Genomic DNA, 56899 nt, shown 5'->3' on the forward strand with positions numbered 1-56899 from the left:
GGCGTGGACCACACATTCAGCCCATGACCAACATGCCCCTGTAGGAGCAAGCTTGCTCGCGAAAGCGGTAGACCATTCAAAATGGATGTCGACTGACACGCCGTCATCGCGGGCAAGCCCGCTCCTACATTTGATCGGCGTGGACCACACATTCAGCCCATGACCAACATGCCCCTGTAGGAGCAAGCTTGCTCGCGAAAGCGGTAGACCATTCAAAATGGATGTCGACTGACACGCCGTCATCGCGGGCAAGCCCGCTCCTACATTTGATCGGCGTGGACCACACATTCAGCCCATGACCAACATGCCCCTGTAGGAGCAAGCTTGCTCGCGATAGCGGTAGACCATTCAAAATGGATGTCGACTGACACGCCGCCATCGCGGGCAAGCCCGCTCCTACAGGGTTTTGTGCATATCTGGCTGAGATCAGGCTTTGGCCGCCATCGCGGTCACTTCCACGCGCATGCCTTCGACCGCCAGGGACGCTACGCCAACAGCAGCGCGGACCGGCCATGGCTTGGCGAAATAACGCTTGTAAACCTCGTTGAACGCGGCGCGGTCGGCCATGTCGGTGAGGTAGATGGTCAGGTGCATCACGCGGTCCATGGAACTGCCCGCACGTTCCAGCGCCACCTTCAGCGCTTGGAGGGTGCATTCGCTTTGCAGGGTGATGTCGCCCAGTTCCAGGCTGCCGTCGGCGCGGGTCGGAATTTGCGTGGAGACCAGCACGCCACCAAAGCCGACAACGTCGGAGGAAATCGAATCCGCATCAGGATCGGGGGTAAAGGTCAGGTCGTGGTTTGCCATGGGAATTCTCTTGCTTGAAAGGGTAAGGCGAATGCCTTTGACGCAGCCAGTTTACAGGCCAATCCCGACGCATCGCTAATCCAGGCTCGACGACTGCTCCAGACCGGTCGCCTGCCGGTACTGACGCGGCGTGAATCCGGTCGAGGCCTTGAACTGCCGAGTGAACGCACTGTGGTCGGTGTAGCCGCATTGCAAGGCAACGTCGGTGATCGGCATCTCGGTGTGCAGCAGACGATAAGCATGTTCCAGGCGCACTTTCTGGATCATCTGCCGCGGTGTCAGGTGGAACACGCGCTTGCAGTAGCGCTCCAGTTGCGCCACTGAAATACCGGCGATGCGCGTCAGTTCGCCAAGCGTCACGCGTCGATTGAAGTGTGCACGAATGTGCTCATCGACCGCCGCCAGGCGCTGATACGCCGGGTGCGTGTCGCTCGCCGATTGCAGGTCGACCGAGATCCCGGCCAGGCCGATGATTTCATTGCGGCGGTTATACAGCGGTCGCTTGTGAGTCAGGCACCAACCCGGTTCTCGACTGCCGTACAGGTGCAGCTCCAGTTGATCCTCCAGGACAAAACCCTGCTCCAGAACGCGTCGGTCCTGCTCGGTATAACCGGGGCCCAATTGCTCCGGAAACACCTCGGCGCTGGTTTTCCCCAGGAGCGGTTTCAACTGCTTCAACCCGCAGCGCTGCACCAACGTACGGTTGGCCATGACATAGCGCGCCTGCACATCCTTGATGAAGATCGCGGCATTGGGAATGACATCCAGCATGGGCAGCAACAGCGCAACGCCGGCCAGCAATTGCTCGATGGATTCGGGACGATTCGAGTCGTCGCCCTGGCACAACATCGCAAACGCATCCTGAGTCATGAACCCGCCCTTCGCAAAAATCAGACATTGCCCATTGTGCTGATTTCGTCATCGACACCCAAGAAAAACATCAATCGCGAGCACGCCGCCACGTTCAATCTATGGCCACCGCCCTCCTCGGCAATACCGACAGGGGCGACTTGAAGTGCACACCTGCCTATCCAATAACTCACAAGAAGGCGATGCCATGTCAGGCCAAGGCAAGTTCAAAAAACAACTTTCGTTGATAGACCTTACGTTTATCGGACTGGGGGCCATCTTCGGCTCCGGTTGGCTGTTCGCAGCCAGTCACGTCTCCGCCATTGCGGGGCCGGCGGGGATTTTCTCCTGGTTGCTGGGCGGGTTTGCCGTTCTGCTGCTGGGCATCGTTTATTGTGAATTGGGCGCGGCGCTGCCCCGTGCCGGCGGTGTGATTCGCTACCCGGTTTATTCCCACGGCCCGCTGTTGGGTTACCTGATGGGCTTCATCACGCTGATCGCGTTTTCCAGCCTGGTGGCCATCGAAGTGGTCGCTGCGCGTCAGTACGCTGCTGCATGGTTTCCCGCATTGACGCAGGCCGGCTCCAGCAATCCAACGGCGCTTGGCTGGCTGGTCCAGTTTGGCCTGCTGTGCCTGTTCTTCATGCTCAACTACTACAGCGTGAAAACCTTCGCCAAGGCCAACAACCTGATCAGCCTGTTCAAATTCATCGTGCCGTTGCTGGTGATCGGCGTGCTGTTCACCTTTTTCAAACCGGAGAACTTCCAGTCCCAGGGTTTCATGCCGTTCGGGCTGTCCGGTGTCGAAATGGCGGTGTCCGCCGGCGGCATTATCTTCGCCTACCTGGGGCTGACTCCGATCATCTCGGTGGCCAGCGAAGTGAAGAATCCGCAACGCACCATCCCGATTGCACTGATCCTCTCCGTACTGCTCTCCACCGCCATCTATGTGTTGTTGCAAGTGGCATTCCTCGGCGGTGTACCCACCGAAATGCTCGCCAACGGCTGGGCAGGCGTCGCCAAAGAACTGGCCCTGCCATACCGCGACATCGCCCTGGCATTGGGCGTGGGTTGGTTGGCTTATCTGGTGGTGGCCGACGCGGTGATCTCCCCGAGCGGTTGCGGCAACATCTACATGAACGCCACGCCACGTGTGATCTACGGCTGGGCTCAAACCGGCACCTTCTTCAAGATCTTCACCCGCATCGACGAAAAGTCCGGCATCCCGCGTCCGGCGCTGTGGCTGACCTTTGCCCTGTCGGTGTTCTGGACCCTGCCCTTCCCTTCGTGGGAAGCCCTGATCAACGTGGTCTCCGCCGCGCTGGTGCTGAGCTATGCCGTCGCGCCGGTCTCCGTTGCCGCACTGCGCCGCAATGCGCCGGACATGCCGCGACCGTTCAAGGTCAAGCGCATGGGCGTCCTCGGCCCGGTGTCGTTCATCATCGCCGCGCTGATCGTCTACTGGTCGGGCTGGAACACCGTGTCCTGGCTGCTCGGCCTGCAAATCCTGATGTTCGTGATCTACCTGCTGTGCGGTCGCTATGTGCCGACGCAACACCTGAGCCTGGCCCAGCAAGTGCGTTCTTCGGCATGGCTGATCGGCTTCTACGCCGTGACCATCGTGCTGTCCTGGCTCGGCAGTTTCGGTGGCATGGGCGTGCTCACCCACCCGTTCGACACCGTGGTCGTGGCAGCCTGTGCGATGGGCATCTACTACTGGGGCGCGGCCACCGGCGTGCCGGCGCATCTGGTTCGCCTGGAAGAAGAGGACGGTGAAAGCAAAGCCGATCCTGTTCACACCGGCACAACCACAGGCCAGCGCCCAATCGGCGTGTCCGCCCAAACCTCTCGCTGAAATTCAGGCCAGCAATGCCTGCGTGTTCCTCTGAATGGAAAGGTTTATGAAAAAAGTACATGTCATTGATTCCCACACCGGCGGGGAACCGACTCGCCTGGTGATGTCGGGCCTGCCCCAGTTGCCCGGCCGGACCATGGCCGAGAAGCGCGATGCCCTGCGCGAGCAGCATGACCCATGGCGTCGCGCCTGCCTGCTGGAACCTCGTGGCAACGATGTGCTGGTGGGTGCGCTGTACTGCGAACCGGTGTCGCCGGATGCCACCTGCGGCGTGATTTTCTTCAACAACGCCGGCTACCTCGGCATGTGCGGCCACGGCACCATCGGCCTGGTGAACTCGCTGCATTACCTGGGACACATCCAGCCCGGCGTGCACAAGATCGACACCCCGGTCGGCCCGGTCAACGCGACGTTGCATGAGGACGGCAACGTCACCCTGCGCAACGTGCCCGCTTACCGCTACCGCCAACAGGTGCCGGTCGAGGTGCCCGGCCATGGTCGTGTCCATGGCGATATCGCCTGGGGCGGCAACTGGTTTTTCCTGGTGTCCGACCACGGCAAAACGTTGCAGATGGACAATGTCGACGCCCTGACCGAGTACACCTGGGCGATGCTCAAGGCCCTCGAAGCCCAAGGCATCCACGGCGAAGACGGCGCGCTGATCGACCACGTCGAGTTGTTCGCCGAGGACGACCAGGCCGACAGCCGCAACTTCGTCATGTGCCCGGGCAAGGCCTACGACCGCTCACCCTGCGGCACCGGCACCAGCGCCAAACTGGCCTGCCTGGCGGCCGACGGAAAACTCGCCGTCGGTGAGCGCTGGGTCCAGGCCAGCATCACCGGCAGCCAGTTCGTCGGCAGCTATGAATGGGACGGCGAACGCATCATCCCGTCCATCACGGGCCGCGCCTACATGACCGCCGACGCCATGTTGCTGATCGACGAACACGATCCTTTTGCGTGGGGCATTTGAGCCCTACGCCTCTTCCCTCAATAAATCTGAATGAACGCGTCAAGGAGTTACAACAATGAGCGACAACATTTTTACTGGCTGCATTCCGGCACTGATGACCCCGTGCACCGCCGACCGCAAACCGGACTTCGACGCACTGGTGGCCAAGGGTCGCGAGCTGATCGACATCGGCATGAGTGCCGTCGTGTATTGCGGTTCCATGGGTGACTGGCCACTGCTGACCGAGGCCGAGCGTCAGGAAGGCGTGGCCCGCCTGGTGGCTGCCGGCATTCCGACCATCGTCGGTACCGGTGCGGTCAACAGCCGCGAAGCGGTGTCCCATGCGGCGCATGCGGCCAAGGTCGGCGCCCATGGCCTGATGGTCATTCCTCGTGTGCTGTCCCGTGGCGCTTCGGCCATCGCGCAAAAAGCTCACTTCGCCGCAATTCTGAAAGCCGCACCGGGCTTGCCCGCCGTGATCTACAACAGCCCTTACTACGGCTTCGCCACCCGTGCCGACCTGTTCTTCGAACTGCGTCGCGAGTACCCGAACCTGATCGGCTTCAAGGAATTCGGCGGTGCTGCCGACCTGCGCTACGCCGCCGAACACATCACCTCCAAGGATGACGCCGTCACCCTGATGGTCGGTGTCGACACCCAAGTGGTGCACGGCTTCGTCAACTGCAACGCCACCGGCGCCATCACCGGCATCGGCAACGCCCTGCCACGCGAAGTGCTGCAACTGGTGGCATTGAGCAAGCAAGCTGCCAAAGGCGACGCCAAGGCCCGTCGTCAGGCCCGCGAGCTGGAATCGGCACTGGCGGTGCTGTCGTCCTTCGACGAGGGTTGCGACCTGGTGCTTTATTACAAGCACCTGATGGTGCTCAACGGCGACAAGGGATACGCGCTGCACTTCAACGAAACCGATGTGCTCAGCGATGCCCAGCGTCGTTACGCCGAGAACCAGTACGCGCTGTTCCGCCAGTGGTACGAGCACTGGTCGGCCGAGCAGAACGTCGCCTGACGTTCACCCGGCTTGCACGGCGGCGCGCCGGGTCGCGCCGCTTTTGTTTTCGTCCCCACCTATTTTTTTCAGGAACCACCATGACTCTGACAGGCAACCTGCTGATCGGTCAGCAAGCCGTTACCGGGCATCGCGAAGCGATCCGGGCCATTAATCCCGCCACTGGCTTGCCACTCGAACCGGCCTACCTCGGAGGTGGCCGCGAGCACGTCGAACAGGCGTGTGCCCTGGCATCGGCCGCCTTCGACGGCTATCGCACAACCTCGCTGGACGCACGCGCTGAATTCCTTGAAACCATCGCCAGCGAGATCGAAGCCCTCGGCGATGAACTGATCGACCGCGCCGTTGACGAGACCGGCCTGCCGCGCCCGCGCATCCAGGGCGAACGGGGCCGCACCTGTCAGCAACTGCGCCTGTTTGCCCGCACCGTGCGCGCCGGCGAATGGCTGGATGTACGCGTCGACAACGCGCTGCCAGAACGCCAGCCCCTGCCCCGTCCGGACCTGCGCCAACGACAGATCCCCGTGGGCCCGGTGGCGGTGTTCGGTGCGAGCAATTTTCCGCTGGCTTTCTCCGTCGCCGGTGGCGACACCGCTTCGGCATTGGCCGCCGGGTGCCCGGTGGTGGTCAAGGCGCACAGCGCACATCCGGGGACCAGCGAACTGGTCGGCCGTGCGGTGGCGCGTGCGGTGAAACAGTGCGCGCTGCCCGAGGGTGTGTTTTCGCTGCTGTTCGGTTCCGGTCGCGAAGTCGGCATCGCTCTGGTCACTGACCCGCGCATCAAGGCCGTGGGGTTTACCGGTTCACGCAGTGGCGGCATCGCCTTGTGCCAAGCGGCGCAGGCACGTCCGGAACCGATCCCGGTGTACGCGGAAATGAGTTCGATCAATCCGGTGTTGCTGTTCCCGGCCGCCCTGCAAGCTCGCGGTGAGGCATTGGCTCAAGGCTTCGTCGCATCGCTGACCCAGGGCGCCGGTCAGTTCTGCACCAACCCTGGTCTGGTGATCGCCCGCCAAGGCGCTGCCCTCGATCGTTTCATCAGCGCAGCAGCCGACATTGTGCGTCGCAGCCCCGCGCAAACCATGCTCACGCCCGGGATTTTCAGTGCCTACGAGGCCGGCGTCGGCTCGCTGGTCGAGCACGCGCATGCCCAGGCAGCCGCCGTCGGTTTGGCGGGTGAAACACCCAACCAATGCCAGGCCCACCTGTTCGTCAGCCGTGCACAGGATTTTCTCGCGAACCCCGCGTTGCAGGCTGAAATGTTCGGCGCCGCTTCGCTGATCGTGCAATGCGCCGATGATCATGAAATGCGTCAGGTCATCGAGCACCTCGAAGGCCAGTTGACCGCCACGCTGCAACTGGATGACGCCGATCTGGACAGCGCCCGGGCCTTGCTGCCGGTGCTGGAACGCAAGGCGGGCCGCTTGCTGGTCAACGGCTGGCCAACCGGCGTCGAAGTGTGCGATGCCATGGTCCATGGCGGGCCGTTCCCGGCGACGTCCGACCCACGTACCACCTCGGTCGGCACCGCGGCAATCCTGCGGTTCCTGCGCCCGGTGTGCTATCAGGATTTCCCGGACGCCTTGCTCCCCGCCGCGCTCCAGCAGGGTAATCCGCTGCAACTGCGACGCCTGCTCGACGGCCAGAGAGAAGGCTAGGCCATGTCGAATCTTTCCTCGCCCCACTTTGCCCATGACATTGCCGTGGTCGGCGCCGGGATCATCGGCGTTGCCTGCGCCTTGCAGCTCGCCCGCCAAGGCCATCGAGTGGTGGTCATCGACCAGCAGGAACCCGGTCGCGGCGCTTCATTTGGCAACGCCGGGCACCTCGCCACCGAGCAGGTGTTCCCCATCGCCGACCTGTCGATCCTCAAGCGCCTGCCCGCCATGCTCATGGACCCGATGGGCCCGCTGCGCCTGGACTGGAAATACATGCCCCGCGCCCTGCCCTGGTTCATGCGTCTGTTGCTGAACCTGCGCCCGGCGCCGTTCCAGCGCACCGTGGCCGGCATCCGCGCCTTGAATGAAAGCAGCCTGGACGCCTGGCAACGGTTGCTGAGCGGAATCGCCCGCCCTGATCTGCTGAAAGAAGACGGCTCGCTGCTGGTGTTCGAACGGCCCGATTCACAACCCGCCATCGAAGCAGTGCTGGCACGCATGCGCCAGCAACAGGTGCCCGTCGATTTCTGGCAGGCCAACGCCGTGCGCGAAGCGGCCCCGCAACTGAGCGAAGGCATTAAGGGCGGATTGTTCTTCCCGCGCACCGGGCATTTTCTCGACCCGTTTCGGGTGGTTGGCGAACTGGTCAATGCGGCCAAGGCTAGCGGCGTGCAGTTCCTCAAGCAACGGGTCGATGGCGGACAGCTCACTGAACACGGCGTTTCGTTGATCACCGATCAAGGCCGAGTCTCCAGCCGACGAGTCCTGATCGCCTGCGGTGCTCACTCGGCGAAACTCACCGCTGCGCTGACCGGCAAAAAAGTCCCGCTGGACACCGAGCGCGGCTATCACCTGATGTTGCCCCTCGAGCTTGAACGGTTGCCGTTTGCCGTGACCTCGCTGGAGCGCAAGTTCATCATGACGCCCATGGCCGAAGGCTTGAGGTTGGCGGGGACGGTCGAGTTCGCCGGTCTTGATCAGCCACCGAGCATGGAGCGTGCCTGGCAGCTACACCGTTTGAGCAAAGGTTTGTTCCGTCGCGAGTTGAATGCCGAAGCCGCAACGCCGTGGATGGGGTTCCGCCCTTCGCTGCCGGATTCGCTGCCGATCATCGACCGGGTGTGCGACGGCAAGGTCCTGCTTGCTTTCGGTCATCAACATCTGGGGCTGACGCAGGCCGCAGTAACGGCCGAACTCATCGCACAACTGGCCCTGCCCGGGAGCGTCGCAGCCTCTACAGGATTACCCGCGACTGAGCCCTACAGACTGGATCGTTTTTGAGGGAAACTGTAGAACCATCAAGTGATGGTTCACATTTCAAAGGATGATCAAGGTATGTCCCGGCACGACACCTCCCTGCAAGACACCGCCGCGCCTGACGGCGTTTGTTACGGCTGCGGCCCCGACAACCCGCACGGGCTGCACATCAAGAGCTTCTGGCACGAAGACGGCGTGCACGTCATGGCCGAGCACGTGCCGGACGCCCGATATTGCGGCTGGCCGGACCTGGTGTACGGCGGCCTGATCGCGATGCTGGTCGATTGCCACTCCAACTGGACGGCGATGGCGTACCACTACCGCGCCGAACAGCGCGACGCCGCCAGCCTGCCGCGGATCAATTGCGTCACCGGCAACCTGGGCATCAAGTTCATCAAGCCGACACCCATGGGATTACCGCTGACCCTGCGCGCCAAAGTCGAAGGCGAGGTTGGACGCAAAACCCGCGTGGTCTGCGAGGTCTACGCCGGTGAAGTGCTGACCGCCATTGGCGATTCGATATTTGTGCGCGTCGATACCGAGCAACTGGCGGCCGCCGCTCACGGCCGGGACAACGGCTGACCGATCATTGCAACGGTGAAAATTTCGCCGGCAAATAGATCGTCGAACACATGTCCTGCAATTGCGGACCGGAGTTTTCCGGCGGCCAGACGCCGTCGGCCACCGCTTGGGTCCGTACTTGCAGACGCTCTTCCAGCGTAGCCCACGGCCAGATATGCAGATAACGTGGCAGCGAACCATCAGTGGCGTAAAACGCCGCATACACCGGTGAGTATTGTTCGGCGGTGCGCGCTTCGATGGCTTTGCTCCAACCGTCGAGCGTGGGCTTGAGGCCGCTGCTGATCAGGTCATAGACACGCATTTCGTAGAACGGGCCATGCTGCCCGGCGTGCAAGGGTTTGAGGAAAGGAAACAGCGTGTAATTCTCGATGCGCAGATCGGTGATGAGCTCGCCGACACCGAACACTTCGCCGCCCAACAGGAAGCGCTCACGCTCGGCCTGCCGCAGGCTTTCGTCTTCATAGCCGCGCAGTACGGTGATCTGGTTCAACTGGCCGATCTCCGACGCCCAGCAGCCCATCAACGCCCCACCGACTTCTGGCTTCGCCAACGCAGTTTCGATGCGCACCAGTGCATCGTTCACCGTGCGCACCCGCACGGTCAAAGTGATCAGTTCAAAAAAACGCATACCACGCTCCGGCGATTGTCAGCCCGTGCGGGCCTCCCTTGGCGCACAGCGTATGCCAGGCCTTGTGGGCAAAACATTGAGGCAATCACCATCGGTCATGGTGATTGCCGCAGGGCGCTAGGTAGTTTCTTTACTGAAGCGTCTTTATGCAGGCGGATCAATCTGATCCAGCACCCGGTTCGCCGTGATCTCAGCCAACATCACACTGTTGGAAATCCCCAGCAGCGCATTGCGCGAGCCGCCGTCCAGGTGGTCCACCAATTGGTGCACCATCACATCCACCGAGGCCAGTGTCTCGACCAGATAGACCACCAGGGTTTCGGTATCGGCCTGCGGGTCGACGGTAAACAGTGTGCTGACTGTACGCGGTGTGGCTTTGATATCGGCGGTCGAGGGAAAGTGGAAATCGAGGGCGCGTTCGGCGGCTTCGTTGAGCTTGTTTGAATCGGGTTCGTACGGGGATGCCGGATCGTTTTCCGGCGGATTGGGGGTGACCTTGAACATAGCAACTCTCCGTCTACGAGTTAAAGCTGCACCGTTCGGTTCCAAGCGAAGGGTGGCAGCTGTACGCAGGTTGGAACCCGGGGTAAACGGAACCCGGCAGACCATAAGGTCTCCCGCGCACAGCCGCCATAACGCAGAACACACTTTTCAGCGTGTAAGCATGTAACGTAGGGGCTACGCACCGTTTGTATATCAGGGTTCCAAGCCTGGTCGCTGAATTGGCAACGACACGCAAACGATATGACTTGGACCCTAGACGCACAAGCCGGCGGATTCTGGCGTAAGCGTAGGCAACGGCGCAAGGTCTTGTGGCTTTCAGGAAGTAACGCTGACAGCTTTTAAACAAGCAGTAGTGCTTGGCCACATAACCCTGGAAAACCTTCCTTCCTGCGGTGATAAGTGCTCCATCCCTTGCGCCTAGCGCCGTATATCCGAAAGCTACACGGCGTGTAGGTATGAGCTACACACAACTCTAAAATCAACACCGAGGCTGCCTCTATGGCTTCACACCTCACAACGCCAGATTTTACGTTAGCAACATGGTCCAAGACTCTCCGGGCCACCTCAAAAGAGTCAGATAATGAAAAGTAAATACACGTTCGATGTGCTAACACCATAAGGAGGTCCACCTTCAATAATCTACCTACCCACAGATGGGAAAAGCACCATGTCCGCAACCATTGAAAGCGTTGAAAAAAGCAAGCCCGTTCCAATCAACATGCGAACGGACGCAAAAAAACGAAACCTGATCGATCTGGCCGCAGCCATGTCCGGTCGCGATCGAACCAGCTTTATCCTTGAAGCGGCGTGTCAAAAAGCCGAGGACATCATCCTGGATAGGCGATTGTTTGTTCTCGACGCCGCCGCATTTGACCAATTCGAAAGGGCCCTGGAAGACAACCCCATCAGAGAAAACAAGTGCCTGAAGCAACTGCTCCAAAGGCCAAAAATCTGGGACAGAGCGCCCCGGTAAAACTCAATGAAACACACGACTTCAGCACCTTTGAATGCGGTCAGGCATCCATTGATGCCAACGTCAAGCGTGCCCTGAAAGCCCAGGCTGCAAAAGACGCCGTCATTTACGTGATCTGCCGCAACGGCACACTGCAAGTGCTGGGCTTTTACACGCTGACCATCGGCGCGGTCATGCGCGACCAAGCCCCCAAAAAGCTGCAACGCAATGCCCCCAATCAATACCCCGTCACGGTGCTCGGTCGCTTGGGTGTCGATAGAACAATCCAGGACCAGGGTGTGGCCATCGCCCTGTTGCAAGACGCCATCGAGCGTTCAATTTCGGCGTCAGAAGCGGTGGGGTCCCGTGCGCTTTTGGTTCATGCACTGGATCAAGGTTTGGCAGACTTTTATAAAAAGTATGCGTGCTTTATCGAAAGCCCCGTTTCGCCACTGACACTGATGTTGCCGCTGCAATAAGCCTATGCCTCAGCCAGACTGGCTATTCGGCCTCCTAACGATCCAACTGCCCCCAAAAACGCGAAACCCCGGGACCGGTGTTTACCGGTCCCGGGGCTCTGTGCGGCTTGTGCTGGCGCGTGACGGACGTCATAGGGGCATTTCACAGCGGTGAATGGAAGATTTGTTCACCGCGTGAGCAAACCAACGGTTCAAACGAACCGCCCCTACGCCGGCGGATCCATCTGATCCAACACCCGGTTCGCCGTGATCTCCGCCAGCATCACACTGTTGGAAATCCCCAGCAGCGCATTGCGCGAGCCACCGTCCAGGTGGTCCACCAATTGGTGCACCATCACGTCCACCGAGGCCAGTGTCTCGACCAGGTAAACCACCAGGGTTTCGGTATCGGCCTGCGGGTCGACGGTAAACAGTGTGCTGACTGTACGCGGTGTGGCTTTGATATCGGCGGTCGAGGGGAAGTGGAAATCGAGGGCGCGTTCGGCGGCTTCGTTGAGTTTGTTTGAATCGGGTTCGTACGGAGAGGCCGGATCGTTTTCCGGCGGGTTGGGGGTTACCTTGAACATAATCTTCAATTCCTACGATGGTGCTGACACCGCTTCGCGACTAAACGAAGGGGTGGCGGCTGTACGCAGGTTAGTCGACCGGGGAATTGAAGAAACCGGCGCACCCAAAGGTGCCCTACGCACAGCCACCATCAAATGCAGGTACGAAGACCTGTCTGACAGACGCTTGCACAACTTCAATTACCACCGAGCGACTAAACCCGATCACTGACAATCAGTGATGGGAATCAAGTTACCGACGGCCCCCAAGGTGCACAAGCCGGCGGATTCTGGCGTAAGCGTAGGCAACGGCGCAAGGGCTTGTAGCTTACGGGACATTACCTACAGGCCTTTTAAACAGGCGCTCTCAGCGCACGTTTAATGAGTGCATTCGAGCGACGACAACACCCTTCCCTTCACTTGAAAAACTCGCTCGGCGTCTTGCCGAACTGTTTCTTGAACATGGTCGTGAACGCGCTCGGGCTGTCGTAGCCCAGCTCCCCGGCGATGTCGATGATCTTCTCCCCGACGGCGATGCGCTCCAGAGCCAGCAGCAACCGAGATTGCTGGCGCCACTGGCCGAAGGTCATGCCGGTTTCCTTGCGAAAGCGACGCTGGATGGTTTTTTCGTCGAGGCTCAGGCGTGCGCTCCAGTCGGCCAGGGTCGAGCCGTCTCCGGGATCACGCTGCAATGCGCTGCAGATCTGGTTGATCCGTGAGTCGGCAGGCTGGGGCAGATTCAGTGGCAAAGTCGGCAGGATCGTCAGTTCATCCAGAATCAGGCGCAGCACGCGGGCTTCCCTTGAGTCGGGTTCGCCGCTGACGTCGAAATCCACCGAGACTTTGATCAGTTCGCTCAGCAGTGCAGAAACACTCACGGCCCGGGTTTCTTCTGGCAGATTCAACCCCGCTTCCGGGCGCACGAAGACGCTGCGCATTTTCAGTGGCCCGACACAGCGAATCGAGTGCACCTGCCCACATGGCATCCAGATGCCCCGGCTCGGCGGTACGGTCCATTGGCTGCTTGCGGAGTGCACCACCATCACGCCTTCGATGGCGTAGATCAGTTGGTGCTTCTCGTGGGAGTGCGGCTGAATAAACCAGTTTTCCGGGTAATCGGTCGCACTGCTGCGAACGTCCCAGTCGCCTTGGTCGATATCCGCGAGAAATTTATCCAGTGGCTTCATGACGCCCTTTTTGCGATGGTCGATGCCCGAGTTGCGCGAGACGGGCGATTTCAAGGCCCCTAGGATAACGCCGAACCCTGAAATTGGCTGCGCTGCTCGCGACTTATCTGGAAGATCACCCATGTCGACCACCACCCTCGCTTCACCCTCTCCCACCGCCTCGGTGGCCGCGCAAGCGAGTCCCTTGGTCATGCGCGTTGTCGGCGCTTGCGCGTTGGCGCACCTGATCAACGACTTGATCCAGGCTGTGCTGCCATCGATCTACCCGATGCTCAAGGCCAATTACGGCCTGACGTTCACCCAGGTCGGGCTGATTACCTTGACCTTCCAGCTCACCGCTTCGCTGCTGCAACCGTGGATCGGTTTCCATACCGACCGCCACCCGAAACCGTGGCTGTTGCCGGCGGGGATGGTCTGCACGTTGATCGGTATTCTGATGTTGTCGATGGTCGGCAGCTTCCCGGCGATTCTGGTCGCTTCGGCGTTGGTCGGCGTTGGCTCGTCGACCTTTCACCCGGAGACTTCACGGGTTGCGCGATTGGCTTCCGGCGGTCGCTACGGTTTGGCGCAATCGACGTTCCAGGTCGGTGGCAACGCCGGCAGTGCTTTCGGTCCGCTGCTGGCTGCGGCGATCATCATTCCCTACGGCCAGGGCAACGTTGCCTGGTTCGGCCTGTTCGCGGTGTTCGCCATCTTCGTGCAATACGGCCTCAGTCGCTGGTATCGCAACCACCTCAACCTGTTCAAGCTCAAGCAAGGCAGCCAGGCCGCCCACGGCCTGTCAAAACGCCGGGTCACCTTCGCCTTGGTGGTGCTGGCGCTGCTGGTGTTTTCCAAATACTTCTACATGGCCAGCTTCACCAGCTACTTCACCTTCTACCTGATCGAGAAATTCGACCTGTCGGTGGCCAGTTCGCAGTTGTACCTGTTCCTGTTTCTCGGTGCGGTCGCGGCGGGGACTTTCTTTGGCGGCCCGATTGGCGACAGGATCGGCCGCAAGCGAGTGATCTGGTTCTCGATCCTTGGCGCAGCGCCGTTCACCCTCGCCCTGCCCTACGTCGACCTGTTCTGGACGGGTGTGCTGAGCATGATCATCGGCTTCATCCTCGCCTCGGCGTTTTCGGCCATCGTGGTCTTTGCCCAGGAACTGGTACCGGGCAACGTCGGCATGATCGCCGGGGTGTTTTTCGGTTTGATGTTCGGTTTCGGCGGGATCGGTGCGGCGCTGCTCGGGTATCTGGCGGATAGTCATGGCATCGAGTACGTGTACACGCTGTGCTCGTTCCTGCCGCTGCTGGGGATCCTGACAATCCTGTTGCCGTCGATCAAGGAACGCCGCTGAGGCTACGACTTACCCTCGGCTTTCTTGCAGCAGCAGGTCTACCACCTGCTGCATGCACGCGACGGGTTCAACCCGTCGAGCACTGGCCCGCGCATGACACGCCCGCTGTCGTTCGGCACTGTTGCCGGCAAGCAACAACGCCTCGGCTTGATCGAACAAACGCGGTTCACCCATGCGCACCGCGGTGTCTTCAAAGGTCGTCCGGGCCTGATCCAGCCATTGCCGGGCATTCATGACTTCACCTTCGGCCTCCATCACAAACTGCCCTTGCGCACCATGACGCTTGGCTTGCCAACGGTTTTCCTCCAGTAGCCAGCGTGTCGCAGGGTCATGCCTGGCGCCGGGCCTGGCTGTCGAAATGGCGAAGGCCACCATCACCCGAAACATGGTTGCCAGCAACAAGGTTTCACTGAGCCGTGGGCAAGCGTCGGTCATGCGCAGTTCCAGGGTCGGGTAGCGGATGGCCGGCCGCAGCCCCCACCAGCCATTGCCGTCAGCCGCCAGCGTGCCCGTGCGGCGCAGTAACGCGAGAAAGCGCTGATATTCGCCCTCGTCCTCGAAGTGCTCGGGCAGCCCCATGCGCGGCCAGCCTTCGCACACAACCTGACGGTAACTCATGAAGCCGCTGTCGGCGCCTTGCCAGAACGGCGAGGAGCAACTGAGCAGCAACAACAACGGCAGCCATGGCGTCACTGCGTTCATGACCGTTATGCGGTCGACGCCTTCTGTCACTTCGACGTGCACATGCAAGCCGCAAAGCACACTGCGCTGCGCCACCGATTGGTACTCGCGAAACAACGAATCGAAGTGCGGTTGCGCAGTGGCGCATTGTTCATGCCAGCGTGCCAGCGGATGTGTGCCTGCGCAAAGCAAGCCCAGGCCATGAGCGGCGAGCGTGCGATTGAGCTGTGAGCGGACATTATGGAAAAAATCGGCAGCCTGATCTGTAGAAGTGAAAACCGGTGAAGCCACCTCGATCTGTCCCTGGAACATTTCGTAGGCAAAGGTGCAGCCCACCGTCTCCCGGCATTCGTGCAACAGCTCAGTGCTCGGTTCGGCGAGCATTTGCCGGGTGTCCAGATCCGTCAGGAAATACTCTTCCTCGATGCCGAACCGGGGGCCGGGATTCATCGGGTCGATTCCTTCAATGCCGACGGGTCACGGTCAACGCCACCACCGCAATACGCTCGACCCATTCGTAGCCGGGCTTGAGCAGCTCCTCGCCAAATACATCGGGGTCCAGCTCCCGATAGGTCCAGCCAAAGGCATCGCCGGATACCAGCGGCAAGACACACTCAAGAAACGGGTCGTGACCGGCCACCATCGCCACGCCGGTGTACAGCACCAGGCTTGCGCCCAACCCCAGGCGCGGCAACGATTCGCGAACGATGCGCAGCGACAGACCTTCACCCAAGGCGCCACCGCCATGGCGATAGGCGCGCTGCTGGCTGTCGTTCATGTACGGCGGGTTGGCGATGATCAGGTCGAACTGACCGTCGACACTGCCCAGCACATCGCTGTGATAAACCGCGACATTGTTGAGGCCGGCCAATTCGGTATTGACCGCCGACAACCGTAGCGCGCCGGGGTTGATGTCCACCGCCAGCACTTCGGCCTCCTGTCGGCTGCGCGCAGCGATCAGCGCCCCGACACCGGCGCCACAGCCGATATCGACCACACGGCGCACGGGCTCAAAGCATCGCTGCAAGTGAGCAACGATCAATTGCGCAAAGCGGTAACTGTCGGGGCCAAAAAATATGGCGTCGGTCTGGCTGGTCGGATACGCCGAGTGGGCAAACAGCATGCCTTCAAGGGAAGACCAGCGCACGGCGCTGCGCCACAGGGCGCCATCGCGTTCAACAATGCCTGCGCGTTCCAGGTCTGCCAGTTCGTCAGCCGGGAACAGACTGTGCTCGAACGGCATCGACCAGCCGAAGACATCGCGCATGTCCTTGGCCAGCGGCGTAGCCAAGCGTTGATAGACCCGTTCGTGGGTCAGCGGTGTCGGGGTGACGAAGTGATAGTGGTCGGCGATCAAACGCCTGCCCAGTTCCAGCAATGTCCGATCAGCGAAGGATTGTGCCGACATGGGGTGCTCCTGTGGTCGGTGCTGGATGTTCAACGCAAAGCGCTGCGCAATTCAACGAAGCGGCGGGTGGCGTAGAGCCCGGCCGGACGGCAATGCCGCTGCGCCGACAGCCACGGAATCAACTGCTGCAGCTGCTGTTGCGGCTCGAGGTTGCGCAGTGACGCTTGCAGCGTCTTGAGTTCTGGATCGTCCGCCCACGTATCATCGGGAAGGTCTGCGGTGTGATCCCGGTGGCGCGATGGGCGAGGTTGCGGTTCTCGCCAATCGCCCGCAATCCAGTCCTTCAAAAGCTGTTTTTCATACCCGCTGAACACCCCGAACATCGCCGCACTGCTGCCTTCGATCAGTTGCCAGAATCGGCTGTCCGGCGGCGCCTGGTGGCGCTTGATCCAACCCTTTTTCTCCAGAGCAACCAGAAAGCCTTCAATTTGACCGGGCGCCGCCAGCCACTGATTGACGGTTTTGCCTTCGACCCGGCAATAGTCCGAATGCATGTGCTGACCAAAGCGGCGCTTGCGTTCCAGCATGGCGATGACTTCGCGTTGCAGGTCGAACCCTTTGATCACCGACGTCGAACCGAGGCCCAGGTCGTTCAGGCGATAGCCCAGCGTCATGCGACGATAAAATTCAGCCCTGCCCTCGCCCAAGGGCAACAGGTCCAGCACCGATTGCACAGCCTTGCAGCCGTGGCCGCTGCTGACGTTGTCGATCGTCACGTGCAGGGTGAAATAGTAGGGATCGATCCCCAGCTCACGCAGTTCATAAGCGGTGATCAACAGGTGCAGCGGCAGTTGCTCGTAACCGAGGTTGTAGCCAATGACCTCGGGCAAAAACTGTTCGGCGCAACGGCCGAGCGCCAGTTGCACAGCGCCTTGCAGGAAAAGTTCGTCATTCAGCGCTTGCTTGTCGCCGCAGTCGTGGGCGGCGAGCAACTTGCGATAAATCACCACATGGTTCTGTCGCGGGTCACCGCTGCCCAATTCTTCAAGGTAAATGCTGAGCAAGCCCTCGAAGCGCCAGTCCCGCCAATGCTCCAGCACACCTTCCAGCCATGCACCGTCGACTTCTTTGGTCGGTGCCACGCGTTGCAGGAAATACAGCGCATGGGCCTTGTTCTGAAAGTAGCGAGGCGCGCCTCCTTGCCGGCGCTCTTCAAGGTATTCGGCATAGGCATCGGCGACTTCCGCGCAACGGTTTTGCGCCCAGGACGACAAGAGCTCCGGTTCAGCGGGGACATCGCACGGGAGATTGGCCGCACGGGCCAACTGCTCGCGCAAGAATTGTTCAGCCTGTTGTTCGGCACCGGGGGCGTTGCTGTACAGCGCATCATAGAGTTCGCGCAACGGGCCACCGGTTGCTTGCGCAACCGTCGAGGGGGCGTCGGATAACGGGGTGAACAGAGTCATGGGCCAATCTCCTGGCAGTGTCGTTAACGCCGACGCAAATACGTGTACGTTGAACAGGAGATTTGGCCCGACACGGAAAATTCCATCGACTTGCGCGTACCACGGACCGGTGGCTGATCACTTTTGCTACCAACCCTGTAGCCGTCGGTAACACCCGGCCCCGTTGCGGTGCGTATTTTCATGGGTTCGACGCCACCCGCCCCGCGAACACCGGGAAAAACGCCATGGCGTAGTTTGTGCATCACAACGCCATCTTCTTCTGCCTGTAGTCGCCATGCGCCCCAAGGAACTCAAACTCTGGACCACCGGTGTCGCCCACCTGCTCGACCTGCCTGCCGGGCATGCACGGTTGTCGGGCTTGAGCCACTGGTTGCGGCAAATCTGCCCGGTCGATCATTTCGTGTTGTTTGTCTACGAAGGCAATCACCGGCCACTGGCGTTGTTCGACACGTTCTCGGCGGACAAACGCGCCGTTTATGTCGATGACTATCAGTGCGGGCCTTATTTGCTCGATCCGTTCTACCTGGCCTGCACCCGCGGCCAGGCGCCAGGGCTGTGGCGTCTGCGTCAGTTCGCGCCCGACCACTTCTACCTCGGCGAATACTTCCTGACCTATTACCAGCAGACGGGTCTGGCCGAGGAAGTGGCGTTTTTCGTCGACCTCGGTGAGGGTGCGACGGCGGTGTTGTCGCTGATGCGTTCCAGCGCCAGTTGCGCGTTCAGCCGTGACGAAATGCAATTGGTCGAGTGCGCGCAAGCGGTTGTCGAGCAGGTCATCAACGAAGCCTGGCGCCTGCGTCAGGCCCAGCAACCGCGCCCGGCGCAGGACCTGGACTTCAAGATCCGCGAAGCCTTCGACCACTTCGGTGCACACATCCTTACCGGGCGCGAGCAGGAAATCGTTCAGCTGTTGCTGCGTGGCCACTCCAGCGCCTCGGTGGCCGAACAACTGAACATCAGCCCCGGCACGGTGAAGATCCACCGCAAGAACATCTACGCCAAACTGGGGATTGGCAGCCAGTCGGAGTTGCTCGGGTTGTTTATTCGGGAGTTGACGGAGGAACCGTTGCAAGCCTGAAAAACGCACTACACCGACCCGGTAGGAACTGCCGCAGGCTGCTCCTACTGGGAAAAGCGATTAGTTCGTTGGTTCGAGTTGATCCAGCGCCCGGTTCACCGCCAGTTCGCCGAGCATGATGACCTGGGCAATGCCCAGCAGTGAGTTGCGACTGGTCCCCTCCAGATGATCCGCCAGGTCCATGGCCATGACATTGGCCGATGCCAGCGACTCGCATGCATGACCGAGCAGGGTTTCCACATCGACCTGCGGGTTGACGATGAACATATCGTCGAGTCGTCTGGGTGTGGCTTTGATGAACGCGGCGTGGGCGGCAGGATTGAAGTAGAACTCCAGGGCGCGCTTGACCTCCTCGTCGTATTGCTTTTGATCGGGATCTGCGGATTGCGATGTCGGATCTGCGTCCGCGGGATTCGGTGTTGGTTTGAACATAGATGAAACTCCTAGTTGGCAAAAGGAGCCTTCACCTCGCTACCAAACGAGGGGGTGGCGACCATGCGCGGGTTGGTAGACCGGTAACTAGGACCCGGCGCTCCCGAAGGAGCCCCACGCATGGCCACCATAAAACAGAACCCTGAACAGGCCTGTACACGGCAGCACATAACGCCTAATTACCGGGCTACCAAACCCGATCGCTGTTTTTTTACAGCGGCGAGCAAACGATAAAACCCGGGCACCAGGCGCACAAGCCGGCGGATTCTGGCGTACCTGTAGGCAATGACGCAAGGCGCTGTAGCTTTCATGAAGTAACGCTGACGGCAAATAAACGCCAACGCTTATACACCCGACTGGACTGCCCTTTTGGCGTTTAAAAAGCGATGAAAGCACGGGAAATTTCCGACATGTTTTTAGGGTTTGCCGTCGGAAGTTCGAAGGTTAATGTAGCTGTTCCAGGCAGGTAGGAACGATTGGCTAGCCTAGTGCTGGTGAATGTATTGCAGGAGCAACGCACTAGTCGACAACCCAATCGCTCGGCTGCGACAGATGGCGCTATGCTCATGTCAAATGTCGCATGGAGGTATTCGATATGCCCGCCATCAAATCCAAAGGAAATGCTGTCGTCGCGACGGAGACAAAACCTGTCACCCGAAAGCCGACTGAGGTGCTGTTACATGGACGTAAAGGTGACACGCGCATGTTGATCATCAAATACACGCAAGAAGGCTTTGATCTGAGCGACGTGAGGGAGATGCTTTCTGCTTCGGAACTGTACATGGGGCACGGCCTTGTTGAGCGCATCACAGGGAAGTCCGTCAGGACAGTACAACGCTTGGCAAAGGAAACAGAACCCGTGCGACTGAACCAGCAACAAAGCACAATCGCCTATCAATATGCTCAATCCCTGGAGCACGCCACCAATGTGTTTGGCAATCTACAGTTGGCTGAGAACTGGCTGCAGAAACCCTGCAAGTTCCTGGAGGGGCATACGCCACTGGAATTGATCGACAACTCACTGGGTTTCCAAGTGGTAGAGGACTATTTGACCCGGATTGAACACGGGGTTTATCAATGAATCCTTTGCCCTGGGATGGGACATGGCACGCTTGGCGCCTTGACCGTGAAGTCTTCAAGGACACATGGAGCAGTGGCATAGGTGCACAACAATCCGGGGGCCGATGGAATCCTCCCGGCCGCCGGGTAATTTACGCTTCGGCCGACCCGGCGACTGCCATTCTTGAAGTGGCCACCCACACCGGCTTCGATACACTGGATAGCGTCCCTCATGTGCTGACATGTTTCGAAGTACTGGATTCGAATTTCATAAAAGTTGTTCAACCCGAAGATGTGCCAAACCCAAACTGGCTCATTCCGTCTGAACTTTCATCCAATCAACAGTACTTTGCAGATGAGCTGCTCGCCGAGCATCCTTTTGTGCTCATCCCGTCTGCGGTTACACGCCATTCGTGGAACCTGCTGGTGAGTTGTGATCTGGCCGCGAATCATTTCAAGCTTGTTTCGCAGGAGCGCTTTGGGCTGGACACTCGGTTGCTCAAATAGACAAGTGCTCTTCCTATCCCCCAAGGGATATATACACCGCAAAACCCCGATTGCTAATTTGGTCCCCGACGCACTGATTGATCACTGCAAGGGAGCCTGACCGTGAACGACACCCCGCCAAGCGATATCGAATTCTGCAATGTGGTCAAACGCTATGGTGAGGTGCAGGCCGTCAGTGGTCTGGATTTCGCGGTGCGGCGTGGTTCGTTTCATTCCTTTCTGGGTGGTTCGGGCTGTGGCAAGACCACTACCCTGCGCATGATTGCCGGTTTCGAACAACCCACCAGCGGCGAGGTCCGTCTGGCTGGCAAGAGCGTGGCCGGTGTGCCGGCGTTCGAGCGGCCGGTGAATATGGTGTTCCAGCATTACGCGCTGTTCCCGCATCTGACCGTGGCACAAAACATTGCCTACGGCCTGCGTTATCGCACCCCGCGCCCGGACAAAAAACAGGAACTGCGCATGGCCGATGAAGCGCTGGAGATGGTGCGACTCAGTGGCTTTGGTCAGCGTAAGCCGAGTGAACTCTCCGGCGGCCAGCAACAGCGTGTCGCCCTCGCCCGCGCTTTGGTCAACAAGCCGACCGTATTGCTGCTCGACGAGCCGCTGGCCGCGCTGGACCGCAAGCTGCGCAAGGAGATGCAATCGGAACTGCTGCGTTTGCAGCGCGAGGTCGGCATCACCTTCGTGCTAGTCACCCACGATCAGGAAGAAGCCCTGTCGATGAGCGACAGCATCAGCGTGATGCACAACGGTTCGATCATCCAGACCGCCACGCCGGAACAACTCTACGAAGCCCCGGCCAGTCGCTACGTGGCTGACTTTATCGGCGAATCCAACCTGTTCGACGGCACCGTGCGCCAGCTCAACGGCAACTCTGTCGTCCTGCGCACCGAGCAAGGACTGGAACTGACCAGCCCACTGACGCCAACCGGCAAAGGCCTGAGCGCTAATGCCGCCGGGTGCATAGCCGTGCGCCCCGAGCTGATCAGCATCGCCAGCGCCAACGCCGAAATGACCCGGGAAGTGAAGCTGCAAGGGTCCGTCGAGGACCGCATCTACCTGGGCAACTCCACCGAATACCGCGTACGCACCCAGGCCTTCGGCGTGGTCTGCGTGCGGGTACCGCGCCAGCAGGATCACGGCGCCAACGCATTCGAACACGGCGCGGCAGTGCGCGTCGGCTGGGATCACGCCAATGGCCTGGCCATGGCGTTGTAAATCATCGATTCGTTTCATCAACCGGATGTGGAGCGTGCTATGGACCAGAAGACTTTTATAAAAACCCTGCGCAGCTGGCAGAACGGCTCGATCAGCCGCCGCGAGTTCCTTGGCCGCACCGGCCTGGGCATCGCCGCCGCCGTGGTCGCCACCAACATGCCCGGCCTGCTGACTTCCACCGCCGAGGCCGCCGAGCAAGGCAAACTGGGGGATCGCCTGGCGCTGGCGACCTGGCCGAACTACCACAGTCAGGAAAACCTCGACGCGTTCAGCAAGACCACCGGCGCCCGGGTATCGATGAGCGTGTTCGGCTCCAACGAAGAAATGCTCGCCAAATTGCAGGCCGGCGGCAGTGGCTGGGACGTGCTGGTGCCGACCAACTACACCATCAGCACCTACGTCGGCCTGGGGCTGATCGAGCCGCTGGACCTGTCGCGCATTCCCAATTTCGACGCTTCGGCGTTCCAGCAGAAATTCATGGCCCAGGGCACCGTAGACGGCAAGGTCTACGCGGTGCCGAAGAACTGGGGCACCACCGGCATGCTCTACGACACCGGCAAACTGAAAAACGGCCCCACCAGCTGGAAGGAGTTCTGGGCCGCCGCCCGAGGCCCGGCCAGTGGTCGCACGATCGTTCACGATTACCAGTTGACCGCCATCGGCAACGCGCTGAAAAGCTTCGGCTACAGCTTCAACTCCCTGGACCCTAAAGAACTGGCCGACGCGGAAAAACTGCTGATCGACGTCAAGCCGCACCTGTTCGCGATCAACTCCGACATTCAGCCGTCGATGCGCAGCGGCGATGCCTGGCTGGCGATGTCGTGGACCGGCGATGCTTCGCAACTGCACCGCGACAACGCGCAAATGCAATTCGAACTGGGCAAGGAAGGTGGCGAGTTGTGGAGCGACTTTTTCGCGATTCCGAAAAGTTCGGAGCACAAGGACGCCGCCTACGCCTTCATCAATTACCTGCTCGACCCGCAGCACAACAAGCTGGAAGTGCTGAGCCATGGCTACCCGAGCGGCGACAAGCGTGTCGATGCGCTACTGCCTGTGGCGATGCTCGACGATCCGATCATGTACCCGGCCGCCGAGGCCCTGAGCCCGTTGGAGTTCGGTGCCGCCGCGACGCTGACCAGCCCGGCGCGTGCCGAACTGATGGCGCGCTTCAAGTCCGCCTGATCGTCTAGCCATGGCCAATGAGGAGTCACCCATGAATGCCGCCGCCCACCCGCAAACGGTGCAGCCGGGCCTCGCCCTGTCGGTCGAGGTACGCCAACGGCGCAGCCTCGGCCGGCGCATCACGCTGCTGATGCTCTTGCCTTCGACCCTGTGGTTCCTGCTGCTGTTGTTGATGCCGCTGGTGATCATTCTGGTCTTCAGTTTCGGCGAGCGCAGTGCCGTGGGCGGTTACGCGGGTGGCTTCACGTTGGCCAACTACCTGAACCTCGGCTCGCGCGGCGCGGCGTTCAGCAACACGCTGATGCTGGCGCCACTGGGCACGCTGGTGTGCCTGGTGGCGGCGTATCCGCTGGCGTATTTTCTGGCGGTCAAGGTCACGAGGAACCGCTCGCTGTTGCTAACGTTGGTGATTGTGCCGTTCTGGACCAGTTTCCTGATCCGCACCTACGCCTGGATTTTCATCCTCAGCGGCAAGGGCATTCCGGCGCTGCTGGCCAGTTTGGGCCTTGAAGATGTGCGGTTGATCAACACGCCGTGGGCGGTGCTGATCGGCATCGTCTATGGCTACCTGCCGCTGATGGTGTTCCCGATTTACGTCAGCCTGGAAAAACTCGACAAGCGCCTGCTCGAAGCCTCGGCGGACCTGGGCGCCAGTGCCTTCGAAAGCTTTCGCCGCATCACTTTGCCGTTGTCTGCGCCGGGGATCATCACCGGGGTGATGCTGGTGTTCATCCTGTTGATGGGCGAGTTCCTGATCCCGGCCATTCTCGGCGGCGGCAAGGTGTTCTTTGTCGGCAACGCGCTGGTCGACTTGTTCCTGCAATCGCGCAACTGGCCGTTCGGCAGTGCGTTGGCCATGACGTTGGTGGCGATGATGCTGCTGATCATCGGCGTGTACTTGAAACTGGTGGCGCGCTACGGCGGCCGCCCTGCCGATGGAGGCCTGTGACATGTGGCTGCGCAGCTATTCAACCTCGCTGTACCTGTTCCTCTACGCGCCGATTGCCTTGATCGTGCTGTTCAGCTTCAACGCCGGGCGCAGTGGTCTGGCGTTCCAATGCTGCTCGGTGCAGTGGTTCGGCACCGCATTCGGCAACCCGTTCATCATGGAAGCCCTGGGTAACAGCGCGCTGATTGCCTTCAGTTCGGCGGTGATCGCCACGCTGTTCGGCACCCTGGCGGTTTTTGGCTTGCAGCGCTGTGGCCCCAAAGTACGCCTGCTGTTCGATGCGTTGACCTACTGCGCGATCATCGTGCCGGGCATCGTCATCGGTATCTCGACGCTGATCGCGTTCATCAGCCTGTTTGACCTGATCAACCCGCTGCTGGCGAGTTGGTTGCCGACGGTGCCGAAGCTGAACATGGGGTTCTTTACGGTGATCGCCGCGCATTCGTTGTTCACCATGGCGCTGGTGATGGTGATCGTGCGCAGTCGCGTCGACTCGCTGGACAAGGCCTTGCTCGAAGCCTCCGCGGACCTCTACGCCCCGCCGATGGACACCTTTTGGCGAGTGACCCTGCCGCAGATCAGCCCGGCGATCATGGCCGGGTTCCTGTTGGCGTTCACCTTCAGCTTCGACGATTTCATCATCGCGTTTTTCGTCGCCGGTTCCGAAACGACGTTGCCGATCTACATCTTTTCTTCCATCCGCCGCGGCGTGACGCCAGAGATCAACGCCATTTCGACGGTGATCATCTGCGTGTCGCTGGCCCTACTGTTTATTTCCCGCCATTTGCAAAACCGCCACACCGGCGTTCAGGAGTCGAACCATGCGTGATCAGCTCTACATCAACGGCGAATGGGTCAGCCCGGATCTGGGCGGTTATCTGGACGTGATCGATCCGGCCACCGAACAGGTGTTCCACCGCGTGGCGGCAGGCACTGAAGAGGATGTCGATCATGCCGTGCGCGCGGCCCGTCGCGCCTTCGACAATGGCTGGGGCCAGACCCGCGGCGCCGAGCGCGCACAGTGGCTGGAAGCGTTGGCCGATGAACTGGAAAGCGGCCAGCAGGCGCTGGCGGAACTGGAAGTGCGCGACAACGGCAAGCCGCTGCCAGAAGCGCAGTGGGACATTGGCGATGCGATTGGTTGCTTTCGTTATTACGCCGGTTTGGCCCGTGACCTGGACCAACAACAGGACCAGCCGCTGGCCCTGCCGGACGCGCGTTTTCGCTGCCGCATCCGCCATGAACCGATTGGCGTCGCCGGGCAAATCATCCCCTGGAACTACCCGCTTCTGATGGCCGCGTGGAAGGTCGCGCCGGCATTGGCCGCCGGGGCCACCGTGGTGTTGAAACCGTCGGAGCTGACGCCGCTGACTGCACTGGAACTGGCCGCCGCCGCCGACCGTATCGGCTTGCCCGCCGGGGTGCTGAACGTCGTCACCGGCCTCGGCGCCGAAGCCGGCAGCCCGCTCACCGAACACCCCGGCGTGGACAAACTGGCCTTTACCGGCAGCGTGCCCACCGGGGCGAAAATCATGTCGGCGGCGGCGCGGGACATCAAGAACATCAGCCTGGAATTGGGTGGCAAGTCGGCCTTCATTGTGTTCGATGACGCCGATGTCGACGCCGCCGTGGAATGGATTCTGTTCGGGATTTTCTGGAACCAGGGCCAGGTGTGCAGCGCCACTTCACGCCTGCTGGTACAGGAAAGCATTGCCCCGCGCCTGATCGAACGGTTGGTTGAGGAAACCCGCAATATCAGCATTGGCCCTGGCATGCAGCCCGGTGTGCTGCTGGGTCCGCTGGTGAGCCAGGGCCAGTACGACAAGGTGCTCGGTTTCATCGATCAGGGCTTGGCCAGTGGCGCCCATTTGCTCACGGGTGGGCGGCGACCGGCGCATCTGTCCGAGGGTTACTTCATCGAACCGGCCATCTTCGACGAACCCGGCCACAGCAGCATTTTGTGGCGTGAAGAAGTGTTCGGGCCGGTGCTGTGCATCAAGCGCTTCAAGACCGAAGAACAAGCGGTGCAAATGGCCAACGCCAGCCGCTTCGGCCTCGCCGGCGCAGTGATGAGCGCCGATTTGCAGCGCACTGCACGCGTCGCCAACCAGCTGCGCGCCGGGATCGTCTGGGTCAACTGCTCGCAACCGACCTTCGTCGAAGCGCCTTGGGGCGGCATGAAACACAGCGGCATCGGCCGGGAACTGGGGCAATGGGGGTTGCACAATTACCTGGAGGTCAAGCAAGTGACCGAGTACATCAGCGACCAGCCGTGGGGGTGGTATTTGAAGTAAACAGGTCAAGTGTGGGCCGCGGCGCCTGAAGGCCAACGCCCCTGACACTTGACCCGGAGGTATGCCATGAGCCGGGTCAACGAGGCCGTCGAACAGTACTACTTCGCATCCCCTCCCTTTGGCTTGTAAAACTTGAACAAACCGATGTTCGCCGTGTTGGTGTATTTCCTGGCCCAATCCGGCTTCACCGTGCGGTCATGAAAGTACAGCGCGCCTTTTGTGCGATCCGGCAGTTGCTTGTTCAGCGCCTTGCGCGCGATTTCCTTGGCCATCGCGTAAGGCACCTCTTCCTGTACCGAGTCGGAGCGCCCATCGCACCACCAGGAGAACTGGCAATTTTTGGTTTGGCAAGTACAGGACTGGCGAGCAGTGTGATGGCAAGGCAAGCGGCGATCCAGTGACGGCGCATGGGTGGGCGCAACCCTGTGGGCGATGTCGCTTCAGTGTAGTAGTGAAATGATTGCACCTGACCCCACTACACTTGGAAAATCCGTTGCCCTGAAGAGGGCAACTTCGCGCATCATGGGCGCAGTCAGTTCAAAGGGGATTCCCATGCGTTTGATTTCATCCGCGCTGCGTTTTGCCGGTTTGTCACTGGGCCTGGTGTTCGCCGCCTCAGCGGTCGCCAGCGACGAGTCGCAGTTGATCGAAGCGATCAACCAGTACCGCAGCCAACCGCAGCGCTGTGCCGGCCAGGCCTCGTCGGAATTGCCGCCACTGTCGGCCGATCCACGCCTGGTGCTGTCCGCCACCAACGTCGGTAATCTGCAGCAGGCCATGGCCTCGGCCGGTTATCCGATGAAGAACGTGCAGGCGATCAGCCTGACCGGGCCGCGTGATGCGCCGTCGGCCATGAAAGCCATCCAGGAAAGTTTTTGCCAGATCGTGCTGGACCCGCAATTCGTCGATGTCGGCATCAGCCGCCAGGACCGTGAATGGCGCATTACCCTGGCGCGCCCTCTGTTGAGCGGACGCCTGGGCGACTGGCAAACCGAAGGCCAGAAACTGCTGGCCGAACTCAACACAGCCCGCTCCCGCCCCACCCAGTGCGGCACGCAATCCTTTGCGGCCACCACACCGCTGACCTGGAACGCCACACTGGCGGCGGCTGCCGAGACCCACGCGCGGTCCATGGCCAACAACAACTACTTCGACCACAGGGATCGCGACGGCCGCACACCGGGCGATCGCGCAGAACTGGCGGGCTACGACTTCCAGCAAATCGGCGAAAACATCGCTGCCGGGCAAGACAGCGTGCGCAAGGTGGTCGATGGCTGGTTGGCCAGCGCCGGTCATTGCGCCAACCTGATGAATCCGCAGTTTCGCGAGTTGGGTGCGGCATATGCGACCGATCCGAAAAGCGACGGCGGGATTTACTGGACGGTGATGTTTGGGGCGCAGTGACGGCGGTGACGGCATGCTTCATGGACCATCGTCGATGACCCGCTCATCACCAGTGATTGGACGCCGTTGCCCATTGTTTTCAGCCTGCGCCGCTTGATGAATATGAGCGGTGGTTCAACCACCGCGCTTCTAAGGAAAAAACGTTTGAAGCCGACCTCGGAACAGGATCTGTCGACACCCCAAGCCATCAGCCTGCGTGAAGCGTTCCTGTTCTGGCTCAAACTCGGGTTCATCAGTTTCGGCGGGCCGGCCGGGCAGATTTCGATCATGCACCAGGAGTTGGTCGAACGGCGGCGCTGGATCTCCGAGCGGCGCTTTCTGCACGCGCTCAACTATTGCATGTTGCTGCCCGGCCCCGAGGCGCAACAGCTGGCGACTTACATCGGCTGGCTGATGCACCGAACCTGGGGCGGTGTGATTGCTGGTGTGCTGTTTGTGTTGCCGTCGCTGTTCATTCTGATCGCCCTGTCCTGGGTGTACGTCGCCTTCGGTGACGTGCCGGTAGTGGCCGGTCTGTTTTATGGGATCAAGCCGGCGGTGACGGCAATTGTGGTGCAGGCGGCTCACCGGATCGGCTCGCGGGCGCTGAAAAACAATTGGCTGTGGGGCATCGCTGCGGCGTCCTTCGTGGCCATCTTCGTGCTCAATGTGCCGTTTCCGCTGATCGTGTTGGCGGCTGCGGTGATCGGCTATTTCGGCGGGCGACTGGCCCCGGAAAAGTTCAGGACCGGCGGACACAGCGCTGCGCAAAAAACCTTCGGCCCGGCGTTGATCGACGACGACACCCCACCGCCTGAACACGCCCGGTTCAGTGGTTTGAAACTGGCACGCCTGGCCGTTGTCGGTGCGATTTTGTGGACTCTGCCCATGGCCACACTCACCGCCCTATTTGGCTGGGAAGGCACGTTGACGCAAATGGGCTGGTTCTTCACCAAAGCGGCACTACTGACCTTCGGCGGCGCCTACGCGGTGCTGCCGTATGTGTACCAGGGCGCGGTCGGCCACTATGGATGGCTGACGCCGACGCAGATGATCGACGGCCTGGCGCTCGGCGAAACCACTCCCGGGCCGCTGATCATGGTGGTGGCGTTTGTCGGTTTCATCGGCGGGTATGTGCTTGAGGTATTCGGCCCGGACCAGGCGTTTATCGCCGGTGCGCTCGCGGCCACATTGGTGACCTGGTTCACCTTCCTGCCCTCGTTCCTGTTCATTCTCGCCGGTGGCCCGCTGGTGGAGTCGACGCACAACGAACTCAAGTTCACCGCTCCGCTGACAGCGATCACCGCCGCGGTGGTCGGGGTGATTCTTAATCTCGCGTGTTTTTTTGCTTATCACGTGCTGTGGCCGAACGGTTTCAGTGGAAACCTCGACTGGCCTTCGGCGCTGATAGCAATAGCCGCGGCCGTTGCGTTGCTGCGGTTCAAGCGCGGCGTGATCGAAGTGTTGATCGGTTGTGGGGGGATCGGGCTGGGTGTGCACCTGATGCAATGAATGAGACGTTTACACGCGCCGCTTTCCCCCCTAGTATCCAGCCACGACCGGATGGCTTGTCACACTTGCCGCCGACGATTTCCAATGCTGGAAACACTCGCTATGAACCGCATTGTCAACCTGCCCATGGCCTTGAGCCGTTCCAAACTTCGTCACTCCGCACGTCCGCCGGATAGCACCCTGCTCGTCTAAGCGCGTCCCCAACGCGTCGAGCCCCCTCCCTCGCTAATCCTTTGCCTGCATGCCCCGGATCTTTGCATCCGTCGTCGTGCCGAGGCCCGAATCCGTGCGTCCGCAGGACGCCAACGTGAGTGACAAACAATGAAATTCGCAGCCCTTGAAGACGCCAAACGCTTTCTGGCCGACAACCCCGATATCGATATGATCGAGCTGTTCATTCTCGACGCCAACGGTGTGCCACGCGGCAAGCTGTTGCACCGCGAAGAACTGCTGGCGGTCTACGAAAGCGGTCGTCCGCTGCCCAGCACCATCCTCGGTTTGACCCTGCAGGGTGAGGACGTCGAAAACTCCGGGCTGGTCTGGGATGTGGGCGATATCGATTGCCGCGCTTACCCGCTCGAAGGCAGCCTGGTGCGCTTGCCGTGGCGGCAGATTCCGACCGCCGCCGTGCAGGTCAGCATGCACCCTGAAGAAGGCATGCCGGCGAGCATCGCCGACCCGCGTCACCTGCTGATCAATGTGATCGACCGTCTGAAAGCCGAGGGTTACTACCCGGTGATGGCCTGCGAACTGGAGTTCTACTTGCTGGACGCCAAGCGCGACCACAATGGACGCCCACAACCGGCGCTGGACGCGGACGGTGGTCGACCGCGACACACGCAGGTGTATGGCCTGCGCGAACTGGAGCAGATCGAACCGTTCCTCGCCGACCTTTATGGGGCGTGCAAGCTCCACGGCATTCCGGCACGCACAGCGATTTCCGAGTACGCACCGGGCCAGGTGGAAATCACCCTGGAACATGGCGATGCCCTGGAAGCGATGGACCAAGCGGTGCGCTACAAGCGTCTGGTGAAAGCCATCGCCCACAAGCACGGCATGCAGGCAACGTTCATGGCCAAACCGTTCGATCACCTGGCGGGCACCGGCATGCACATGCACGTCAGCATCGCCGATGCCGAGGGGCGCAATCTGTTCGCGTCCGAAGACCCGGCCGGTACACCTCTGTTGCGCACCGCCATCGGCGGCATGCTGGCGTCGTTGCTTGATTCCTTGCTGCTGTTCTGCCCTAACGCCAACTCGTACCGGCGTTTCCAGGCCAACAGCTACGCACCGCTCGCGCCGACCTGGGGCGTCGACAATCGCACCGTCAGCCTGCGCGTGCCGGGTGGCCCGACCAACAGCCGCCACATCGAACACCGCATCTGCGGCGCCGACGCCAACCCGTATCTGGCAGCGGCAGCCATTCTGGCGGGGATCCATCGGGGCTTCAGCGAAAACATCGATCCGGGCGATCCGGTGGAAGGCAACGGCTATGCGCAAGCCACGCAATTGCTGCCGACCGATTGGCTGACTTCGCTGACGGCGCTGGAAAATTCGGTGTGGGCGCGGGATGCATTGGGTCAGGAATTTCTGGGGGTGTATCTGGCGGTCAAACGTGCCGAGTACCGGCAGTTCATGGCTGAAGTGGGTGAGCAGGACTGGCGCTGGTATTTGACTGAAGCGTAAGCCCTTCTCCGTCAATCGGTCCAATTCAATCCCTGTGGGAGCGAGCCTGCTCGCGATGAGGCCACCACATTCAACATCATTGTTGACTGGGCGATCGCTATCGCGAGCAGGCTCGCTCCCACAAAGGGCTGCGTTCACTTGACTGGCAATGTTCTCCCAATTTCCCCTGGACACTGACATGACCCAACAACGCTGCAATTCCTACTACACCGCCACCCTTAACCAGGACACCGATTACCCGACCCTGCAAGGTCAGCATCGTGTCGATGTGGTGATCATCGGTGGCGGTTTCACCGGCGTCGCCACCGCTGTCGAACTGGCGGAAAAAGGCCTGAAAGTCGCCATTGTCGAAAGTAATAAAATCGGCTGGGGCGCCACCGGGCGCAATGGCGGCCAGGTCACCGGCAGCCTCTCGGGCGATGAAGCGATGCGCAAACAGATGCGCCGCACCATCGGCGAAGACGTCGACGATTTCATCTGGCACCTGCGCTGGCGCGGGCACCAGATCATCCAGCAGCGGGTCGAGAAATACGGCATCGCCTGCGACCTCAAGCACGGTCACTTGCATGCCGCGTACAAGCGCAGTCACATGGACGGCTTGCGCAAGGATTACGACGAAGCGGTGCGTCGTGGCATGGGCGACGAGGTCAGCCTGCTCGACCGCAGCCAGGTACGCGATCTGTTGCAAAGCGATCTCTATCACGGCGCGATCAAGAACACCCGCAACATGCATTTGCACCCGCTCAACCTGTGCATCGGTGAAGCGCGGGCGGCCGAAAGCCTGGGCGCGCTGATCTTCGAAAACAGCGAAGTGCTGGAAATCATCCATGGCGACACGCCGGGCGTGCGCACCGCCCATGGCCGCATCGATGCCAATCAAGTGCTGCTGGCCGGCGACGTGTACCACAAGCTCGAACCGGGCAAGCTCAAGGGCAAGATTTTCCCGGCCATGGGCGGCATCGTCACCACCGCGCCGCTGGGCGATCTGGCGCAGCAGATCAACCCCGAAGACCTTGCCGTGTACGACTGCCGTTTCGTGCTCGACTACTATCGCCTGACCGCCGACGGTCGCCTGCTGTTCGGTGGTGGCGCCAACTACAGCGGCAAGGATTCACGCGACATCGCCGCCGAGTTGCGCCCGTGCATCGAACAGACGTTTCCGGCGCTCAAAGGCGTGGCCATCGATTATCAGTGGAGCTGCGCGATGGGCATTGTGATCAATCGCATCCCGCAACTGGGCAAGCTTTCGGACAACGTCTGGTATTGCCAGGGCTACTCCGGCCATGGCATCGCCACCACCCACATCATGGGTGAAATCATGGGCCGGGCGATCACCGGGCAAATGGAGCATTACGATACGTTCGCCGCGTGTCAGCACATCCGTGTGCCGATGGGTGATCTGCTGGGCAACCCGATGTTGGCGGCGGGCATGTGGTACTACCAGATGCTTGAGCGGTTGCGCTGAGTCAATTGCTGCATATTCAGCATTGATGTTGTCTGTGCTGGCCTCATCGCGAGCAAGCTTGCTCCTACAGGGATTCCGGTCGACCACAAAATTTGGTCTGGCCGATATCCCCTGTGGGAAGGGGCTTGCCCGCGATGGGGCCAGCCGCCCCACCACAAATACATCACCAAGTATCAATGCCCTCGATCATTCAAATCACTACACCGAATTTTTTATTTGCTCCCGATCTGTTCAAAATGGCGCCATTGCCCATTGGACGGATGGAACCCTCATGAATCTCAATTTCGCTTTCGCCTGCATGATCGTGGTGTCTTTTGCCATTGCGCTAGGGCACGCCTGATCGGCACGGCTTCGTTGATTTGAATCAAGCGTCTGTCGGCAATCCGCGCCAGACGAGAGTAAAAGCCTGACAGATCGGGAAAATGCTCTATAACCAGTGGTGACACGATTTTCGATCTGGGGAACTGGAAGGCTCCCTCGAAGATTGATCTCTATAAAAGCTGCGGACAATTGAGTGCCCGCCAGGAGACGCCACGATGAAAGCCCTGAAGATTGCCGCCAGCGAAGGCGCGCAGGAATGTTTCAAAAATGCCCGGGAAGTGGTCCTGCTCCACGACACCGACTTCACCAATGTCGGGGTTGCGGTGGTCTCTGTTGCCGATGTATTGGCCGGTGCCCTGGACACCATCCAGCGCACCGGTTTCGATATTCCGATTTTCCTGGTTGCCTCCCCCGGTGTTGAAACCCAACCCCGGCAGGTCTACAAACACCTGCAAGACGTATTGTTGCAGGTCAATGGCATTTTCGACCGGACCCGCGCCAACGTCGAATACCATGGCAACCAACTGGAAACTGCCGCCCGCGCCTATGAAGCAACCCTGCTGCCACCCTTCTTCGACTCGCTGAAAAAGTACACCGAATCGGCCAACGCCACGTTCGCCTGCCCGGGCCACCAGGGCGGGCAATTCTTCCGCAAACACCCGGCGGGGCGGCAGTTTTTCGACTTCTTTGGCGAAACGCTGTTTCGCGCCGACATGTGCAACGCCGACGTCAAGCTGGGCGACCTGCTGATCCACGAAGGCCCGGCGCTGCTGGCACAAAAACATGCGGCGAAAGTGTTCAACGCCGACAAAACCTATTTTGTGCTCAACGGCACCTCGGCCTCCAACAAAGTGGTAACCAACGCCCTGCTCACTCCGGGCGACCTGGTGCTGTTCGACCGCAACAACCACAAGTCCAATCACCAAGGGGCGCTGATCCAGTCCGGAGCAACACCGGTGTACCTGGAAACCGCGCGTAACCCTTACGGCTTCATTGGCGGTATCGACTCGCACTGCTTTGAAGAAGACTACCTGCGTGAACTGATTGCCGAGGTCGCGCCGGACAAGGCTCAACTGCCACGGCCGTTCCGCCTGGCGATCATTCAGCTCGGCACCTACGACGGCACCATCTACAACGCCCGGCAGGTCGTCGACCGCATCGGCAAGTTGTGCGACTACATCCTGTTTGACTCGGCGTGGGTCGGTTACGAGCAGTTCATTCCGATGATGAAAGACTGCTCGCCCCTGCTGCTGGAACTGGATGAAAACGATCCCGGCATCTTCGTCACCCAATCGGTGCACAAACAGCAGGCCGGTTTCTCCCAGGCGTCTCAGGTGCACAAGAAAGACCGGCACATCAAGGGCCAGGACCGCTACTGCAACCATCACCGGCTGAACAACTCGTTCATGGCCCAGGCCTCGACGAGCCCGTTCTACCCGTTGTTCGCCTCGCTGGATGTCAACGCGCGTATCCACGCCGGCCGCAGTGGCCTGCGGCTGTGGGAGGACTGCGTGAAGTTCGGCATCGATGCCCGCAAACTGATTCTGGAAGCCTGCACCATGGTGCGCCCCTTCGTGCCCGACACGATTGAAGGGCGGGCGTGGGAAGACTATCCAACGGATGAGATCGCCAATGACCTGCGCTTCTTCGAGTTCCATCCGAAGGATCGCTGGCATGCCTTTAGCGGGTACGCCGAGAAGCAGTACTTCATTGACCCGTGCAAGTTGCTGTTCACCACGCCGGGGATCGACCCGGTCGATGGCAGCTACACCGACTTCGGTATCCATGCCGGCATCCTCGCCAACTTCTTGCGCGAGAACGGCATCGTCCCGGAAAAATGCGACCTGAACTCGATTCTGTTCCTGCTGACCCCGGCGGAAGACTGGGCGAAAATGACCCACCTCGCCGCGCAGATCGCCCGTTTCGAGCGGTTCATCAGCGATGACGCGCCGATGAGCCGGGTGTTGCCGACAATCTATGGGTTGAACGAGGAACGCTACCGCAACTACACCATCCGCCAGCTCTGCCAGGAAATGCACGACCTGTACCGCGAGCGCGACGTCCAGCATCTGCAGAAGGCGATGTTCCGCAAGGAACACTTCCCGAAAAAAGCGATGAACCCGCAGCAAGCGCAGAACGAGTACATCCGTGGCAACGTCGAACTGGTGGCATTGGCGGATGCAGACGGCCGGATCGCCGCCGAGGGCGCACTGCCTTATCCACCTGGCGTGCTGTGCGTGGTGCCCGGCGAAATCTGGGGTGGTGCGGTGCTGAAGTATTTCCTGGCGCTGGAAGAAGGCATCAACGCCTTGCCAGGCTTCACGCCAGAGTTGCAAGGCGTGTACTTGAAGCAGGAAGGAGGCCGCACTCGGGCTTACGGCTATGTAATCAAGGCCTGATGCGGTAACACAGGAGCCAGGCTATTGCCTGGCTCCTGTCATTTACAACAGTCAGTATTTTTCAGCAATGAACTTGTACGGATAGTCCGGCTCGCGGTAGTCGCCCGGCCCCTGCCGTTTTGGCAGCTTCACTTTCTCACGTGGCACATCCTCGTAAGGGATGCTGTTCAACACATCATTGATGATATTGAGTCGCGCCCGACGCTTGTCGTTCGAGTTGGCAACGCGCCATGGGGCGTATTCGGTATCGGTCGCCTCGAACATGTCGTCACGCGCGCGGGAATACTCGTACCACCGGCTATAGGACTTGATGTCCATCGGTGACAATTTCCAGATCTTGCGGCCATCGGTGATACGCGCCGTGAGCCGGCGGGTCTGCTCCTCAGAGCTGACTTCGAGCCAGTACTTGAGCAGGATGATCCCCGACTCGACCAGCGCATGCTCGACTTGCGGTGCCACTTTGTCGAGGAAGTTCCTGACCTGGTCTTCCGTGCAGAACCCCATGACCCGTTCCACACCGGCGCGGTTGTACCAACTGCGGTCGAAAATCACCACCTCACCGGCCGCCGGTAAATGCGGCAGGTAACGCTGCAAATACATCTGGCTTTTTTCCCGTTCCGTCGGCGCCGGCAAGGCCACGACCCGGAAAACCCGTGGGCTGACCCGCTCGGTGAGGGCCTTGATCGTACCGCCCTTGCCTGCCCCGTCACGCCCTTCGAAGATAATGCAAACCTTCAGGCCCTTGTGCTTGACCCACTCTTGCAGCTTGACCAGTTCGACATGCAGCCGGGCCAGCTCCTCGAGATAATCCTTGTTCTTGAGCTTGTCAGTTTCAACAGGCTTGGTCTTCGCTTCAGCCTTCTTCTTCGCCATCGCCGATACCTCGTTCATTTCGTCAAAATACGTCCGGGGAGCGCTTGCGAACGCTCATTCACTGTCGACTGCGCTGGTAATGATCGACCGCCTGCTCCAGGTTCAAGAACATATGCGACTCGCCCAGCGTACGACCCAACGGGGCCTTGATAACCATGTCCCACACCGACGGGCTCATGCCCACCATCCAGAGTGAAATACCTTTTTCGCGCATTTGCTGCTCCGCCAGGGTCAGCATCTTCAAGGCGGTGTATTCCAGGTCGAACACACTGCGCAGGTCGAGAATCACCACGTCGGGGTTAGCGTCATTGATCAGCGGGCGCATCTTCTCGCCGATACGCTCGGCATTGGCGAAGAACACGCGACCTTCCGGGCGCAGCAACAGCAACCCGTCAAACTGTTCGTCTTCGGCAGTCTCTTCGGACTGCGGACGATAGACGTTGGTACCGGGTTTGCGCCCCAGGCGATGCACGGGCGGATCGGACACTTGATAGGCCAACGCCACCAACGACACGACAATCGCCACGACAATGCCTTGCAGCGTGCCCAGCAACATCACCCCGAGCATCGCCACCACGGCCCAGACAAATTCGGTACGGCGAACCGACAGGATCTCGCGAAATTCTGCCGGTTCGATCAGCCCCACCGAATACACAATCACCACCGCAGCGAGCGTGGCGTTGGGCATCTGACCAATGAACGGCGCCAGTAACAGGCAAGTGCCCAGCGACAACGCCGCGGTCACCAGTGCGGCCAGTTGCGAGCGTGCGCCGGCCAGGCGATTCACGGCGGTTTGGGTCGTGCCGCCACCGGCAACCATGGCGCCGAGAAAGGCACCGCCGATGTTGGCGACGCCGGTGGCAACCAGCTCACGGTTCGGTTGAGGCGTAGGCTCGTCATTGCGGGCGAAGGCGCGTCCTGCAGCAATGGTCTCGGTAAAACTCATCAGCGCGATGCCCAGCGCCGAGGGCCAGAGGGCTTCCGCCATCGACCAGATGGGCATCGTCAGCCCAGGCAGGCCAATCGGCACCGCGCCGACGGCCGAAACGCCGAAACGCTCAAGGTTCAACAGGCTCATCGCAACAATGCCGATCGCCACGGCAATCAACGGTGCCGGTAATTTCGGTGTAAAACGCTTCATGCCGATCAGCAACAGCACCATGGACACGCCCACCGCCACGGTCGGCAGCGAGGCGTGTCCGAGGCTTTGAAAGGTCGCCACCAGGTTGTGCACAAACCCGGCCTTGTCGATGTGCGTGCCCAGCAGTTTGGGGATCTGGTCCAGCACGATGACCACACCGATGCCGGCCTTGAACCCCACCAACACCGGTTCGGAAATGAAGTTGGCGACAAAGCCCAGCCGCAGGATCCCTGCCACAATCAGGATTGCCCCCACCATCAGCGCCAGCGTAGCGGACGCCGCGAGCAACGTCGCGGCATCGCCGTCGGGGCTGATCTGGCCGAGTGCCGAGCCGGCCAGGATGGCCAACGTCGTGGTGGTGCTGACGCTGAGTGGGCGCGAGCTGCCGAGCAGCGCATAAATCACCATCGGCACCAGCGCGGTGTACAGGCCGACCTGCACCGGAAGGCCGGCGATGGTGGCGTACGCCAGTGCCTTGGGAATCACCACCGCCGCGGCGGTGAGCCCGGCGATGATGTCACCCCTGAACCAGTCGGGCCGATAGTTGCTGAGCCACTCGGGAATCAGCAGGTCGCGCACGGTACTCCGGCGTTGAATCGCAGGAATTCGTTCGTGCGGATGGCTGCCTTGCTGATCCATGAGTAACTCCGTCGTAAATCGTGATGCGGATAATGAGTGAACTTGGTTGGCCGCACTATCCCTTAACTGCACACGTAACCATTGCAAGGCTTCATCGGCATCGAATCGTGTGTGCCAGCAGGCAATCAACTCGGTCTCAGGAAACTCAAGCGGCGGGGAGTGACAACCGAGGTTGAACAGGTCGGCAAACGTGCGAGCTACAGGGCTCAGCAAATTACTAATGTAGCCGGTTTGCGAGGCGATGAACGGCGTATTTTCTGGAGCGCAAAAAAAAACCGCACGAATGCGGTTTTTTTGTGGAGTCCGGTCAGTTCAGGCGTTGACTCAATGGTCCAGCGAGCCGGCCTTGGTCAACCCTTTGGTGTTGTGATCACCCGGGGTCGTGGCCGAAATAGCCGTGGCTTTGCTCAAGCCGCGCGTATCTTTGGAATGGGCGACAGCCGAGGTCGTCGAGCCATGGCCGCGATCGCCGTTGCGCTCACTGCCGTAGTGATTTCCGCTTTCGCCATGGTCGCGGACAGCCTTGCCGGCGTGATCGCTGGCCAAACCTTTACCGTGGCCGTTGCTGGCAGAGCCGCCGGAGTGACCTGCACCACCACCGTTGCCGCCGCCGATCCCGCCGCCATGGCCGCCACCGTTTCCGGCACCATTACCGCCGCCATTACCGCCGCCGTTTCCACCGCCATTACCACCGCCACCGCCACCTCCGTCTTTGGCGTAGGCAGAACCCATGAAGGACACGCCATCAGGCAGCAACGGGGCAGCTGCCAACATCAGGGCGCACGACATAACTGCAACGAGACTCTTGTTTTTTAAAAGCATGATCGCTTCCTTAATGGCTTGATATCGCCTGATGTATGACGCGATATCACCCTTGCAGTTCAAGTGTTTCGACGGACGGGCACCGTACTACGGCAAAGCAAATCCGCCGCTCAAACGCTAATGAAACGCACCATCGAGAATTTCATAAATCAGCCCGGTGGCCAGCGCGACCAGAATCAGGTCCGTGCCGACTTGCTGCCATTCATAACCATCATAGTGAGGCAGGCTGCCGATCAACCGACCGTCCAGTTTCTTGGCAATACCGGGCGGCAACGGCTTGCCGCGGGCGAGGTTTTTCTGGATGCCCGGTGGCAAGGCAGGGCCTGGGCTCCAGTAGTCGCGATTCACGCTAATGATCCCGAACACGCTGTCGCGATTGACGCTCGGGCCGTGGCTCCAGTCGTCTCCACCGGAGTTCTTGTGTTTGTTTCCATGACTGCTCTGGTTGCCATTGCCCTGCCCCTTGCCGGGCTCGGCCAACGCTGTGGCTGACCCGCAGACCAGCGCCAGGCAAGTAACCGCTGCAATCAATGAGCGAGATTTAGACATGAGTCGTTCCTTCATCGCGGGAGAGTTCCCTAAAATTTAGACGCTGCGGATGATGTAGGTTCCATAAAGTGAAAGTCTGCGCTCGCACGACCCCGTCTGGAGACCCCGCCATGACCCGCATGATTGCGTCCTTCGCGACATGGGCTTCGCCGGTGGCGCGTGACCATCCAGGAAGCGCAGCACCGAATCTGTGGCGAGGGGATGGCTGCGCGGTCCATCGCGAGCAAGCTCGCTCCTACACAAAAATCATGGGGTACAAGACTGATCTACATTGATCAGAAGTTCGCCGGCGTGTTCGCGCTGATGATTTCCGCCTCATCCTGGCCGATGTTGCGAAACCGGTGCGGCAAGGTCGTCGGGAAGTAATAGCCGTCGCCGGCGTTGAGCACGCTGACCTGACCATCGACGGTCAACTCCACGGTGCCACGCGTAACGAGGCCACACTCCTCGCCTTCGGCATGCACGATCGGTTCTTCCCCGGAGCTGGCGCCCGGGGCGTATTGCTCGCGCAGCAGACGCATCTGGCGGCTGGGGACGGACGCGCCGATCAGCAGCAGGCGCAGGCCATGGCGACCGAGGTCCGGTTGTTCGCTGGCGCGGAAGATGTATTGGTGTTCGCGGGGTGGCTGATCGAAGGTGAAGAAGTCGGCCAGGGACATGGGGATGCCCTCCAGCAATTTCTTCAGGGAGCTGACGGAAGGACTGACCCGATTCTGTTCGATCAGGGAGATGGTGGCATTGGTGACGCCGCTACGCCGTGCCAGCTCGCGCTGGGACAGTTTGTAGCTTTCGCGTACTAATTTGAGTCGTGAGCCCGTATCCATGACAGCCTTATGCGCCAACCGGTAGGAGGGGTGGAGAGCAGGCGCGGATTACGCCGTTTTCCGGTCCCGGAAACGTGAAAGGCGGCTATTAAATCACGTTTGTTGGTAATGCTCAGCAGGTTCGATAAATGGCCGAAAAAATAGCCATTTGCCATGAAGTCGCACAACCTTTGGGAGCCAGCCTGCTGGCGAAAGCGGTGTGTCAGGCGACATCTATTTTGGCAGATATGACCTCATCGCCAGCAGGCTGGCTCCCACAGGGAAAGCATAAAAAACCAGCGGTTCCTGTTGCACAGAAGCCGCCGGAGAGGCAAAGCTTAGATGCCGAAACGGTCGCGCAGCGAGTAGTACACAGCGCCCAGAGCGGTCAGCGGTGCCGAGAAGGTACGCCCGCCGATCATCGGCATGTGCGGCAGCGAAGCGAACGCGTCGAAACGTTCGGCATCGCCACGGATCATTTCCGAGATCAGTTTGCCGGCCAGGTGCGAACAGGTCACGCCGTGGCCGCTGTAGCCCTGCATGTAGTAGGCGTTTTTCTCGATACGGCCGAATTGCGGCATACGCGACATGGTCAGCAGGAAGTTGCCGGTCCAGCGGTAGTCAATCTTCACGTCCTTCAATTGCGGGAAGGTCTTGAGGATTTTCGGGCGGATCAGTTGCTCGATGTCGTCCGGTTCACGGGCGCCGTAGACCACGCCACCGCCGTACAGCAGACGGTTGTCCGCGGTCAGGCGGTAGTAATCGAGCAGGTAGTTGCAGTCTTCGACGCAGTAGTTGTTCTTGATCAGGCTACGCGCTTGCTGCTCCGACAACGGCTCGGTGACGACGATCTGCGAACCGCACGGCATGCTCTTGCTGGTCACGCGGTTGTCCAGGCCCTGCGGCAGATACGCGTTACCGGCGATCAGCAGGTACTTGGCCTTCACCACGCCTTTGGCGGTGCGCACGGTGATCGGCTCGCCGTAGGTGATTTCCACCGCTGCCGATTGCTCGTAGATCTTGCCGCCCAGGCCGATGATCGCCGAAGCCTCACCCAAAGCCAGGTTCAGCGGGTGAATGTGGCCACCCTGCATGTCCAGCAGGCCGCCGACGTAGGCATCGGAACCGACTTCGCGCTTGATGTCGGCCGCGTCGAGCATCTTCAGGCTCTTGTTGCCGTAGCGCTCCCAGCTCTTCTTCTGCTCGGCCAGGCCATTGAGTTGTTTCTTGTTCATCGCCGCGAAGATGCCGCCGGGACGGTAATCGCACTGGATGTCGTAGTGCTGTATGCGCTGACGGATGATGTCGGCGCCTTCGAAAATCATGCTGCCGAGGATTTCGGCAGTCTTGTCGCCGTAGCGCTCTTCGATCACGTCGACGTCGCGGCTATAGGAGTTGACCAGTTGACCGCCGTTGCGACCGCTGGCGCCGAAACCGACTTTGGCGGCTTCGAGCACGGTCACGCTGTAGCCTGCTTCAGCGAGGAACAGGGCTGAAGACAGGCCGGTGTAGCCGGCGCCGATCACACAGACATCGCAATCCACCGCCCCTTCCAGCACAGGGAAATCACCGGTGAAGTTGCGGGTGGCGGCGTAGTAGCTGTTTACATGCGTTTGTTTCATACATTTCTCCGAGGGTCGCCGACAGAGCCGGCGACCGTCGCTTTATTGTTATCAGAGCTTGATCCAGGTCGCTTTGAGTTCGGTGTATTTGTCGAACGCATGCAGCGATTTGTCCCGACCGTTACCCGACTGCTTGAACCCGCCGAACGGCGCGGTCATGTCGCCGCCGTCGTACTGGTTGACCCAGACGCTGCCCGCACGCAGGCCACGGGCGAAGGTGTGGGCCTTGCTCAGGTTGCTGGTCCACACACCGGCGGCCAGGCCGAAGATGCTGTCGTTGGCAATCGCCAAGGCTTCTTCCGCCGTGTCGAAGGTGATCACCGACAAAACCGGACCGAAGATTTCTTCCTGGGCGATGGTCATGGCGTTGGTCACGCCGTCGAAAATCGTCGGCTCCACGTACTGGCCACCGGTGTCTTCGAGGGTACGACTGCCGCCCGCTATCAGTTCGGCGCCTTGCGCTTTGCCGATGCCGATGTAGCGCAGCACGTTGTCCAGTTGACGCTGGTCGACGACCGCGCCGACGGTGGTTGCAGGGTCGAGCGCGTGCCCCGGTTTCCACGCTTGCAGCGCTTCGACCAACAACGGAATGAACTGCTCGCGGATCGAACGTTCAATCAGCAGGCGTGAACCGGCGGTGCAGACTTCGCCCTGGTTGAAGGCGATGCCGCTGGCCGCTGCCTGCGCGGCTGCGCGCAGATCCGGTGCGTCGGCGAACACCACGTTCGGGCTCTTGCCCCCCGCTTCCGCCCAGACGCGTTTCATGTTGCTCTGGCCGGCGTAGATCATCAGTTGTTTGGCAATCGCCGTGGAGCCGGTGAAGGCCAGCACGTCGACGTCCATGTGCAACGCCAGCGCCTTGCCGACGGTGTGACCGTAGCCCGGCAAAACGTTGAACACGCCTTTCGGGATACCGGCATCCAATGCCAGCTGCGCGATGCGGATCGCGGTCAACGGGGATTTTTCAGAAGGCTTGAGGATGAACGAGTTGCCCATCGCCAGGGCCGGGGCGAATTTCCAGCTGGCCATGATCAACGGGAAGTTCCACGGCACGATGGCCGCAACCACGCCGACCGCTTCGCGGGTCACCAGGCCCAATTGGTCCTGAGGTGTCGCGGCGACTTCGTCGTAGATCTTGTCGATGGCTTCGGCGGTCCAGCGGATCGCGTTGGCGGTCGCCGGAATGTCGATGCTCATGGAGTCGCTGATCGGCTTGCCCATGTCGAGGGTTTCGAGCAGGGCCAGTTCTTCCCGGTTCGCCAGGATCAGGTCGGCGAAACGGATCAGGATGCGCTTGCGCTCGGCCGGGGCCAGGCTGGCCCACACGCCGGACTCGAAGGTGCGGCGCGCGACAGCGACAGCGGCATTGGCGTCGGCTTCGTCGGTGCTGGCGACATTCGCGAGGAATCGACCGTCCACCGGGCTGATGCATTCGAACGTCGCGCCATCGGCGGCTGCGCAGTACTGGCCGTCGATGAATGCGCGACCTTCAATATTGAGGGACTGGAAGCGTTGCTCCCAATCGCTGCGAGTGTTTGTCATGGTTGTGACTCGACGCAGGGGAATAGGTGATCGTCGGACGGACGCCCGCCCAATCAAAAAATGAAATGCGATCCCTGTAGGAGCTGGCTTGCCAGCGATTGCGGTGGATCAGACGCCATCAATGTTGACTGTGACGACGCCATCGCTGGCAAGCCAGCTCCTACAGGGTTGGCGGCGCACACGAGATTTGTATGCGCCGCCAACGCCGTCAGACGGTGTGCAAGTACCAGTTGTACTCAAGGTCCGAGATGGAGTTCTCGAACTCGGCCAACTCGCTTTCCTTGCACGCCACGAACACGTCGATGTACATCGGATCGATGTATTTGGCCATGACTTCGCTGTCGTCCAGCTCGCGCAGTGCATCGCGCAGGTTGTTCGGCAGGCTCTGTTCATTCTGCTCGTAGCTGTTGCCTTCGACCGGAGCGCCCGGCTCGATCTTGTTGGTCAGGCCGTGGTGCACACCGGCCAAAACCGATGCCATCAACAGGTACGGGTTGGCGTCGGCACCGGCCACTCGGTGTTCGATGCGCACCGAGTCCGGTGAACCGGTCGGTACACGCACGGCCACGGTGCGGTTGTCGATGCCCCAGCTCGGCGAGTTCGGCACGTAGAACTGTGCGCCGAAACGACGGTACGAGTTGACGTTCGGGCAGAGGAACGCCATCTGCGCCGGCAGGGTCTCGAGCACACCGCCGATCGCGTGTCGCAGCGCGGCGTTCTGCTCGGGATCCTCGCTGGCAAAGATGTTGTTGCCTTCTTTGTCGAGAATCGAAATGTGCACGTGCAGACCGTTACCTGCCTGGCCCGGATACGGCTTGGCCATGAAGGTGGTGTCCATCTCGTGGTCGTAGGCGATGTTCTTCACCAGACGCTTGAGCAGGACGGCGTAGTCGCACGCCTTTATAGGATCGGCCACGTGGTGCAGGTTGACTTCGAATTGCGCCGGGGCGCTTTCCTTGACGATGGCGTCAGCAGGAATGCCCTGCTCTTTCGCGCCTTCGAGGATGTCTTGCAGGCAGTCGACGTATTCGTCGAGGTCGTCGATCAGGTACACCTGGGTCGACATCGGACGCTTGCCGGAAACCGGCGAACGCGGCGATTGCGGACGACCGTTCACGTTGTCCTGGTCGATCAGGTAGAACTCCAGCTCGAACGCGGCGCAGATGGTCAGGCCAAGGTCGTCGAACTTGCGCACGATATTGGCCAGTACTTCACGCGGGTCGGCGAAGAATGGCTGACCTTCGATTTCGTGCATGGTCATCAGCAGTTGCGCGGTTGGGCGCTTTTGCCATGGCTCGATGCTCAAGGTGCCGGGGATCGGGTAGCAGATCCGGTCGGCATCGCCGATGTCCAGACCCAGGCCGGTGCTTTCCACCGTGGAACCATTGATGTCCAGAGCAAACAGAGACGCCGGCAAGTTGATGCCTTTCTCGTAAACCTTATGAAGACTGGTGCGTTCGATGCGCTTACCGCGCACCACACCGTTCATATCCGCAATCAGAAGGTCGACGTACAAAACCTCAGGATATTTCTTAAGGAATGCGTTTGCTTCGTTGAGTTGAACGGTACGCAGAGGGACCGACATGATGCACCTATTTTTTACTGTTAATTATTATGTTCACCGCCCTTTCACGAGCCCAGTCAATCCGAAAGGCAAAGTGAAGTCAATAGCGAACACTTGGCCTTAAAGCGTTTATTTTCGGGCCATTCAGAGGCGCCTGAGTGCTTAATCATCTACCAAACGCCCGTAGATCCTGAATATCGGACGGGAGACGTTTAGAATTTTTTACATGAGAGTTGTTAATTAAAATCAACAAGGCTAAGCTCCGGAAAAGCTCGTTCAAGTGTGAAACTTCGAGGTGATAAAAATGGCATTCAAGCCATTGATCGGCGTTACAGCCTGCGTCAAACAGATTGGCCTGCACCCCTACCACATCAGCGGCGACAAGTACGTGCGCGCTGTCAGCGTTGCGGCGCTGGGGCTGCCTGTCGTTATTCCTTCCTTGGGCGACCTGATCGACATCGAGGACCTGCTGCCGCAGCTCGACGGTCTGTTGCTGACCGGCTCGCCATCGAACGTGGAACCTTTCCACTATCAAGGCCCGGCCAGCGCCCCCGGCACGGAACATGATCCACAACGGGACCGCACCACCCTGCCCCTGATCCGCGCAGCCATCGCTGCCGGCATTCCGGTCCTCGGCATCTGCCGTGGTTTCCAGGAAATGAACGTGGCGTTTGGTGGCAGCCTGCATCAGAAGGTCCATGAGCTTCCTGGCATGCTCGATCATCGCGAAGCCAACCATCCGGACCTGGCCGTGCAATACGCTCCCGCCCATGCGGTGAACGTGCAGCCCGGTGGCGTGTTCGAAGCGCTGGATCTGCCGACGGTGTTCCAGGTCAATTCGATTCACAGTCAGGGCATCGACCGACTCGCTCCCGGCCTGCGCGCCGAAGCCGTCGCCCCTGATGGCTTGATCGAAGCGATCTCCGTCGAACACAGCAAAGCGTTTGCCCTCGGCGTGCAATGGCACCCGGAATGGCAGGTGCTGGACAACCCTCCTTATTTGAGGATTTTCCAGGCGTTCGGTGATGCGTGCCGACAACGGGCGGCACTGCGCCACTCGAGCTGACGGCCTAAAACCAAACTAAACGATTAACTGCCCAGCGCGAGCGGGCAGGCGCTTTTGCGTGCCTCGCTCGCGTCAGCAACACACTGCGATAACAACAAGTACTACCAGGCAGCCAGGATGGCGGCGCCGAATTAACCCGGTGGGTGCGTCACCCTGTAGGAGCTGGCTTGCCAGCGATGAGGCCCGGACAGTCGACATCAGTGTTGACTGTCAGGCCGCCATCGCTGGCAAGCCAGCTCCTACAAGGGACCGCGACCGGCAGGGTTTGCAATCCACTATTAAGCAGGGCCGCGTTGGCCCGGCGACTGAAACCTGTTGGGAGTTTCACATGGCAAACGCCTCCAGCATCTACAGGAAGGCTCTTGAAGGTCACCAGGCACCGAAAAAGGTGTTGGTGAAAGTCGATCGCGTCACCAAGAAATTCGACGAGACCATCGCAGTGGACGATGTGTCCCTGGAGATCCATCAGGGCGAAATCTTCGCCCTGCTCGGCGGCTCCGGTTCGGGTAAATCGACTCTGCTGCGCATGCTCGCCGGTTTCGAGCGCCCGACTGAAGGCCGGATTCTGCTCGACGGTGTCGACATCACCGACATGCCGCCGTACGAGCGCCCGATCAACATGATGTTCCAGTCCTACGCCCTGTTCCCGCACATGACCGTGGCACAGAACATCGCCTTCGGCCTCAAGCAGGACCGTTTGCCCGCCAGTGAAATCGACGCCCGCGTTGAAGAGATGCTGCGCCTGGTGCACATGACCCAATACGCCAAACGCAAACCCCATCAACTGTCTGGCGGTCAGCGTCAGCGCGTGGCCCTCGCCCGCTCCTTGGCCAAGCGTCCGAAACTGCTGTTGCTCGACGAACCGATGGGCGCGCTGGATAAAAAACTGCGTTCGCAAATGCAGCTGGAACTGGTGGAAATCATCGAACGCGTTGGCGTGACCTGCGTGATGGTGACCCACGACCAGGAAGAGGCCATGACCATGGCCGAGCGCATTGCGATCATGCACCTGGGCTGGATCGCCCAGATCGGCAGCCCGGTGGACATTTATGAGGCGCCGGTCAGCCGCATGGTCTGCGAATTCATCGGCAACGTGAACGCCTTCGACGGCACCGTGATCGAAGACCTGGAAGGTCACGCGATCATCCACAGCCCCGACCTGGAGCAGAAGATCTACGTCGGTCACGGCGTCAGTACCTCGGTGCAGGACAAGTCGATCACCTACGCGATCCGCCCGGAAAAACTGCTGGTCAGCACGACCAAGCCTGATACCCGTTACAACTGGTCTAGCGGCAAAGTGCATGACATCGCCTACCTCGGCGGCCATTCGGTGTTCTACGTCGAACTGCCGGGCGGCAAAGTCGTGCAGTCGTTCATGGCCAACGCCGAACGTCGTGGCGCGCGTCCGACCTGGGACGATCAGGTCTACGTGTACTGGGAAGACGACAGCGGCGTGGTACTGCGCGCATGAGAACCTTCAATCAGCAATTCCTGCGCCTGGTGCCCAGTGGGCGAAAACTGGTCATCGGCATTCCGTTCCTGTGGCTGTGCCTGTTCTTCCTGCTGCCGTTCTTCCTGGTAATGAAGATCAGCTTCTCGGAAGCCGCGCTGGCCATTCCGCCCTACTCCGAGATCTACACCTACGCCGAGCAGAAATTCAACCTGCTGCTGAACATCGGCAACTACACCTTGCTGGGCGAAGATGAGCTGTACCTCTCCGCTTATCTCGGTTCGTTGAAGGTCGCGCTCTACAGCACGCTGATGTGCCTGGTGATCGGCTTCCCGATGGCCTACGCCATTACCAAGGCGAGCAAGGAAGCGCAAAACGTCTTGATGCTGCTGATCATGATGCCGACCTGGACCGCGATCCTGATCCGCGTTTACGCGTGGATGGGCATCCTCAGCAACAACGGTTTGCTCAACGGTTTCCTGATGTGGACCGGGCTGACCTCGCACCCGATCGAGATCCTCAACACCAATACCGCCGTGTATATCGGCGTGGTGTATGCGTATCTGCCGTTCATGATCCTGCCGCTCTACGCCAACCTGGTCAAACACGACCAGAGCCTGCTGGAAGCCGCGTCGGACCTGGGTTCGAGCACCTTCAACAGCTTCTGGAAAATCACCGTGCCGCTGGCCAAGAACGGCATCATCGCCGGTTGCATGCTGGTGTTCATTCCGGTGGTCGGCGAGTTCGTGATTCCGGAACTGCTGGGCGGCCCGGAGACCCTGATGATCGGCCGTGTGCTGTGGCAAGAGTTCTTCAATAACCGCGACTGGCCGGTGGCGTCTGCCCTGGCGGTGGTGATGCTGTTGATCCTGATTGTGCCGATTCTGCTGTTTAACCGCAGCCAGGCCAAAGAGATGGAGGCACGGGGATGAAACGCTTCGGATTTTCAAAGTTCATGCTGATTTTCGGCCTGTCGTTTATCTACCTGCCGATGCTGATTCTGGTGATCTACTCGTTCAACGCCTCCAAGCTGGTGACGGTGTGGGGCGGCTGGTCGATCAAGTGGTACGCCGGCTTGCTCGACAACAGCCAGTTGATGGGCTCGGTTTTGCGCTCGCTGGAAATCGCCTGCTACACAGCGATTGCAGCGGTCGCGCTGGGTACTTTGGCAGCGTTCGTGCTGACCCGCGTAACGCGTTTCAAGGGTCGCACGCTGTTCGGTGGTCTGGTCACCGCGCCGTTGGTGATGCCTGAAGTGATCACCGGTCTGTCGCTGTTGCTGCTGTTCGTGGCCATGGCGCAGTTGATCGGCTGGCCGATGGAGCGTGGCATCGTCACGATCTGGATCGCCCACACCACGTTTTGTGCCGCCTATGTGGCGGTGGTCGTCTCCGCCCGCCTTCGCGAGCTGGACCTGTCCATCGAAGAAGCGGCCATGGACCTCGGTGCCAAGCCGTTCAAGGTGTTTTTCCTGATCACCATTCCGATGATCGCGCCGTCACTGGCGGCCGGCGGCATGATGTCCTTCGCCCTGTCGCTGGATGACCTGGTGCTGGCGAGCTTCGTGTCGGGTCCGGGTTCCACGACCCTGCCGATGGAAGTGTTCTCGGCGGTGCGGCTGGGTGTGAAACCCGAGATCAACGCCGTGGCCAGCCTGATCCTGTTGGCGGTTTCGATCGTGACCTTCATGGTCTGGTACTTCAGCCGCCGTGCCGAAGCCAGCCGTAAACGCGCGATCCAGGAAGCGATGGACCAGACGGCCAGCGAATCGTGGCAGCAACCTGAAAAGAAAATGCTTGAAGCTATCGCCTAAAGCTCCGTGATTTGCTCTTTGTGGCGAGGGAGCTTGCTCCCGCTGGGTCGCGAAGCGACCCCATTAGATGGGACTGCTGCGCAGTCCAGCGGGAGCAAGCTCCCTCGCCACAGATTCGCTGTGATACTGCATTGTGTTTTGTATAAAAAGAAATGGAGTTGTACCGATGAAAATGTTTGGCAGGACTCTGCTGACACTGTCCTTATTGGGCGCGATTGCCACCGGCGCCCAGGCCAATGACAAGGTTCTGCGCGTCTACAACTGGTCGGATTACATTGCCCCGGACACCGTCAAGAAGTTCGAAGACGAGACCGGTATCCGCGTGACCTACGATGTGTTCGACAGTAACGAAACCCTTGAAGCACGCCTGCTGGCGGGCAAATCCGGCTACGACATCGTCGTGCCGTCCAACAGTTTCCTGGCCAAGCAGGTCAAGGCCGGTGTTTATCAGGAACTGGACAAATCAAAGCTGCCGAACTGGAAGAACCTCAATCCGGTCCTGCTGAAAAACGCCTCTGCCAGCGACCCGGATAACGCCCACGCCTTTCCGTACATGTGGGGCTCGATCGGCATCGGGTTCAACCCGGAAAAGGTCAAGGAAGTGCTCGGTGCCAACGCCCCGACCAACTCCTGGGACTTGCTGTTCAAACCGGAAAACGCGGAAAAACTGAAAGCCTGCGGCATCAGCTTCCTCGATTCGCCCACCGAAATGATCCCGGCCGCCCTGCACTACCTGGGTTACCCGGCGAACGATCAGAACAAGGCGCACATCGCCGAAGCCGAAGCGCTGTTCATGAAGGTCCGCCCGTCGGTGGCCTACTTCCATTCGTCGAAGTACATCTCTGACCTGGCCAACGGCAACATCTGCGTGGCCGTCGGTTACTCCGGCGACGTGTTGCAGGCCAAGGCCCGCGCCCAGGAAGCCGGCGACAAGGTGAAGATCGAGTACAGCATCCCGAAAGAAGGGGCCGGCAGTTTCTACGACATGGTCGCCATCCCGCGTGATGCAGCGAATGTCGAGGAGGCTTACCTGTTCATGGACTTCCTGATGCGCCCGGACATCATCGCCGAGATCACCAACAACATCGGCTACAGCAACGCCAACCTGGCGGCGACGCCGTTGGTGGATGAAGCGATTCGCAACGAGCCGGGTTCGTATCCGTCCCAGGAAGTGATGGCGACCCTGTATGCGATTCCGGACATGCCGATTGGCGTGCAGCGGGTCATGACCCGCGGCTGGACCAAAGTGAAGCTGGGTAAATAACCACCGCTTCCTACCAGAGGACTTTCATGCAGCGCCTTACCACCGCTGCATCACTCACCTGGCTCCCTCGGTTTAGGTGAATTTCGGCGCCCTCGGGCGCCTTTTTTTGTGTTGGATTACGCCGTCCCCAGCGGCCATTCGGCCAGCGCCCGATAGCGGCCCTTGTGCGATTCGAACAGTGTGAACCGATCGGCACGCAGGAAAAATTCCGGTGCCGTGGCGGACTCGGGCACCGTTGCGCGAAAGTCACGGGCCAAGGTCAGGTGCGGGCGAAACTCACGAGGCGCATCCTCCAGGGCAAACGGCAACAAGGCCTGTTCCAGGTCATACACCAGACGCAACAACGCCGGGGGCGCTTGCTCCGGCGCCAATACCAGCACCCCTGCCCTGCGCCAGGCATCCAGTCGATCAAGCGTCACGGTCAAGCGCTCGGCCGACGTGCGCACCGACGCCGCCGCCTCGCAAATATCGGCCACCTGCGCCGCGGCGATCGAACCGAGAAACTTCAACGTCAGGTGAAAGTTTTCCGCCGGCACCGGCCGCCCGCTCCTCAGTTGCAGGGCGCTGCGCCATTGAGCAATGGCCTTGCGCTGCGTCGGTGGGCAATCGAGGGCAAAGAACAGGCGCTTGAACGGCTCGCGGGATTCGTCATTCATGCCGGGCATCTCTTGCGGGAATGGCTTGAGTTTACAACCGGCCAGCGGGTTTCTGGCACCTCGCCGCATGCGCGTTATAGTTCTAGCAAGCGAATCACGCGGAGGGGGCCATGCGACAGATCATCAGCAAAGAGCCATGGTGGGCCTCGCCGCCCGCGCCCGGCCAGGATGAGCTCAAGCTGGAATGGGGCTGGCTGGTGCATTACAGCGAAGGTGAGCCACGTTTCGAATTCATTCGCGAACGGCCGACGGACGACGAAATCCGTCAGCGCAAAAGTTGCAGGATCACCCCGGCAGCGGAGTGACCCTATGGCTCGCGTCAGGCTTTGAGGAGTATTTCAAACCCGCCGTACACCATGCGTTGACCATCAAACGGCATCGGATTGACGTCCGGCTGCATGCGCGAATCCTGCATCATTTTGTCCATGCCGGCATTGCGGGTCGCCTTGTCCGGCCAGATGATCCAGCCCATGGCGACGGTTTCGTCTTCCTTGAGTTTGACCGCCATCGGGTACGACGTCACTTTGCCTTGTGGCACATCGTCGCCCCAGCATTCGACCACGCTCAGGGCGCCGTTTTCCTTGAAGATGGCAGCGGCGATTTCGGCGTGTTTCAGGTATTGCTCGCGCTGGGCGGTGGGTACTGCAGCGATAAATCCATCAACGTAAGACATGAGTGTTCTCCTTCGGTCATGGGGTGTTCTGTTGGGTAGTCGCTGGCGTCGGGCTCCAATCGACAGTGCCGGCACTCAACCCGACCGACGGTTGCACGCTATCCCCCAGGCTGCCTTCGATTTGCGCCGCCATGTACAGTGTCCCGGCCATCACGCCGCTGGTCGGGTTCTGCAGCAGCTTTCTCCAGGCCTTGTCGAAGGTGTTGCCCAGGCTGCTACGGATCAGCGCCTCGCTGTCGGGCCGGTCGTTGGCCCGTATGATTGCGCGAATGCCCGCCACGCCGACGGTGATCAAGCCACCGGCAAGTTTCCCGGCCGCGGCGGCCACCGCACTGGCGGCTCCCCGCGGGGCCATTTCCGCCTCTATCTGCTGGCTGGCGCGCTTGGCGACGGGGGCCATGGCGGTATCGGTCGAATCGACACCCTTGTTCCCTCCGGCCTTGTGGATCTTATCGATCAGCGCCGCATAAGCCGGCAGCGTGTTCAAGGGTTCGGCGCGCATCACCTGGTACAGCGAGGCGTTGCGCGCCGGTGGCGGCCCGAGGGCAATGGCGGGGATTTTCTGGATTCGGCCATTCAATTGGGCCATCGGCACGCCGTGGCGCTTGGAAATCTTCTGCAATTCTTCCTTGAGAATGTCCACGTAGAACGCCGCTGCATTGCCAAGAATCGCATCGGGATCAATCTCGACCGCCACCGGGGCCAGGACTTTTTCCTGATACGCCTCCAGCAGATAGGCCGCCAACCGCTTGGCCGACGCATCCTGCTCGCCCTGGGCGCTGAGGGTGTACCAACTGACTTTCATCGAGATCCATTCCTGGGTCCAGTAACTGCTGAACCAGGGAATGAAGTTCTCTTCAGTCAGTTGATAGACCCGCGTGCGCCAGTAATCCATAGCACCGTGGGCGTAGATCTTGGTCTGCTCGGTCGCTGACTTCGACGCCTCGACGATCTCTCGGTCCACCTGTTGCCAGGTGCTGGGGGAGACGAAGACCGGCGCCACTTGTACCGGCGCGCGCTCCGGCGTGGCGCATCCCGCCAACACCAGTAGCACGACAACGATCAGCGAACGCAGGTTCAAGATCGCGGTTCTCTAAAGTCTGCGCCGAACGACATGCCCGACGCTCAAAAGGCCTTCATCTGAGTATAGGTGCCGCACCTCACCCATTCAGCAAAGTAGTCGCTCTGGAGGCTGCCTATCCTTGCCGATCAATACTTTTGAGCAACTGTTCGAGGCCCAAACTGTATTCGGCATCGCCGCACAACTCGAGAACGATTCATTCTTCAGGCGGTACGGCAGAAAAACACGTGTGACGACGCTTATAGCGTTCGCTGGCTATTGCCGATGCCCTTCGCGATATCGATGCCCCAATCCATTGCCGCCTCCATGTCCAGCATGTGCGGCTTGGGATCGTGGTTCTCGTCGATGGCGGTGCCATCCGGCAGATAAACGCCGATGAACATCCCCAGCGAACCGTCTTTCAGTATCTCGGCTTTGACTTTGATGCTGCATCCGTTCGACAGCGTTTCCTTGTGTTCCAGATGGCGCTCGGTCATGGCTGCATTCCTCCTCAGGCTGAATTCAGAACCCTTCTGGCCATGCTAGTTCAGCCTGTTGCAAAGCGCCGATTGGCGAGACCAGAGGCCTTGCCTGACAGCCGCGCAATGCCACCTATACTTCAAGCCACCGCCCCCTGGGGGGTCTGCACGTCCAACAATAAAAAGCAGAGGTGGAACATGGTTTGGCAGCAAATCTACGATCCGTTCAACAGCCCGGTGCTTTCAACCCTCATGGCCGCCGTCCCGGTGGTGGTGATGCTGGCATCGCTGGCGTTTTTCCACGTCAAGGCTCACCTGGCGGCGTTGCTTGCCCTGGGGTCAGCCTTGCTGATTGCGATTTTCGCCTTCGGCATGCCGGCCAACATGGCAGGGTCGGCGGCACTGTACGGTGCGGCCAATGGCTTGCTGCCGATTGGCTGGATTGTGTTGAACATCATTTTCCTGCACCGGCTGACCACCGAGAACGGTTCGTTCAAGGTGCTGCAGGATTCCCTGGCACGCATCACTGACGACCGCCGCCTGCAATTGCTGCTGATCGCCTTCTGCTTCGGCGCCTTTTTTGAAGGAGCGGCGGGTTTCGGCACGCCAGTGGCAGTGACCGGCGCGATATTGATCGGCCTGGGCTTCTCGCCGTTGGCTGCCTCCGGCCTGGCGCTGATCGCCAACACCGCGCCAGTGGCATTCGGCGCCCTGGGTACACCGATCATCACGTTGGCCAAGGTCACCGGGCTGGATGAAATGGAGCTGTCGATGATGGTTGGTCGGCAGTTGCCGTTCTTCTCGGTGCTGGTGCCGTTCTGGCTGATCTGGGCCTTTGCCGGTTGGCGCAAGATGCTGGAGATCTGGCCCGCGATCCTAGTGGCCGGCGTCAGCTTTGCGATTCCGCAGTTCCTCGTGTCCAACTATCACGGGCCGATGCTGGTGGACGTGATTGCCGCGCTGATTTCCATGGCCTGTCTGACGGGTTTCCTGAAAGTCTGGAAACCCGCCACGGTACACACTTCCGCCGCGCTGACCGGGCGACACGACGACTCGAAAATCGATGTGGAGCACGATGAAAAGCCTGTACCCAGTGCAGCCTTCGCCAGTGATGTAAAACCGGCGGTGATGCGCGCCTGGATGCCGTGGATCATCCTCACGATTTTCGTGTTCATCTGGGGTACCCAAGGCTTCAAGAACACCTTCGACACCCGTCCGGCCATCGATCCGCAAACCAGCGCCGCCAAGCTCGACCCGCAGGGCAAGCCGATGCGCGAGGCCAATCCGGTCTTTGCGCCGATCCTGACGTTCACCACCATTCACCAGCAAATCGAAAAAGTCCCACCCGTGGTGCCGACAGCGAAAACCGAGGAAGCGATCTACAAGTTCACCTGGTTCACCGCGACCGGCAGCGGCATCCTGCTGGCGGCGATTGTTGGCGGGTTGCTGATGGGCTACTCCATCCCGCAACTGATTCACCAATACCTGCGAACGCTCTGGGTGGTGCGTTTTTCGCTGATCACCATTGTGGCAATGCTGGCCCTCGGGTTCCTCACCCGCTATTCGGGGCTTGATGCGACGATGGGCCTGGCGTTCGCCGCGACGGGCATTTTCTACCCCATGTTCGGCACCCTGCTCGGCTGGCTCGGCGTGGCCCTGACCGGTTCGGACACCGCTTCAAACGTGCTGTTCGGCGGTTTGCAGCGGGTGACCTCGGAGCAACTGGGGATCAGCCCGGTGTTGATGGCCGCCGCCAACAGTTCCGGCGGGGTCATGGGCAAAATGGTCGACGCCCAGTCGATCGTGGTCGCCTCCACCGCTACCCGCTGGTACGGCCATGAAGGGGAAATCCTGCGCTACGTGTTCTTCCATTCCATCGTGCTGGCGATTCTGGTCGGTGGGCTAGTGACATTGCAGGCCTACGTCGCGCCGTTCAGCCACATGGTGGTGGGCGGTCATTAAGCGGTTTCCGTGCACACCTCTTTCCACGCTCGGGCTTACCGCCCGGGCGTTGGTGTTCCATTGCAAAACAGATTGAGCAGACAGACCGATCCTGCGGACAAACAACCCATGGACAGTGGACCGTTCCGGGCCAATCATTAACGTCAGTGGCATCCTGCGAGTGTCGTGAACCGATGAACATTCTCTACGATGAACGCGTTGACGGCGCACTGCCGAACGTCGACAAAAACCTGCTGTTACAGGCCCTGCGCACGCAGTGGCCCGACCTTGAAGTCCTGCATCAGAAGGAAGAGCTCAAGCCGTACGAATGCGACGGCCTGTCCGCTTACCGCACCACGCCCATGCTGGTGGTGCTACCACGGGACATTGCCCAGGTTCAGGGCGTGCTGCGTATCTGTCATGAAATGCGTGTGCCGGTGGTTGCCCGGGGCGCTGGCACAGGTCTGTCGGGCGGCGCATTGCCACTGGAAAAAGGTGTTTTGCTGGTGATGGCGCGCTTCAACAACATCCTGCACATCGATCCCGCCGCCCGCACGGCGCGGGTCCAGCCAGGTGTGCGCAACCTGGCGATTTCCCAGGCCGCGGCGCCGTTCGGCTTGTATTACGCGCCGGACCCTTCTTCGCAAATCGCTTGTTCCATCGGCGGCAACGTCGCGGAAAACGCCGGTGGCGTGCATTGCCTGAAGTACGGCCTGACCGTACACAACGTATTGAAAGTCGACATTCTTACCGTCGATGGCGAACACCTGAGCCTGGGCTCCAATGCCCTGGATTCGCCGGGGTTTGACCTGCTTGCATTGTTCACTGGCTCCGAGGGCATGCTCGGGGTGATCACCGAAGTCACGGTCAAGCTCTTGCCCAAACCGCAGACCGCCAAAGTGCTGCTGGCGGCGTTCGACTCCGTGGAAAAGGCCGGGCGCGCCGTCGGCGACATCATCGCTGCGGGCATCATTCCCGGAGGCCTGGAAATGATGGACAACCTGGCCATTCGTGCCGCCGAAGATTTCATCCACGCCGGTTATCCGGTCGACGCCGAAGCCATTTTGCTGTGTGAACTCGACGGTGTTGAGGCCGACGTCGCGGATGACTGCGACCGGGTGCGCGAGGTGCTGCTTCAGGCCGGCGCGACCGAGTTGCGCCAGGCCAAAGATGAAGCCGAACGCGTGCGGTTCTGGGCCGGGCGCAAAAATGCCTTCCCGGCCGTCGGCCGTCTCTCGCCGGACTATTACTGCATGGACGGCACCATCCCCCGCCGCGAATTGCCCGGCGTTCTGCATGCCATCGCCGAACTGTCGAACGAATATGGCCTGCGCGTGGCCA

At 60.4% G+C, this 56899-nt stretch carries 52 protein-coding genes and 1 pseudogene (1 of these 53 running past the window's edge); 30 read left to right on the forward strand and 23 right to left on the reverse strand.

Annotated elements, in window-relative coordinates; all coding sequences use genetic code 11:
* Positions 1-426 precede the first annotated feature (426 nt).
* On the reverse strand, positions 427-807 hold the full coding sequence (locus CKW15_RS02420) for a RidA family protein (protein ID WP_008021538.1): 381 nt from the start codon (positions 805-807) through the stop codon (positions 427-429).
* A gap of 75 nt (positions 808-882) precedes the next feature.
* Positions 883-1677 (reverse strand): AraC family transcriptional regulator, encoded by a 795-nt coding sequence (locus CKW15_RS02425; protein ID WP_095151490.1) that lies wholly within the window; start codon positions 1675-1677, stop codon positions 883-885.
* 187 nt (positions 1678-1864) lie between these two features.
* On the opposite strand from CKW15_RS02425, the gene CKW15_RS02430 reads away from it, so the two are divergent.
* The 6 genes from CKW15_RS02430 (at position 1865) to CKW15_RS02455 (ending at position 8984) form a co-directional block, all read left to right on the forward strand.
* Positions 1865-3511 carry an APC family permease gene (locus CKW15_RS02430; protein ID WP_095151491.1) on the forward strand — a complete coding sequence of 549 codons (1647 nt, stop codon included), beginning with the start codon at positions 1865-1867 and terminating at the stop codon, positions 3509-3511.
* A 46-nt stretch (positions 3512-3557) separates the two neighbouring features.
* Positions 3558-4484, forward strand: a complete 927-nt coding sequence (locus CKW15_RS02435; protein ID WP_095151492.1) for a 4-hydroxyproline epimerase — start codon at positions 3558-3560, stop codon at positions 4482-4484.
* 55 nt (positions 4485-4539) lie between these two features.
* Positions 4540-5487: a dihydrodipicolinate synthase family protein gene (locus tag CKW15_RS02440; protein WP_095151493.1), complete on the forward strand. Its 948-nt coding sequence runs from the start codon at positions 4540-4542 to the stop codon at positions 5485-5487.
* An 80-nt stretch (positions 5488-5567) separates the two neighbouring features.
* Positions 5568-7145: an aldehyde dehydrogenase (NADP(+)) gene (locus CKW15_RS02445; RefSeq protein WP_095151494.1), complete on the forward strand. Its 1578-nt coding sequence runs from the start codon at positions 5568-5570 to the stop codon at positions 7143-7145.
* A gap of 3 nt (positions 7146-7148) precedes the next feature.
* Positions 7149-8426, forward strand: a complete 1278-nt coding sequence (locus CKW15_RS02450; protein ID WP_095151495.1) for an FAD-binding oxidoreductase — start codon at positions 7149-7151, stop codon at positions 8424-8426.
* A 54-nt stretch (positions 8427-8480) separates the two neighbouring features.
* A complete protein-coding gene (locus CKW15_RS02455; RefSeq protein ID WP_095151496.1) occupies positions 8481-8984 on the forward strand; it encodes a PaaI family thioesterase in 504 nt (167 codons plus the stop codon).
* 4 nt (positions 8985-8988) lie between these two features.
* On the opposite strand, the gene CKW15_RS02460 is transcribed toward CKW15_RS02455, so the two are convergent.
* Both CKW15_RS02460 and CKW15_RS02465 read right to left on the reverse strand, forming a co-directional pair.
* Positions 8989-9612, reverse strand: coding sequence for an NIPSNAP family protein (locus CKW15_RS02460; RefSeq protein ID WP_095151497.1), 624 nt, complete (start codon positions 9610-9612; stop codon positions 8989-8991).
* Between the two features lie 144 nt (positions 9613-9756).
* Positions 9757-10116, reverse strand: coding sequence for a DUF6124 family protein (locus CKW15_RS02465; RefSeq protein ID WP_095151498.1), 360 nt, complete (start codon positions 10114-10116; stop codon positions 9757-9759).
* Positions 10117-10783: 667 nt separating this feature from the next.
* Here CKW15_RS02465 and CKW15_RS02470 point away from each other — a divergent pair.
* Together CKW15_RS02470 and CKW15_RS02475 are read left to right on the forward strand one after the other, a co-directional pair.
* Entirely contained in the window at positions 10784-11089 is a 306-nt protein-coding gene (locus tag CKW15_RS02470; RefSeq protein ID WP_095151652.1) for a DUF1778 domain-containing protein, read from the forward strand.
* Entirely contained in the window at positions 11035-11547 is a 513-nt protein-coding gene (locus CKW15_RS02475) for a GNAT family N-acetyltransferase (RefSeq protein WP_256583052.1), read from the forward strand. The genes CKW15_RS02470 and CKW15_RS02475 overlap by 55 nt, the downstream gene beginning before the upstream one ends.
* Positions 11548-11753: 206 nt before the next feature.
* Here CKW15_RS02475 and CKW15_RS02480 read toward each other — a convergent pair whose 3' ends face one another.
* Both CKW15_RS02480 and CKW15_RS02485 read right to left on the reverse strand, forming a co-directional pair.
* The gene (locus CKW15_RS02480; RefSeq protein WP_095151499.1) at positions 11754-12113 is read right to left on the reverse strand and encodes a DUF6124 family protein; all 360 of its coding nucleotides are present in this window, start codon (positions 12111-12113) and stop codon (positions 11754-11756) included.
* Between the two features lie 395 nt (positions 12114-12508).
* A complete protein-coding gene (locus tag CKW15_RS02485) occupies positions 12509-13279 on the reverse strand; it encodes a helix-turn-helix domain-containing protein (protein WP_256583053.1) in 771 nt (256 codons plus the stop codon).
* 121 nt (positions 13280-13400) lie between these two features.
* On the opposite strand from CKW15_RS02485, the gene CKW15_RS02490 reads away from it, so the two are divergent.
* Entirely contained in the window at positions 13401-14621 is a 1221-nt protein-coding gene (locus CKW15_RS02490) for an MFS transporter (protein ID WP_095151501.1), read from the forward strand.
* A 9-nt stretch (positions 14622-14630) separates the two neighbouring features.
* On the opposite strand, the gene CKW15_RS02495 is transcribed toward CKW15_RS02490, so the two are convergent.
* Genes CKW15_RS02495 through CKW15_RS02505 form a run of 3 tightly spaced genes read right to left on the reverse strand, consistent with a single transcriptional unit; the run spans position 14631 to position 18116 of the window.
* Positions 14631-15752, reverse strand: a complete 1122-nt coding sequence (locus CKW15_RS02495; protein WP_095151502.1) for a carboxylate-amine ligase — start codon at positions 15750-15752, stop codon at positions 14631-14633.
* 13 nt (positions 15753-15765) lie between these two features.
* A complete protein-coding gene (locus tag CKW15_RS02500; RefSeq protein ID WP_095151503.1) occupies positions 15766-16710 on the reverse strand; it encodes a class I SAM-dependent methyltransferase in 945 nt (314 codons plus the stop codon).
* Between the two features lie 29 nt (positions 16711-16739).
* Positions 16740-18116, reverse strand: coding sequence for an iron-containing redox enzyme family protein (locus CKW15_RS02505; RefSeq protein WP_095151504.1), 1377 nt, complete (start codon positions 18114-18116; stop codon positions 16740-16742).
* 274 nt (positions 18117-18390) lie between these two features.
* Here CKW15_RS02505 and CKW15_RS02510 point away from each other — a divergent pair, with 274 nt between their 5' ends.
* A complete protein-coding gene (locus tag CKW15_RS02510) occupies positions 18391-19194 on the forward strand; it encodes a response regulator transcription factor (protein WP_095151505.1) in 804 nt (267 codons plus the stop codon).
* Positions 19195-19254: 60 nt separating this feature from the next.
* Here the strand turns inward: CKW15_RS02510 and CKW15_RS02515 are convergent, their stop codons facing one another.
* Positions 19255-19626, reverse strand: a complete 372-nt coding sequence (locus tag CKW15_RS02515; RefSeq protein WP_095151506.1) for a DUF6124 family protein — start codon at positions 19624-19626, stop codon at positions 19255-19257.
* Between the two features lie 595 nt (positions 19627-20221).
* Between CKW15_RS02515 and CKW15_RS02520 the strand changes: the two genes are divergently transcribed.
* The 7 genes from CKW15_RS02520 to CKW15_RS02550 all read left to right on the forward strand — a co-directional run bounded on the left by CKW15_RS02520 (position 20222) and on the right by CKW15_RS02550 (position 26835).
* Entirely contained in the window at positions 20222-20707 is a 486-nt protein-coding gene (locus CKW15_RS02520) for an antitoxin Xre/MbcA/ParS toxin-binding domain-containing protein (protein ID WP_095151507.1), read from the forward strand.
* On the forward strand, positions 20704-21192 hold the full coding sequence (locus CKW15_RS02525; protein WP_095151508.1) for an RES family NAD+ phosphorylase: 489 nt from the start codon (positions 20704-20706) through the stop codon (positions 21190-21192). Before CKW15_RS02520 ends, CKW15_RS02525 begins: the two co-directional genes overlap by 4 nt.
* Before the next feature lie 102 nt (positions 21193-21294).
* Positions 21295-22410: an ABC transporter ATP-binding protein gene (locus tag CKW15_RS02530; RefSeq protein ID WP_095151509.1), complete on the forward strand. Its 1116-nt coding sequence runs from the start codon at positions 21295-21297 to the stop codon at positions 22408-22410.
* Between the two features lie 39 nt (positions 22411-22449).
* Positions 22450-23592: a PotD/PotF family extracellular solute-binding protein gene (locus CKW15_RS02535; protein ID WP_095058516.1), complete on the forward strand. Its 1143-nt coding sequence runs from the start codon at positions 22450-22452 to the stop codon at positions 23590-23592.
* Between the two features lie 31 nt (positions 23593-23623).
* Positions 23624-24541 carry an ABC transporter permease gene (locus tag CKW15_RS02540; RefSeq protein ID WP_060541937.1) on the forward strand — a complete coding sequence of 306 codons (918 nt, stop codon included), beginning with the start codon at positions 23624-23626 and terminating at the stop codon, positions 24539-24541.
* A 1-nt stretch (position 24542) separates the two neighbouring features.
* Positions 24543-25370, forward strand: a complete 828-nt coding sequence (locus CKW15_RS02545; RefSeq protein ID WP_095151510.1) for an ABC transporter permease — start codon at positions 24543-24545, stop codon at positions 25368-25370.
* Positions 25363-26835, forward strand: a complete 1473-nt coding sequence (locus CKW15_RS02550) for an aldehyde dehydrogenase family protein (RefSeq protein WP_095151511.1) — start codon at positions 25363-25365, stop codon at positions 26833-26835. The genes CKW15_RS02545 and CKW15_RS02550 overlap by 8 nt, the downstream gene beginning before the upstream one ends.
* A gap of 98 nt (positions 26836-26933) precedes the next feature.
* On the opposite strand, the pseudogene CKW15_RS02555 reads toward CKW15_RS02550, so the two are convergent.
* Positions 26934-27182 (reverse strand): annotated as a pseudogene (locus CKW15_RS02555) (cell wall hydrolase); the annotation flags it as partial.
* Positions 27183-27387: 205 nt separating this feature from the next.
* Between CKW15_RS02555 and CKW15_RS02560 the strand changes: the two are divergent.
* The 5 genes from CKW15_RS02560 to speF all read left to right on the forward strand — a co-directional run bounded on the left by CKW15_RS02560 (position 27388) and on the right by speF (position 35601).
* Positions 27388-28239 carry a CAP domain-containing protein gene (locus CKW15_RS02560; protein ID WP_095151512.1) on the forward strand — a complete coding sequence of 284 codons (852 nt, stop codon included), beginning with the start codon at positions 27388-27390 and terminating at the stop codon, positions 28237-28239.
* A gap of 144 nt (positions 28240-28383) precedes the next feature.
* A complete protein-coding gene (chrA, locus tag CKW15_RS02565; RefSeq protein WP_095151513.1) occupies positions 28384-29730 on the forward strand; it encodes a chromate efflux transporter in 1347 nt (448 codons plus the stop codon).
* A 321-nt stretch (positions 29731-30051) separates the two neighbouring features.
* Positions 30052-31416, forward strand: coding sequence for a glutamine synthetase family protein (locus tag CKW15_RS02570; RefSeq protein ID WP_095151514.1), 1365 nt, complete (start codon positions 30052-30054; stop codon positions 31414-31416).
* A 178-nt stretch (positions 31417-31594) separates the two neighbouring features.
* Positions 31595-32881, forward strand: a complete 1287-nt coding sequence (locus CKW15_RS02575; protein ID WP_095151515.1) for an FAD-binding oxidoreductase — start codon at positions 31595-31597, stop codon at positions 32879-32881.
* Positions 32882-33417: 536 nt separating this feature from the next.
* Complete coding sequence (gene speF, locus CKW15_RS02580; protein WP_095151516.1) at positions 33418-35601, forward strand: ornithine decarboxylase SpeF; 2184 nt, start codon at positions 33418-33420, stop codon at positions 35599-35601.
* Between the two features lie 51 nt (positions 35602-35652).
* On the opposite strand, the gene ppk2 is transcribed toward speF, so the two are convergent.
* From ppk2 to CKW15_RS02625, 8 genes are all read right to left on the reverse strand, one after another.
* Positions 35653-36474, reverse strand: a complete 822-nt coding sequence (gene ppk2, locus CKW15_RS02585; protein ID WP_095151517.1) for a polyphosphate kinase 2 — start codon at positions 36472-36474, stop codon at positions 35653-35655.
* Between the two features lie 58 nt (positions 36475-36532).
* Complete coding sequence (locus tag CKW15_RS02590; RefSeq protein WP_095058507.1) at positions 36533-38254, reverse strand: SulP family inorganic anion transporter; 1722 nt, start codon at positions 38252-38254, stop codon at positions 36533-36535.
* Between the two features lie 324 nt (positions 38255-38578).
* On the reverse strand, positions 38579-39076 hold the full coding sequence (locus tag CKW15_RS28430) for a hypothetical protein (RefSeq protein WP_177450540.1): 498 nt from the start codon (positions 39074-39076) through the stop codon (positions 38579-38581).
* A gap of 117 nt (positions 39077-39193) precedes the next feature.
* On the reverse strand, positions 39194-39625 hold the full coding sequence (locus CKW15_RS02605; protein WP_095058505.1) for an anti-virulence regulator CigR family protein: 432 nt from the start codon (positions 39623-39625) through the stop codon (positions 39194-39196).
* A 275-nt stretch (positions 39626-39900) separates the two neighbouring features.
* The gene (locus tag CKW15_RS02610; RefSeq protein ID WP_095058504.1) at positions 39901-40449 is read right to left on the reverse strand and encodes a cupin domain-containing protein; all 549 of its coding nucleotides are present in this window, start codon (positions 40447-40449) and stop codon (positions 39901-39903) included.
* A gap of 317 nt (positions 40450-40766) precedes the next feature.
* Complete coding sequence (locus CKW15_RS02615) at positions 40767-42050, reverse strand: FAD-binding oxidoreductase (protein WP_095151518.1); 1284 nt, start codon at positions 42048-42050, stop codon at positions 40767-40769.
* Between the two features lie 51 nt (positions 42051-42101).
* Complete coding sequence (locus CKW15_RS02620; RefSeq protein WP_095151519.1) at positions 42102-43592, reverse strand: aldehyde dehydrogenase; 1491 nt, start codon at positions 43590-43592, stop codon at positions 42102-42104.
* Positions 43593-43800: 208 nt separating this feature from the next.
* Entirely contained in the window at positions 43801-45177 is a 1377-nt protein-coding gene (locus tag CKW15_RS02625; RefSeq protein ID WP_095058501.1) for a glutamine synthetase family protein, read from the reverse strand.
* A 283-nt stretch (positions 45178-45460) separates the two neighbouring features.
* On the opposite strand from CKW15_RS02625, the gene CKW15_RS02630 reads away from it, so the two are divergent.
* The 5 genes from CKW15_RS02630 to CKW15_RS02650 all read left to right on the forward strand — a co-directional run bounded on the left by CKW15_RS02630 (position 45461) and on the right by CKW15_RS02650 (position 50749).
* Positions 45461-46222 carry a gamma-glutamyl-gamma-aminobutyrate hydrolase family protein gene (locus tag CKW15_RS02630; RefSeq protein ID WP_095151520.1) on the forward strand — a complete coding sequence of 254 codons (762 nt, stop codon included), beginning with the start codon at positions 45461-45463 and terminating at the stop codon, positions 46220-46222.
* 328 nt (positions 46223-46550) lie between these two features.
* A complete protein-coding gene (gene potA, locus CKW15_RS02635; RefSeq protein WP_095151521.1) occupies positions 46551-47693 on the forward strand; it encodes a polyamine ABC transporter ATP-binding protein in 1143 nt (380 codons plus the stop codon).
* Positions 47694-47722: 29 nt separating this feature from the next.
* Positions 47723-48604: an ABC transporter permease subunit gene (locus CKW15_RS02640; RefSeq protein ID WP_177408817.1), complete on the forward strand. Its 882-nt coding sequence runs from the start codon at positions 47723-47725 to the stop codon at positions 48602-48604.
* Positions 48601-49485, forward strand: a complete 885-nt coding sequence (locus tag CKW15_RS02645; RefSeq protein ID WP_095058497.1) for an ABC transporter permease subunit — start codon at positions 48601-48603, stop codon at positions 49483-49485. Before CKW15_RS02640 ends, CKW15_RS02645 begins: the two co-directional genes overlap by 4 nt.
* Positions 49486-49651: 166 nt before the next feature.
* Positions 49652-50749 carry a polyamine ABC transporter substrate-binding protein gene (locus CKW15_RS02650; protein ID WP_095151522.1) on the forward strand — a complete coding sequence of 366 codons (1098 nt, stop codon included), beginning with the start codon at positions 49652-49654 and terminating at the stop codon, positions 50747-50749.
* Between the two features lie 116 nt (positions 50750-50865).
* On the opposite strand, the gene thpR is transcribed toward CKW15_RS02650, so the two are convergent.
* Positions 50866-51405, reverse strand: coding sequence for an RNA 2',3'-cyclic phosphodiesterase (thpR, locus tag CKW15_RS02655; protein ID WP_095151523.1), 540 nt, complete (start codon positions 51403-51405; stop codon positions 50866-50868).
* 110 nt (positions 51406-51515) lie between these two features.
* On the opposite strand from thpR, the gene CKW15_RS02660 reads away from it, so the two are divergent.
* Positions 51516-51710 carry a hypothetical protein gene (locus CKW15_RS02660; protein WP_095151524.1) on the forward strand — a complete coding sequence of 65 codons (195 nt, stop codon included), beginning with the start codon at positions 51516-51518 and terminating at the stop codon, positions 51708-51710.
* A 14-nt stretch (positions 51711-51724) separates the two neighbouring features.
* On the opposite strand, the gene CKW15_RS02665 is transcribed toward CKW15_RS02660, so the two are convergent.
* From CKW15_RS02665 to CKW15_RS02675, 3 genes are all read right to left on the reverse strand, one after another.
* Complete coding sequence (locus tag CKW15_RS02665) at positions 51725-52078, reverse strand: DUF1428 domain-containing protein (RefSeq protein WP_095151525.1); 354 nt, start codon at positions 52076-52078, stop codon at positions 51725-51727.
* Positions 52079-52094: 16 nt separating this feature from the next.
* Positions 52095-53159: a hypothetical protein gene (locus CKW15_RS02670; protein ID WP_095151526.1), complete on the reverse strand. Its 1065-nt coding sequence runs from the start codon at positions 53157-53159 to the stop codon at positions 52095-52097.
* A gap of 239 nt (positions 53160-53398) precedes the next feature.
* Complete coding sequence (locus CKW15_RS02675) at positions 53399-53635, reverse strand: hypothetical protein (RefSeq protein WP_095151527.1); 237 nt, start codon at positions 53633-53635, stop codon at positions 53399-53401.
* Positions 53636-53815: 180 nt separating this feature from the next.
* On the opposite strand from CKW15_RS02675, the gene CKW15_RS02680 reads away from it, so the two are divergent.
* Together CKW15_RS02680 and glcD are read left to right on the forward strand one after the other, a co-directional pair.
* Positions 53816-55579 (forward strand): L-lactate permease, encoded by a 1764-nt coding sequence (locus tag CKW15_RS02680; RefSeq protein WP_095058491.1) that lies wholly within the window; start codon positions 53816-53818, stop codon positions 55577-55579.
* 173 nt (positions 55580-55752) lie between these two features.
* On the forward strand, positions 55753-56899 hold the 5' portion of the coding sequence (gene glcD, locus CKW15_RS02685; protein ID WP_095151528.1) for a glycolate oxidase subunit GlcD. The gene runs 353 nt beyond the window's last position; only the first 1147 of its 1500 coding nucleotides appear in the window; it begins with the start codon at positions 55753-55755; its stop codon lies off the right edge, out of view.

The organism is Pseudomonas sp. Irchel s3b5, assembly GCF_900187435.1.
In the GTDB taxonomy this organism is placed as follows: Bacteria; Pseudomonadota; Gammaproteobacteria; order Pseudomonadales; family Pseudomonadaceae; genus Aquipseudomonas.

What these genes read in the sequence shown, in the direction of transcription:
- CKW15_RS02420 (WP_008021538.1), bottom strand. Translation starts at nt 807, where the DNA reads ATGGCAAACCACGACCTGACCTTTACCCCCGATCCTGATGCGGATTCG.
- CKW15_RS02425 (WP_095151490.1), bottom strand. Translation starts at nt 1,677, where the DNA reads ATGACTCAGGATGCGTTTGCGATGTTGTGCCAGGGCGACGACTCGAAT.
- CKW15_RS02430 (WP_095151491.1), top strand. Translation starts at nt 1,865, where the DNA reads ATGTCAGGCCAAGGCAAGTTCAAAAAACAACTTTCGTTGATAGACCTT.
- CKW15_RS02435 (WP_095151492.1), top strand. Translation starts at nt 3,558, where the DNA reads ATGAAAAAAGTACATGTCATTGATTCCCACACCGGCGGGGAACCGACT.
- CKW15_RS02440 (WP_095151493.1), top strand. Translation starts at nt 4,540, where the DNA reads ATGAGCGACAACATTTTTACTGGCTGCATTCCGGCACTGATGACCCCG.
- CKW15_RS02445 (WP_095151494.1), top strand. Translation starts at nt 5,568, where the DNA reads ATGACTCTGACAGGCAACCTGCTGATCGGTCAGCAAGCCGTTACCGGG.
- CKW15_RS02450 (WP_095151495.1), top strand. Translation starts at nt 7,149, where the DNA reads ATGTCGAATCTTTCCTCGCCCCACTTTGCCCATGACATTGCCGTGGTC.
- CKW15_RS02455 (WP_095151496.1), top strand. Translation starts at nt 8,481, where the DNA reads ATGTCCCGGCACGACACCTCCCTGCAAGACACCGCCGCGCCTGACGGC.
- CKW15_RS02460 (WP_095151497.1), bottom strand. Translation starts at nt 9,612, where the DNA reads ATGCGTTTTTTTGAACTGATCACTTTGACCGTGCGGGTGCGCACGGTG.
- CKW15_RS02465 (WP_095151498.1), bottom strand. Translation starts at nt 10,116, where the DNA reads ATGTTCAAGGTCACCCCCAATCCGCCGGAAAACGATCCGGCATCCCCG.
- CKW15_RS02470 (WP_095151652.1), top strand. Translation starts at nt 10,784, where the DNA reads ATGTCCGCAACCATTGAAAGCGTTGAAAAAAGCAAGCCCGTTCCAATC.
- CKW15_RS02480 (WP_095151499.1), bottom strand. Translation starts at nt 12,113, where the DNA reads ATGTTCAAGGTAACCCCCAACCCGCCGGAAAACGATCCGGCCTCTCCG.
- CKW15_RS02485 (WP_256583053.1), bottom strand. Translation starts at nt 13,279, where the DNA reads ATGAAGCCACTGGATAAATTTCTCGCGGATATCGACCAAGGCGACTGG.
- CKW15_RS02490 (WP_095151501.1), top strand. Translation starts at nt 13,401, where the DNA reads ATGTCGACCACCACCCTCGCTTCACCCTCTCCCACCGCCTCGGTGGCC.
- CKW15_RS02495 (WP_095151502.1), bottom strand. Translation starts at nt 15,752, where the DNA reads ATGAATCCCGGCCCCCGGTTCGGCATCGAGGAAGAGTATTTCCTGACG.
- CKW15_RS02500 (WP_095151503.1), bottom strand. Translation starts at nt 16,710, where the DNA reads ATGTCGGCACAATCCTTCGCTGATCGGACATTGCTGGAACTGGGCAGG.
- CKW15_RS02505 (WP_095151504.1), bottom strand. Translation starts at nt 18,116, where the DNA reads ATGACTCTGTTCACCCCGTTATCCGACGCCCCCTCGACGGTTGCGCAA.
- CKW15_RS02510 (WP_095151505.1), top strand. Translation starts at nt 18,391, where the DNA reads ATGCGCCCCAAGGAACTCAAACTCTGGACCACCGGTGTCGCCCACCTG.
- CKW15_RS02515 (WP_095151506.1), bottom strand. Translation starts at nt 19,626, where the DNA reads ATGTTCAAACCAACACCGAATCCCGCGGACGCAGATCCGACATCGCAA.
- CKW15_RS02520 (WP_095151507.1), top strand. Translation starts at nt 20,222, where the DNA reads ATGCCCGCCATCAAATCCAAAGGAAATGCTGTCGTCGCGACGGAGACA.
- CKW15_RS02525 (WP_095151508.1), top strand. Translation starts at nt 20,704, where the DNA reads ATGAATCCTTTGCCCTGGGATGGGACATGGCACGCTTGGCGCCTTGAC.
- CKW15_RS02535 (WP_095058516.1), top strand. Translation starts at nt 22,450, where the DNA reads ATGGACCAGAAGACTTTTATAAAAACCCTGCGCAGCTGGCAGAACGGC.
- CKW15_RS02540 (WP_060541937.1), top strand. Translation starts at nt 23,624, where the DNA reads ATGAATGCCGCCGCCCACCCGCAAACGGTGCAGCCGGGCCTCGCCCTG.
- CKW15_RS02545 (WP_095151510.1), top strand. Translation starts at nt 24,543, where the DNA reads ATGTGGCTGCGCAGCTATTCAACCTCGCTGTACCTGTTCCTCTACGCG.
- CKW15_RS02550 (WP_095151511.1), top strand. Translation starts at nt 25,363, where the DNA reads ATGCGTGATCAGCTCTACATCAACGGCGAATGGGTCAGCCCGGATCTG.
- CKW15_RS02560 (WP_095151512.1), top strand. Translation starts at nt 27,388, where the DNA reads ATGCGTTTGATTTCATCCGCGCTGCGTTTTGCCGGTTTGTCACTGGGC.
- CKW15_RS02570 (WP_095151514.1), top strand. Translation starts at nt 30,052, where the DNA reads ATGAAATTCGCAGCCCTTGAAGACGCCAAACGCTTTCTGGCCGACAAC.
- CKW15_RS02575 (WP_095151515.1), top strand. Translation starts at nt 31,595, where the DNA reads ATGACCCAACAACGCTGCAATTCCTACTACACCGCCACCCTTAACCAG.
- speF (WP_095151516.1), top strand. Translation starts at nt 33,418, where the DNA reads ATGAAAGCCCTGAAGATTGCCGCCAGCGAAGGCGCGCAGGAATGTTTC.
- ppk2 (WP_095151517.1), bottom strand. Translation starts at nt 36,474, where the DNA reads ATGGCGAAGAAGAAGGCTGAAGCGAAGACCAAGCCTGTTGAAACTGAC.
- CKW15_RS02590 (WP_095058507.1), bottom strand. Translation starts at nt 38,254, where the DNA reads ATGGATCAGCAAGGCAGCCATCCGCACGAACGAATTCCTGCGATTCAA.
- CKW15_RS28430 (WP_177450540.1), bottom strand. Translation starts at nt 39,076, where the DNA reads ATGCTTTTAAAAAACAAGAGTCTCGTTGCAGTTATGTCGTGCGCCCTG.
- CKW15_RS02605 (WP_095058505.1), bottom strand. Translation starts at nt 39,625, where the DNA reads ATGTCTAAATCTCGCTCATTGATTGCAGCGGTTACTTGCCTGGCGCTG.
- CKW15_RS02610 (WP_095058504.1), bottom strand. Translation starts at nt 40,449, where the DNA reads ATGGATACGGGCTCACGACTCAAATTAGTACGCGAAAGCTACAAACTG.
- CKW15_RS02615 (WP_095151518.1), bottom strand. Translation starts at nt 42,050, where the DNA reads ATGAAACAAACGCATGTAAACAGCTACTACGCCGCCACCCGCAACTTC.
- CKW15_RS02620 (WP_095151519.1), bottom strand. Translation starts at nt 43,592, where the DNA reads ATGACAAACACTCGCAGCGATTGGGAGCAACGCTTCCAGTCCCTCAAT.
- CKW15_RS02625 (WP_095058501.1), bottom strand. Translation starts at nt 45,177, where the DNA reads ATGTCGGTCCCTCTGCGTACCGTTCAACTCAACGAAGCAAACGCATTC.
- CKW15_RS02630 (WP_095151520.1), top strand. Translation starts at nt 45,461, where the DNA reads ATGGCATTCAAGCCATTGATCGGCGTTACAGCCTGCGTCAAACAGATT.
- potA (WP_095151521.1), top strand. Translation starts at nt 46,551, where the DNA reads ATGGCAAACGCCTCCAGCATCTACAGGAAGGCTCTTGAAGGTCACCAG.
- CKW15_RS02645 (WP_095058497.1), top strand. Translation starts at nt 48,601, where the DNA reads ATGAAACGCTTCGGATTTTCAAAGTTCATGCTGATTTTCGGCCTGTCG.
- CKW15_RS02650 (WP_095151522.1), top strand. Translation starts at nt 49,652, where the DNA reads ATGAAAATGTTTGGCAGGACTCTGCTGACACTGTCCTTATTGGGCGCG.
- thpR (WP_095151523.1), bottom strand. Translation starts at nt 51,405, where the DNA reads ATGAATGACGAATCCCGCGAGCCGTTCAAGCGCCTGTTCTTTGCCCTC.
- CKW15_RS02660 (WP_095151524.1), top strand. Translation starts at nt 51,516, where the DNA reads ATGCGACAGATCATCAGCAAAGAGCCATGGTGGGCCTCGCCGCCCGCG.
- CKW15_RS02665 (WP_095151525.1), bottom strand. Translation starts at nt 52,078, where the DNA reads ATGTCTTACGTTGATGGATTTATCGCTGCAGTACCCACCGCCCAGCGC.
- CKW15_RS02675 (WP_095151527.1), bottom strand. Translation starts at nt 53,635, where the DNA reads ATGACCGAGCGCCATCTGGAACACAAGGAAACGCTGTCGAACGGATGC.
- CKW15_RS02680 (WP_095058491.1), top strand. Translation starts at nt 53,816, where the DNA reads ATGGTTTGGCAGCAAATCTACGATCCGTTCAACAGCCCGGTGCTTTCA.